Source organism: Pontibacter deserti, assembly GCF_023630255.1.
Classification (GTDB): Bacteria; Bacteroidota; Bacteroidia; order Cytophagales; family Hymenobacteraceae; genus Pontibacter; species Pontibacter deserti.
Genome location: NZ_JALPRS010000001.1, coordinates 2,594,769 through 2,652,439 on the forward strand (window position 1 = coordinate 2,594,769; position 57,671 = coordinate 2,652,439).

The window sequence follows — 57,671 nt, forward strand, 5'->3', positions numbered from 1 at the left end:
AGGAGTCTGCACATCTGCCAGCACAGGCCCCGCCAGGTCCGGACGTCCGCCTCTGCTAACTACTGCTTTTACAATATCACCGAGTGCTGCTGCTGCACCAAGTGCCGAAGCAGCACCGGTACTAGCACCAAAAAAGCCGATGTTCAGGTTACCAACGGTAGGGTCTTTCTGTATCCAGTAGGTAGTATTGATCAGGCGTTGGGTAAGTTTGGCTATATCAAAACGGTTTGCGTATTCCCGGTCTTCTTCTTCGGTAAGCAGGTCAAAAAGTAAGGTGGCAAAACCAGACCGCTGCAGGTGCTCTGCCACAAAACGGTTGCGGGTGCTAAGCCTGCTGCTGCCGCTGCCATGAGAAAACACAACCAGGCCTTTTGCATTTTCTACCACCGCCAGATCGCCTATTAAGGTTACATCATCCAGCTCTATCCGGACACTGTCTTTAAAAGTATAGTTTGTTTCCATAGTTTTATTCTTGTGTGTATTTCAGCCTGTTACCTTCAACAGAACTTCCCTATTCAGTACGACCTGTAAGGTGCAGGGTTAGTGTGTTCCCATCTCAAAACAAGAGCTTTACGTACTCCTGAAAAATGTACCGGTTTATGCAGAAATTATTTGGTTTTGCCCTGTTGTGGATTTTATGTAGCAGTTGCCAATCTGAAGATCGTGTTGCAGAAGATGCTGCCGCAGGACAAAGTATAGACTCACTGGAAGCCGTGCAGGAAGAACCTGTGCGCGAGCAAACTACAGATACATTGTCTTTCGAAGCTGCTTTCAACAGGTTCTTTGCAGCCCTGCATGCAGCAGACACTGCAACTATAAATCAGTACATCTATCCAACATATGGCTTATGGGTAATAGAGCAGCCGGGTGCTTTACCTAAAATGACGCGCGTTACAGACATCTCTGCATTTAAACGGGAATACCAGGACCGCTCCTTTTTTACCTTGCGTGAAGAAATGAAAGCCTGTGACCTGAAAGAAGAAGTATGGCCTACTTTCGACTGCGCCAACATGAACTACGAAGCCGGAAAATCGGGATATAGCAAGGATGGTTGCTTTGTAGCAGGGTCCGCCAAATTTCAGAAAAGCGGCTACTGGGATTACGCCAGCCTGTCAGAAGCCGAAATTAAAAGAATAAAAGCAGCTTTACCATTTGTACAAAAATCGGTACTACACACAGCCACGTCATTTGAGTTTCATTTTGGATTTATAGATGGCCGGTGGCAATTACTGTTTACCAAGCTCATCTATCCGTGCAGCGCTTAGGTAATTTTGAATAACTGAATTTTGAATAACTGAATTATAATTCCGTATGTAGCTCTATTCAGTCATTCAGTTATTCACTCATTCAAAATTAAACCATGGCCTACTACCGACGCTTCGACTATCCTACACCTGATCCGGCTATACTTGCCAGGCTTACCGAGCAGCAACGCGAGATGCAGGAGCGTATTATACTTCAAAAACCTGACTTCGACTTAAAACTCATTGCCGGCTGCGATTCATCTTTTATAGGTGAGGACACGATACTTTCGGCGTTTGTACTGCTAACGTACCCGGCGTTGGAGCTAGTGGAGAAAGTATGGCATGTCGGACCGGTAGAGTTACCTTATATTCCGGGTTTCCTGGCTTTCCGCGAAGCGCCTAACTTGCTCAAAGCTTATGAAAAATTGCAACAGAAACCTGACCTGATTATGGTAGATGGCCACGGTATCTCTCACCCGCGCCGACTGGGCATTGCTACACATGTAGGTCTGCACTTAAACAAACCAACTATGGGTGTAGCCAAAAAAGTATTGGTAGGCAAGTATAAAGAACCCGAAGTAACTAAAGGCTCTGTTTCGCCACTGGTTTACAAAGACGAGATCATCGCAAACGTACTCCGAACAAAAGACAATGTTAAGCCTGTATTCGTCTCTCCCGGCCACCTGATGGATCTTGAATCTGCTACAAGTATAGCGATGGCCTGCACTACCAAGTATAAGTTGCCTGAACCTACGCGCTTAGCCGACCATTATGCAGCAGTATTTAAGCAGGAGGTGAAATAAATTGCGCCATTATGTCTTAAAACACACAAATACTGATTTTTAAATATGACATAATTACATATTAAGCTCCTAAAAATACCATTGGTTTACCCTTTGCTATACAGCTCGTAGAAATCAACTATGGAAACAGGTAAATCGATATGAACTTTAATAACTATACCATCAAAGCCCAGGAAGCCATACAGAAGGCTACCGAGATAGCAGGCGGCAACCAGCAGCAGGCTATCGAAACCGGGCACATTTTAAAAGCAATACTGGAGACAGACGAAAACGTAACTAACTTTCTACTCCAGAAACTGAACATCAACGGAAACATCCTGCACAGCAAGCTCGACGAGATCGTAGAGGCTTACCCAAAAGTAAGTGGTGGTAGCCCATACTTAGCCAACGATGCGGCGGCAGCGCTGCAAAAAGCAACTTCTTATTTAAAAGAGTTTGGCGATGAGTATGTAGCTATTGAGCACTTGCTACTGGGTGTACTCGCTGGTCGCGACAGAGTGGCTGGCCTGATGAAGGATGTTGGTTTTAACGAAAAAGACTTAAAGAAAGCGATAAAAGAACTTCGCGGTGGTGCCAAGGTAACCGACCAGAATGCCGAGGCAAAATATAACTCACTGAAACGTTACGCCCGCGACCTGAACGAGATGGCCCGCAGCGGCAAGATTGACCCAGTTATTGGTCGCGATGAAGAGATCCGCAGAGTACTGCAGATCCTGAGCCGCCGTACCAAAAACAACCCTGTATTGTTAGGTGAGCCCGGCGTAGGTAAAACCGCTATTGTAGAAGGACTGGCCCAAAGAATAGTATCGGGTGATGTACCGGAAAACCTGAAAAACAAAACACTGATGAGCCTGGACATGGGCTTATTGGTGGCAGGCGCCAAGTATAAAGGCGAGTTCGAAGAGCGTTTGAAAGCGGTGATAAAAGAAGTAGTGGATGCTGAAGGAGATATCGTACTTTTCATTGACGAGATACACACCCTGATTGGTGCCGGTGCGGGTGGCGAAAGTGCTATGGACGCAGCCAACCTTTTAAAACCAGCTTTGGCGCGTGGTGAGCTGCATGCCATCGGTGCCACTACGCTTAAAGAATACCAGAAGTATATCGAAAAGGATAAAGCGCTGGAGCGTCGGTTCCAGGCAGTTATGGTAGACGAGCCAAGCGTACAAGATGCCATATCTATACTTCGTGGTATAAAAGATAAGTATGAAGTGCACCACGGGGTACGGATTAAAGACGATGCCATCATTGCCGCTGTAGAGCTTTCTCATCGCTACATTACCGACCGTTTTTTACCAGACAAGGCTATTGACCTGATGGACGAAGCGGCCGCGAAACTGCGAATTGAGATTGACTCTCTTCCGGTAGAGTTAGATGAGATTCAGCGCCGCATCATGCAGCTGGAGATTGAGCGCGAAGCTATCCGTAGAGAGAATGATAAGGACAAGGAAACCATACTCTCTAAAGAGATTGCTGAGCTATCTACGAAGCGCGATGATTTGAAAGCCAAGTGGCAGAACGAAAAACAGATCATCGAGGGTATTCAGAAAGAGAAAGAGAACATAGAAAACTATAAACTTGAAGCTGAGCAAGCCGAACGAAGCGGCGACTATGGCCGTGTAGCTGAATTGCGTTATGGCAAGATTCAGGAAGCGGAAGCGAAGCTGAAAGAATTGCAGGAGCAGGTTCACCAGATGCAGGGCGAAAACCCGATGCTGAAAGAGGAAGTGAATTCTGAAGACATTGCCGAAGTAGTAGCTAAATGGACGGGTGTTCCGGTAAGCAAAATGCTGCAGAGCGACCGCGAAAAACTGCTGCACTTAGAGCAGGAACTGGGAAGACGTGTAGCTGGTCAGGAAGAAGCCATAGAAGCTATCTCGGATGCCGTGCGCCGAAGCCGTGCCGGTATGCAGGACCCGAAACGTCCTATCGGTTCGTTCATCTTCCTGGGTACAACGGGTGTGGGTAAAACAGAGCTTGCTAAAGCGCTGGCCGACTACCTGTTCAACGACGAGAACGCGATGGTGCGGATTGATATGAGTGAATACCAGGAGCGCCACGCGGTGAGCCGAATGATAGGTGCACCTCCGGGATACGTTGGCTACGATGAAGGTGGCCAGTTAACGGAAGCTGTCCGCAGAAAGCCATACTCTGTAGTGCTGCTCGACGAGATTGAGAAAGCTCACCCTGACGTGTTCAACATCCTGTTGCAGGTGCTCGACGATGGCCGCTTAACAGACAGCAAAGGCCGCGTGGTGAACTTTAAGAACACGATCATCATCATGACTTCAAACATTGGTTCGCACATCATCCAGAGTAATTTTGAGACGATGGATGAATATAACCACGACGAGGTAATTGAGCGCACCAAAGATGAAGTATTCGAGTTGCTGAAGAAATCGGTAAGGCCGGAATTCCTGAACCGAATTGATGAGCTGGTAATGTTCAGACCATTGAGTCGTAAGGATATCCGCAAGATTGTACAGATTCAGTTTGCTCATATCCAGGATCGTCTGGACGAAGCTGGCATCCGGTTAATAGCTACCGATGAGGTGCTGGATTACCTGGGTGAACAGGGTTACGATCCGCAGTTTGGTGCCCGACCACTGAAGCGTGTACTACAGCGCCAGGTGCTGAACGAGCTGTCGAAGGAGATCTTGGCCGGCACTATCAGCAAAGATTCTGTAGTAGAAGCAGTGCTGGAAGATGGCAGGATCCGGTTCAACAACATTGATGTAGAGATACCGACCGAGAGATAATTTTTTAAGTAAACATTAGTTTAAAGTATAGCTGAGATAAAAAGCGCCATTCTGCATGGAATGGCGCTTTTTTATTTATAAAATACACTTCTCTTATATAATCGCTGCCAGTTATTTCACGTATTAAGCATATACTTTTCTGCCCATCAATTCTGCAATCTCATAAACCCTGGATTTAGATATTCACGTTTTATTTTTAGGGCTATATCTCATGAAAATTTTCCTGATTCTGCTTTTGCTGCTAAGTGTAACACTTGGTACAAGCGCACAAAGTATACCGGCTTCTACAGTCGATTCCTACAACTGGATCTATCTCAAAAACGGTAGCCGTCCTCTGAAGGGAGTAACCGTGCAAGCTTCAGACTCTTCTCTTCATTTCGTCAACGAATCCTTTTTAGTAAGAAATACTGTTCCGGCTTCTATCAAACCATTAATTATACCTGTTACCCATATAGATAAAATAAAGTACCGGAGGCGAAATAATATTATAAGGGTGGGTTTGATCGGTGCATTAGGCGGCGCTGCATTAGGTGCTCTGATAGGGTACGCTAGTGGAGATGACACATGTGAATCCGGCTCGTGGTGTATGGTCCTGTTTTCTGCGGAAGATAAAGCGATGGTAGGTTCTATACTTGGCATACTTCCAGGTATGGGCATTGGTATGGCTATTGGCAGCTACCGAAAAACCATTTACATAAATGGCGCCCAAAGTACATATAGTTTAACCAGAGATGAATTGAAAAAGTATACTTTAACCAAACAGTAAGACCTATACTTTATACAAGGCTATAACATTTTTAGAAGTAATGGTAGGTCTGGCCACTCACTCCTGCAAACTGCTAAAAATCAACTCAAGCCCACACCTGCCGTATAATTAGCTGAATTTTAACATATAACTAAAAAGCTATGAAAAAAACATTCTTACTATTTGCTGCGGGCGCTTTATTGATTGGTTCAGCGTGTACAAGTACCGACACAACAACAACTGATACGACTACAGACACTACAACTACAACCGGCGAGACCACTGCAGACGATCCAACAACTACAACACCACCTACAGATACCACTACTACTACTGGAACTGGAGCCGGTGGTGTAACTACTACAGGTGGTGCTGCTACTACTATGACCAATATGGATGATGCTACGTTCCTGTCTACAGCTGCAAGCAGCAACATGATGGAGTTACAGGCAAGTAAAGCGGCACTGCAAAAAGCAAAAGATCCGAAAGTGAAAGAGTTTGCTCAAATGATGATAGACCATCATACAAAGGCAAGCCAGGACCTGAAGACGACAGCATCGCAAATGGGTTTAACTATAACTGGGGTTGTGATGCCAATGCACCAGAAAATGATTGATGAGCTGACAAACTATACCGGTACAGGCTACGACGAAAAGTACATGGACCTGATGGAGACGGCTCATAAAAATGATATCGCCATGTTTGAAGCCAAAAGCCAGAATGCGACAAACCAGGCTGTAAAAGATTTTGCAAACAGAATGACACCGACATTACGTTCTCACTACGAAATGGCTACAAACATTGAAGATACAGTAGACTAAGTCTTTTATACTTTAAAAACAACAACGCCGGCAGAAGCAGTTTTGTCGGCGTTGTTGTTTTTAAAGATCACTTTACCTGCAGCCCACGCTGTAATATATATAGCGGGTTGCATCAATTAAAATATGGAGCGGACCTGAAGTTATGCTAAAGCTCAAAATCCTTCCTGCACCCACCTCATAGCATCGGCCCGTTGCGATATGGTAAAATAACGCACCCCTCTTTTCTTTACCGGGCTTATCAGGTTGGCTGCTAATTCCTGCCACCACCGCTCCCCTACCATTGCCACACGTCCGTATTCGCGCCCATGCACAAGGTCAAACAACAGGTTTTCGAGAGCAGCTCCGGGCTTTACCCAATTCAGGTCGGACATTTCATAGTATAACCTCGCAGATCCGTACTGCTTCATTCTCTCCCGTATCAGCTCGCGGTACAGGTCAAAGTCTTCATTTGTCAGCTGTCCGCTTACCCGCACTGCAAGCATGTCGTCATGTGTTTCAGGTAAAACCGTTAACATAGCAGGTATAGTTATATTCTTTCTTTTATACGGTAAGTATCTAAAAACTCCTTCCACACTACGCATAAGCAGCACTTGCATATCAATGTATAAACATGTAAATTTCCGCTTAGCTTACACTATACCTATACTTTATCACTTTGTCATCTGTATTTTACACATACCTGCAGCTGGGCTTTCATCATATATTTAACCTAAAAGCCTACGACCACATGTTGTTCCTGTTTGCCTTATGCGCCATTTATACTTTAAGCGACTGGCGAAAAGTACTGGCACTGGTTACCAGTTTTACTATCGGGCATTCCATTACACTGGCTTTATCTACATTTAACATTATTAAGTTTGATACCGGGCTTATCGAGTTCCTGATTCCTGTTACAATATTCTTTACCTGTGTTACCAATTTCTTTAAACTGAAAGGCGCAGCCAGCAAGCAGCATACTGTATTTTCGATGCACAACCTGATGGCCATTTTCTTCGGACTGGTGCATGGCATGGGTTTCTCGAATTACCTGAAGTCTTTGCTTGGCAAAAACAGCGATTCGTGGCTGCAACTGCTGGCCTTTAACGTGGGCATAGAGCTGGGCCAGTTGCTGATCGTGTTTATACTTCTGATAGTGGCTGCTCTGATGCTGAACTTGTTTAATGCCAAGCGCCGCGACTGGATCATGGTGCTTTCGAGCGCAGCAGCCGGTATTTCCTTAATTTTGATGATGGAAACCAATATCTTTTAGAACACAATAAACTATACCTTACAACCAACTAAACTAATAACCTTAACTCACCTACATTTCTGATGAAAAACCTACTTACAGGTTTAGTCTTTTTCGGATTGGCCGCCGCCCCTTTTGCGGGCATGGCACAAAGCAACACCGATCAGTCTAAATTTAAGCAGTTGCAACAGGAGCTGCCTACACCAAACACGTACCGCTCTGCATCAGGTGCACCTGGCCACCAGTACTGGCAGCAGCGCGCCGACTATAATATTAAAGTTGAGCTAAACGACGAGAACCAGTCTATTACAGGTTCTGAAACAATAACCTATACCAACAACTCGCCGGACGTATTAACTTACCTGTGGCTGCAACTGGACCAGAACATCTTCGAGCCTAACTCGATGGCAAACTCAACCCGCACAGGCAACCTTAATGAGAAGATGTCTTTGCAGGCTGTGGAGTATATGACGCGTGAGGAATTTGACGGTGGCTTTAAAATTAAGGCTGTAAAAGACCGTAATGGCAAAGCGCTGAAGTATACGGTTAATAACACAATGATGCGCGTTGATCTTCCTACAGATCTGAAGCCTAAGCAAAGCTTTACATTCAGCATCGATTGGAACCACAACATCAACGATCAGAAGGCATTAGGTGGTCGCTCCGGTTATGAATACTTCCCTGCCGATGGCAATTACCTGTACGAAATGGCGCAGTGGTTCCCAAGAATGGCTGTGTACGATGATGTGAATGGCTGGCAGCACAAGCAGTTTTTAGGATCTGGTGAGTTTGCATTACCTTTCGGTGACTATAAAGTAAGTATAACTGTACCTGCTGACCACATTGTTGGCTCTACCGGTGAATTACAGAATGCAAGCCAAGTTCTTACCTCAACACAGCAGAAACGTTGGGCAGATGCTGCCAAAGCCGACAAGCCTGTTGTTATAGTTACCCAGGACGAAGCCGCCAAAGCCGAAAAAAATAAAGCAAAAGGTAAAAAGACGTGGGTTTACGCTGCTAAAAATGTGCGCGACTTTGCATGGGCCAGCTCCCGTAAGTTTATCTGGGATGCGATGAATGTAAAAGTTGGTGGTAAAAATGTACTGGCAATGTCTTACTACCCGAAAGAGGCTAACCCACTTTGGGGACAGTATTCAACGGAGTCGGTAGCACACACGCTAAAAGTATATTCCAAGCACACCATTGATTACCCTTACCCGGTTGCTATTTCAGTACATGGTCCGGTTGGTGGTATGGAGTACCCGATGCTTTCGTTTAACGGTTACCGCCCTGAAGCTGACGGCACGTATTCTGATCGTACCAAGTATGGCCTGATCACGGTTATCATTCACGAAGTAGGACACAACTTCTTCCCGATGATTATTAACTCGGATGAGCGCCAGTGGACGTGGATGGACGAAGGCTTGAATACATTTGTGCAGTACCTGGCAGAGCAGGAATGGGAACGTAATTACCCTTCGAGCCGTGGTGAACCAAGCAAAATCGTTAACTACATGAAGAGCGCTAAAAACACGCAGGTGCCGATCATGACCAATTCTGAATCTGTATTGCAGTTTGGTAACAACGCCTATGGCAAACCGGCAACAGCGCTGAATATACTTCGCGAAACTGTAATGGGCCGTGAATTATTTGACTACGCCTTTAAAGAGTATGCTAATCGCTGGGCCTTTAAACACCCAATGCCAGCAGACTTTTTCAGAACTATGGAAGATGCTTCAGGCGTAGACCTGGACTGGTTCTGGAGAGGCTGGTTCTACACTACCGACCACACCGATATATCAATTGAAGATGTGAAGTGGTTTACAATAGATTCACAGAACCCTGAGTTTGTGAATGCCCAGAAGCGTGCTGAGCAGAACAAAGCTCCTAAAACACTATCTGAGCAGCGCAACCTGAAAGATATTCAGAAGACACGTGTAGAACTGAGACCTGAACTGAATGACTTCTACAACACCTACGATCCGTTGGCTGTAACGGCAGCTGACCAGCAGAAATACCAGTCTTTCCTGAAGGGACTTACGCCTGAGCAGAAAAAAGCCTTGGATTCAGGATTAAACTTCTACGAGGTTGGCTTTAAAAACCTGGGTGGGCTTGTAATGCCGCTGGTAGTAAAAATGACCTTTGAAGATGGTACAGAGGAAGTGGTAAACGTACCTGCCGAAGTATGGCGCTACAATAACGAGGAGATTACCAAAGTTTTCGTAACTGAGAAACCTGTTGTTAATTTTGAACTGGACCCATACCTGCAAACGGCTGACACGGAATTATCTAACAACTACTTCCCTCGTCGTCTGGCACCTAGCCGCTTCGAGATCTTCCAGCAGCAGGAGCGCAACCAGCCAAACCCAATGCAGCGCCAGAACTCAACACGCAGCAACAACAGCAATAACTCAGGCCGCTAAGCCCCATAGTTTATACTTTAAAAAAAGCCTCCGGATATTCTACGGAGGCTTTTTTATTATTCGGCGCTATACTTATCAAAAAACCGCTGCTTTATCCTATCACCTTTCCGCACATATGGCCGAATGATAAGACGCGTACTGTTTTCATAAGTAAAGAATTTATAAACCCAGTTGCTGAGTACCACCAATTTATTCCGGAAACCGACCAGTGCCATAACGTGCACAAACAGCCAGATTGCCCAGGCCCAGAAACCTCCGAAGTGCATATTGCCTGGTAAGTCTGCCACCGCCCTGTTACGGCCTATAATTGCCAGAGATCCTTTATCTGTATATTCAAACTTCTCTAAAGGCTCTTTGCGTTGAAGTCGCACCAGGTTCTTACCCAATAGTTTACCTTGCTGTATAGCAGGCTGCGCTACACCCGGGTGCCCTTTTGGCCATTTCTCAGTTTTCATAAAAGCAATGTCACCAATAGCAAAAATATCAGGGAAGCCCAGCACCTGGTTGTATTCATTTACTAGTATACGGCCTCGCTCTATTGCCTCTGGCGGTAAACCATCTATCAGGGCACCTGCAACTCCGGCTGCCCATATAAGCGTGTTTGTCCGTATCTGCTCCCCGCTCTTCAGCACAGCCATATCTCCGTCGTAAGACTCAACCACAGTACCAAGCTTTATCATTACGCCAAGCTCTGTCAGGTACTTGTATGTTTTTTGGCTTGCTTCCGGCGACATCGGTGGCAGCACTCTGTCCATCCCCTCCACCAGGTAAATATTCATTTTACTGATATCCATACCCGGGTAATCAGAAGGTAGTACATGTTTCTTCATTTCGGCCAGCGCACCCGCCAGTTCCACTCCTGTTGGTCCACCCCCTACTATTACAAAGTTCATTAAGCTCTGGCGTAACTCAGGGTCACTGGTCATGTTGGCCTGTTCGAAGCATTGCAGCATCTGGCTGCGCAGGTTCAGGGCATCAGGTATTTTTTTGAGAGGGAAAGAGAACTTCTTGATCTGCTCGTTACCAAAATAGTTGGTTTTTGTGCCTGTAGCAATTACCAGGTAATCATAGTGCAGGTCACCAATAAGCGTCGAAACCGTTTTAGTAACCGGGTTTACATTTGTTACACGCACCAACCGGAAAAAAAAGTCTTCGTAATTATCGCTGCCGAAAAGCTTGCGAAGTGGCTCTGCAATCGCATCCGGCTCCAGACCAGCGGTAGCTACCTGGTACAGCAGCGGCCAGAAGCCATGGTAATTCTGCTTATCAAACATTACTACCTGGAAGTTTTTGCCACGTAGTTTTTTTGCGAGATTTATACCACCGAAACCGCCACCAATTATTACAACGCGTGGTTTCTGGGTGTCGGGTATATTAAGTGAGAGGTTCGTTACTGGAAGCATAGTTTCATTTATTTAGCATTAGCAACAAATGGTAATCACGATAGATAACCGGGTGTTGCACAAGTAGCATATACATATAGCTACATTGCCAAATAACGAAACGGACAGTGGTAAGTTACTTTTAGCTAAAATTGAACACAAAAAGCAACTATAACAGAAACAGCAAATTAGCTAAAGTAACAAGCAAAGAGCTAGAGGCACAACTTTTTAATAAAAAGGAAAGCTTTTACTTCTTTTTAAATTCTCCATTCTTAAGCATATCCAGCAGCTTAAGCACAGCAAACGGACTTATAGTTGGAAACTGATAACGGTTTTGCGTTTGTATCTGCTGATGTTGATTAACTACTTTAGAGTTAGCGTTTCCATCCATAGGTACAACAGTAAAGAGCTCTTTTAAACGTTCAGGGTCCAGGTTACGATTTGCAGCCGAACGACCTTCGTCTGGTAATTTCAAGGCTAAAACAGCTTGTTTAAAATCGCGTTCTGTAGCCCATGGTATAACTTTTACCTCTGCCAGTTCAATTGCTTCTTCCTGCATCTGCATTATTATTGAATAACTGTCAGATGGGTAATTTTTAGGTATAACCAATGTTTCCTTTTTATAGCCAAGTGCACTGAAAACGACAGTATCACCGGTCAGCACTGGTAGCGAGAAGAAACCGTAACGGTTGGTTTGCACACCACGACCGGTTTTGGGCACAAATACACTTACATTGCTTACCCCATACAGGCTATCGCCGATGGTAACGAAACCAGATAACTGTACTACACGATGCCCACCCTGTGCCTTTGCCTGTTCCGGCATGGCAGCAAAAGCAAACAGTATAAGTATAGTAACAGCAAATACTTTGTACAACTTCACGTGGCTATTTAAAGCTTTCAAAAACGACATCATGTAGTACAATTATAGGGTATATTATTTTATTATAGCAGGTTTTATCTATTTTTGTTTGCGTTGGCATCAGGAATATGCGGTTAAAACACTTTAGTTTATCTTTTGGGGAACAGGTATTCAAGGCGCTGGCCGATGAATCGCGTGTGCGCATCCTGAACCTGATCCTGCGAAACAAGGAAATGTGCATCTCGGACTTGGAACACATACTCGATTTTACACAAACCAAAACATCGCGCCACCTGGCTTATTTACGCAGTGCAGGCCTTGTAGCCCCTCGTAAGCTGGATCAGTGGGTTTACTATTCGCTAAAAGATGAAGCCGCTGACTTTATAAATCAGATATTCGGTTACCTGGAGCGCGACAATGTGTTACAGAAGGATCAAGAAACATACCAGATCCTGTACTCTAACCGCGAACTTGCCGTTAATAAATTACACAGCCGCCGCTGGACAAACTATTAACTTACAACCTAAACTATAAGCTATACTTTATATTGTCCATCTAGCCACAGAACTTAGCTTTCAGGTTTTAATCAGTACAATTTCTGAACAATGGCAACCCCAGCGCGTTTTAATTTAACACTAACAGACATATCACATGAAAACATATACGCACCTGCTTTTCGACCTCGACCATACCCTGTGGGATTTTGAAAAGAACTCCGAAGAAACACTTTATACTTTGTTTGATGAGTATAATCTGGCCAGCTTCAATAAGTTCGACAGTACCTCATTCTATAAGAAGTATAAGTTTGTGAACAACCTGCTTTGGGACCAATACAACAAAGGAAAGATCAATCAGCAGGAACTACGCGAGCAGCGCTTTGTGAAGACGTTAACGGGGCTTGGCCTTGAAGCAAACCAGGTACCGCAGGGTTTATCGGAAGCATACACCGACCTCTGCCCTACCAAAACAGCTGTTTTTCCTTATACCCACGAAGTGCTGGCGTACCTGCAGCCTAAGTATGGCCTGCATATTATTACAAATGGTTTTAAGGAAGTACAAGCTATTAAAATGTCGGCATCCAACCTGCATGGTTATTTTAAGGAGGTTGTTACCTCGGAATGCTGTGGCTATAAAAAACCTGACAAGCGTATGTTTGAGCATGCCTTGGGGCGCATAAATGTAAAACCGGAAGAGTGTCTGATGATTGGCGACAACCTGGAGTGTGATGTGGAAGGCGCTCGCGCTGCAGGTATAGATCAGGTATATTTTAATCCTGAGAAAAGCAAAAACAAGCTATACCCTAAACCAACTTATGAAATTCATTGCCTGAGCCAGTTACAGGAGATTTTATAAAACAAAAAAGCCCGGCTTATGGCCGGGCTTTCACTTTACCTATCGTTTATAGTTAGTCTTTTATATCCTTCTTAGTTTCAAGACTTCTAAGCTCACCTTTCAGCATTTTAATTTTTGCTTTATCGTCTGTACCCAGATCTTTTTCAACTACTTTTCTGCGGGCATCGAGTTTTTTAGAAATTGCCTGTGCCTTGTTCCATTCGGCATCAGTCCAGGTATCGTGGCGTTCGCGCACGCTTTGTAATAGCATGATGTAAGCCTCGCGTAGGTCTGCTGCAGCAATGGAGTTGATATCAGCATAAGGACCTAGAAGCTCCTTCTGAAGAGCAGGAACACCTTGATTACCTTGCTGTTGCTGCTCCATTGGAGCTGTTTCTGTTAAAGTAATGTTAGCAGCTTCGGCGGCAAAAGAAAAACTTAAAGCGCCTGCCAGTAAAATCTTAGCGTATGATTTGTTAGTTCTATTCATAGTCGTAATTATTTAGCCTGTTACAAAGTGTAATAGCAAGTGCCTTATACGTATAAAAGTGCAATTATAGTTTCGGACACACAATTCTTATACTTTAAATATTCACTCAGAAGGCTATATAACACACATTCCTAATAGTTTTATTTTAGACTAAAGAAAAACAGTACAATAACAACAGCGACTATTTATTATAGCTAATTTCTAAAAGAGGGATATTTTTTACCTCAGCTATAGTTGCAGTTATAGTTTTATAGTTTCCGTAGTCCAACCACCCCTTTATCCCCTCCTTGTCTAAGGCGGGGAGCTTTCTGCAGCTATAGTTGTAAGTTATAGTTTTATAGTTTCTGTTTTAACACCCCTGTAGTCCCCTCAAGGGGACAGTTTCTTCTATAGGTATTGTTAACATTATAGTTCTATAGTTGCGGAAAAGGGCAGGTAGCGACCTGTCACTACGGAACTATAACCACGAGAAAAGCTAAGAATCTATACTTCTCCTATAACTATAGTTTAGCTATAGAACTGATATCAGTCTTTGGGTTGAGCGCCTCGAGAGGTTCCGGTGCCGCAGGCATTGCGAGGCACGAGCAAAGGAAGCGAAAGCAGCACGATGCCCGAAGTCCTAGATCCCGAAGAATTTCGGGGACGAGGCCCCGCGGCCGTGAGCGCACCAAAGCTTGATATGAAACTGTAGGTGAGTAAAGCTCCCAGGGTAATGGGTACCTATGAAAGTATAACTTGGTCCAAGTAAGTATAGATCCTAACTATAGCACATCAGACGCTCGTAGGAGCTGCGCACGCTACAAGGTCTTCGGCGACTATAGAATAACCCAGATTTCTCGCTACGCTCGAAAAGACACTTTACTACCCTTAATTACAGAAATAGCCTTACCTTTGCACAAAGGTTAAACTAACCTACCAGAAGTATATTTTAAATCCTTAACTATAAACCACATGGCAACCGGATTTTTTAAAGTACCAACTCCGATAAACGAACCTGTAAAGTCTTATGCACCGGGCTCGCCGGAGCGCGAAGAACTGCAGCGTACTTATAAAGAACTGAAGTCGAAAGAGATTGATGTACCAATGTACATTGGCGGCGACAAAGTATATACTGAAACCAAGAAGCCGATGCTTCAGCCGCACGACCACAAGCATATACTTGGCCATTTCAGCGAAGGCGATGCGACACACGTGGAACAGGCGATTAATGCAGCACTTGCAGCGCGTGAAGACTGGGCAAATATGAGCTGGGAGCACCGTGCATCTATCTTCTTAAAAGCTGCTGAGTTATTGGCAGGCCCCTGGAGAGCAAGATTGAATGCGGCTACCATGCTGGGTCAGTCTAAAAATGCGTACCAGGCCGAAATCGACTCTGCCTGCGAACTGATCGATTTCCTGCGCTTTAATGTGCAGTACATGACAGAAATTTACCAGATGCAGCCGGAATCTTCTCCGGGTGTTTGGAACCGCATGGAACACCGTCCGCTGGAAGGGTTTGTGTTTGCCCTAACACCGTTCAACTTTACAGCTATCGCCGGTAACCTGCCATCTTCGGTTGCCATGATGGGTAACGTAGTAGTTTGGAAACCAGCTAACACACAGATCTACGCAGCGCAGATGATCATGGAGTTATTCCGTGAAGCAGGTTTGCCTGATGGCGTTATTAACCTGGTTTATGTAGATGGTCCTACTGCTGGTGATGTCATTTTCAGTCATTCTGATTTTGCAGGTATCCACTTTACAGGTAGCACAGGCGTATTCCAGAACATTTGGAAAACCATTGGCAACAACATCCATAAGTATAAAACTTACCCACGCATAGTTGGCGAAACTGGTGGTAAAGACTTTATACTTGCCCACCGTTCTGCCGATGCTAAAGCACTAGCTACAGGTATAGTTCGCGGTGCATTTGAGTATCAGGGCCAGAAATGTTCTGCAGCGTCGCGTGCGTATGTGCCTAGCAACCTGTGGGACGAAGTGAAAGGCTACATCATCGAAGACCTGAAATCCTTTAAAATGGGTGCTCCGGAAGATTTCTCTAACTTCATTAATGCGGTTATCGACGAGAAGTCTTTTGATAAGATTGCCAAGTATATTGATAATGCCAAAAACAGCAACGAAGTAGAGATCATAGCAGGTGGCGGTTACGACAAATCGAAAGGTTACTTTGTAGAGCCAACTGTGTTGCTGTCGCATAACCCTACTTATATCACCATGTGCGAAGAGATCTTCGGGCCGGTTATCTCAATCTATGTGTATGACGAGAATAACTTTGAAGAGACACTGGAACTGGTTAACTCAACATCACCTTACGCTCTGACTGGTGCAATTTTCAGCCAGGACCGTTATGCGGCAGAATATGCTACTAAGAAATTAGATCAGGCTGCCGGTAACTTCTATATCAACGATAAGCCGACCGGTGCGGTGGTTGGTCAGCAGCCATTTGGTGGTGCGCGTGCTTCGGGTACTAACGATAAGGCCGGCTCTATGCTGAACCTGCTGCGTTGGGTATCGGCCCGTTCTATCAAGGAAACATTTGTACCGCCTGTAGATTACCGTTACCCATTCTTAGGCGAGAATAAGTAACAAACCTATAGTTTAAGGTAAAGGGCCATACTCTCCGGAGCGTGGCCCTTTGTTTTGTTATATCTGTATTTAGATATGTTACACAATGGCCAAAGGTGAGATAAATCATACTTTTTACACCAATTTACAAGCAACTTATACTTTTGATTGTTGGCTATTTATCCCTAATTTTGCTCCCAAATTTCAAGAAAGAATTACAACTTTATGGAAACTACTGTAAATCAGTACTTACCGTCTGACTACCTGCCAATTTTAATACAATTTGCAGCTGCCCTGGGTTTTGTGATTTTCGCATTGGTGGCAACGCATATGCTGGGACCTAAGCGTAGCAGTGCTGTAAAAGACGCTGCCTGGGAAAGTGGTATCGAGTCGGTAGGTGACGCGCGTACGCCAATCTCTTACAAATACTTCATGACGGCCATCCTTTTCGTGCTTTTTGATGTGGAAATCATCTTTATGTACCCTTGGGCGGTTAACTTCAGAGAGTTTGGTGTAGATGGTTTCCTGCAGATGCTTCTATTCCTTGGCCTGTTAATGTCGGGCTTCTTCTACGTGCTGAAGAAGGGTATTCTGAAGTGGGAATAGATTAAACTTTTACAAGAACAATATTGTTAGAGCAAAGGGCCAAAACAGGCCATTTTGTACAACAAAATTCAACTCTGAAATGAGCGATTCTAATAATACAGATATAAAAATGGCAGATGCCCCGGAAGGTTATATCGGTGCGGGCTTTTTTGCAACATCCTTTGAAAAAGTAATTGGTCTGGCCCGTGCAAACTCGCTTTGGCCTTTGCCTTTTGCTACATCTTGCTGCGGTATCGAGTTTATGGCTACCATGGGCTCGCATTACGATATTTCACGTTTCGGTTCTGAACGACCTAGCTTCTCGCCTCGCCAGGCAGATATCCTGCTGGTAATGGGAACTATAGCTAAGAAAATGGGACCGGTTGTAAAGCAGGTGTATGAGCAGATGTCAGAGCCGCGCTGGGTAGTAGCTGTTGGTGCCTGTGCTTCGTCAGGTGGTATTTTCGATACTTACTCTGTGTTACAGGGTATCGACCGTGTAGTACCAGTTGATGTGTATGTACCTGGTTGCCCGCCACGTCCGGAGCAGATTTTGGATGGACTGATGCGTGTGCAGGATCTAGCTAAAAACGAATCACTTCGCCGCCGCAACTCTCCAGAATATCAGGCTCTTTTAGAATCTTACAATATTAAATAAGCATCATGGAGCTTACGAACGAAAACGTACTCGGTAAGATCATCGAACAGTTTGGGGAAGAGAACATCACGGATGCAGTAAATCCGGATGGCATCATGACGTTCCAGACGAACCGCCAGACCATTCATGAGCTGATAAAATACCTGCGCGACGATGAGAAGTTGCAGATCAGTTTCCTGACCACGATGTGCGGTATTCATTACCCGGAGCAAAAAGACAGAGAGCTTTGCATGATGTACCAGCTGCATAGCCTGCGTCATAATTACCGTCTTCGCATTAAGGTATACTTCCCGATCTCGGACCCGGTAATGCCTACCCTGACGGACCTTTACGCTACTGCCAACTGGATGGAGCGCGAAGCTTACGACTTCTACGGCATTGTATTCGCTGGTCACCCGAACCTTATCCGCATCCTGAATGTGGAAGACATGGAGTACCACCCGATGCTGAGACAATATCCGCTGGAAGATCAGACAAGAGAAGATAAAGTAAACACGTTTTTCGGACGTTAAGCCAGTACTGTCGCCCTTTTATACCTGGCGGCTATACTTTAGAAGCATATTATGGCTACTGAAACTAAAACAGTTGAACTTGATGGATTAGACCAGTTCCGCGAGAACCTGGATCTGAAACTACAAGATAAACATAACGAGAACTTAACCACGCTGAACCTGGGGCCCACGCACCCGGCTACGCATGGTATTTTCCAGAACATCCTGCAGATGGATGGTGAGAAGATCGTGGACGCTGTGCCAACGATCGGATATATTCACCGTGCATTTGAGAAGATAGCAGAGCGTCGTCCGTTCTACCAGATCACGCCGCTTACCGACCGCATGAACTACTGCTCATCTCCTATCAATAACATGGGATATCACATGACGGTAGAAAAGCTGCTCGGTATAGAGATACCGAAGCGTGCGCAATACATCCGTGTGATCATGATGGAGCTGGCCCGTATTTCGGACCACCTGATCTGTAACTCTATCCTGGGTGTGGACTCTGGTGCGTTTACCGGCTTCCTGTACGTGATGCAGGAGCGTGAGCATATCTATGACATTTACGAAGAAGTTTGCGGTGCCCGCCTGACTACGAACATGGGTCGTATCGGTGGCATGGAACGCGACCTTTCTCCGAAGGCATTGTACCTGATCGGTGAGTTCCTGAAGCGCTTCCCTAAAGTATGGGCAGAGTTCGAGAAAATGCTTACCCGCAACCGTATCTTCGTTGACAGAACTACGGATGTTGGAGCTATCTCAGCAGAGCGTGCCTTGAGCTACGGCTTTACTGGTCCTAACCTGCGTGCTGCCGGTGTGGATTATGATGTTCGTGTAATGAACCCATACTCTTCTTATGAAGATTTCGATTTCGAAATTCCAGTAGGAAGCAAAGGCGATACTTACGACAGATTCCTGGTTCGTAACGCTGAAGTATGGGAAAGCTTAAAGATCATCGAGCAGGCGTACAAAAACCTGCCGGAAGGTTCTTACCACGCAGATGCGCCTCATTACTACTTACCTCCAAAGCAGGAAGTATACCGCAACATGGAAGCCCTGATCTATCACTTTAAAATTGTGATGGGTGAGATTGACGCTCCGGTTGGTGAAGTATACCATTCAGTAGAGGGTGGTAACGGTGAACTTGGCTTCTACCTGATATCTGATGGTGGCCGCACACCTTACCGTCTACACTTCCGTCGTCCTTGCTTTATTTATTACCAGGCTTATACTGAGATGATCAAAGGTGGTCAGCTGGCTGATGCTATCCTGACACTGAGTAGCCTGAACGTTATTGCCGGCGAGCTCGACGCTTAATACATTTAACATTTACCATTTAACATTGATCAGTGATCAATGACATAAATAAAATGGCAGAGACTATAAACGAAGTAAAGTTTTCTGATGCAGGCATGGCCGAGATCCAGCGCTACATCAGCCATTACCCAGAAGGACGTCAGAAATCCGCTATTCTACCTATCATGCACGTGGCACAGGCAGAATTTGGCTGCTGGCTGAGCCCACAGGTAATGGATAAAATTGCCGAAATCCTGAACATTCAGCCGATCGAAGTATACGAGGTGGCTACGTTCTACACTATGTTCAACCTGAAGCCGGTTGGCAAGCACGTGCTGGAAGTATGCCGTACAGGCCCTTGCTGCCTGCGTGGCGCTGACCAGATGATCGACATGATCAAGGAGAAGCTGAACATTGAAGAAGGTGAAACAACTGCCGACGGTATGTTTACCCTGAAGCCGGTAGAATGCCTTGCTTCATGTGGCACAGGCCCGATGCTGCAGGTGCGCGAAACGTATTACGAAAACCTGGACTCAGAAGAAAAGCTGGACCAGTTCCTGGAGACACTGCGCAACACCGAGGTAGAAACACCTTATCATCAGAAGTAATTTTTGACTAACAAAGTAGCGTGCAAGTATAAAAGCCGCTGCTGAGTTATATATCCTGCTACAATGGGAATTAAAATATTAACCGAACATATAAACGTACCAGGCATCGAGACCCTGGAAGTATATCGTAAGCATGGCGGCTACCGCTCGGTAGAAAAAGCCCTGAAAACGATGACTCCGGACGAGGTGGTGGAAGAAGTGAAAACATCAGGCCTGCGTGGTCGTGGTGGTGCCGGCTTCCCTACTGGTATGAAGTGGAGCTTCCTGGCTAAACCAGAAGGTATTCCGCGTTACCTAGTTTGCAACGCCGATGAGTCTGAGCCCGGAACTTTCAAGGACCGTGTGTTCATGCAGAAAAATCCGCATGCATTGATTGAAGGTATGATCACGTCGAGCTACGCGCTGGGTGCGAACACATCTTATATCTATATCCGTGGCGAGTTGATGTTTGTGCTGCGCATACTGGAGAAAGCTATTGCAGAAGCATATGCAGCCGGTTTGCTGGGCAAAAACATACTTGGCTCTGGCTACGACCTGGACCTGCACGTAGCTCCGGGTGGTGGCGCTTATATCTGCGGTGAAGAAACTGCATTGCTGGAATCATTGGAAGGTAAGCGTGGTAACCCACGTAACAAGCCACCATTCCCGGCTGTGAAAGGTTTGTTTGCTTCACCAACGGTAGTGAACAACGTGGAATCTATCGCTTCTGTGCCCTGGATAGTGAACAACGGTGGTGCGGAGTATGCGAAGATCGGTATCGGTAGAAGTACAGGTACCAAACTGATCTCCGCCAGCGGTAACATCAACAACCCGGGCGTTTACGAGATTGAGCTGGGTGTTCCGGTTGAAGAATTCATTTATTCTGACGAATACTGTGGCGGTATCTGGAAAGGCAAGCAACTAAAGGCAGTAGTACCGGGTGGTTCTTCTGTTCCGATTCTGCCTGCTAATCTTATACTTAAAACTGCTGCCGGCGAAGATCGCCTGATGTCTTATGAGTCACTATCTGACGGTGGTTTTATAAGCGGTTCGATGCTGGGTTCTGGTGCATTTATAGTTTTTGATGAAGACCAGTGCATTGTGCGTAACACGTGGAACTATGCAAGATTCTATCACCATGAGTCTTGTGGCCAGTGTAGCCCATGCCGTGAAGGTACAGGCTGGATGGAAAAAGTATTACACCGCATCGAGTATGGCCACGGTCATCAGCAGGATATAGACCTGTTGGTAAGTGTAGCCAAGCAAATTGAAGGTAATACGATCTGTCCGCTTGGCGATGCAGCAGCATGGCCGGTAGCCAGTGCTATCCGTCATTTCCGTGAGGAGTTCGAGTGGCACATCAGGCATCCGAAAGAAGCAACTTTGCCGGGTGCTGTGTACAGAGGCCAGCTTGCAGAAATTACAGCTTAAGAAAATTTACCCGCTATAGTTTGGCGGATTAAAAAAGCACGATTTATAGTTGTGCATCAATACAGAAATTAAAATGGCTAAAATAACATTCGATGGCATTGAGGTAGAGGTAGAAGATGGAACTACCATTCTTCAGGCTGCCAGAAAAATTGGGGGCAGTGTAGTGCCGCCTGCCATGTGTTACTATACTCCACTTAAAGGTAGTGGCGGTAAGTGCCGTGTGTGCCTTGTAAAAGTAACGCAGGGTTCTGCCAAAGATCCACGCCCTATGCCTAAACTGGTTGCTTCGTGTATTACGCCGGTACAGGATGGCATGGTGGTAGAAAATACGACTAACGAAGACGTACTGAACGCCCGTAAAGGCATCGTGGAAATGCTGTTGATCAACCACCCGCTGGATTGCCCTATCTGCGACCAGGCCGGTGAGTGTAACCTGCAGGACCTTTCTTACGAGCATGGTGTAAATGCTACGCGTTACGAAGAAGAGCGCCGTACTTTCAATAAAGTAGACTTAGGTCCTTACATCCAGCTGCACATGTCGCGTTGCATTCTGTGCTACCGTTGTGTGTATACTGCTGACCAGATTACTCCGGAGCGTGTGCATGGTGTATTAGGCCGTGGTGATGCTGCTGAGATCGGTACTTACATTGAGAACGTGATCGATAACGAATTCTCTGGTAACGTGATCGATGTGTGCCCTGTTGGTGCGCTTACAGACAAGACATGGCGCTTTAAAAACCGTGTTTGGTTTACGAAGCCGTTGGATGCACACCGCGATTGCCCTACCTGCTCAGGTAAAGTAACGCTTTGGACACGTGGCGAAGAAGTATTGCGTGTAACAGCCCGCAAAGATCAGTACAGCGAGGTAGAAGAGTTTATCTGTAACACCTGCCGTTTCGATAAGAAGGAAACCAAAGACTGGACAATTGAAGGCCCACGCCATATCGAGCGTAGCTCAGTTATCTCGGCTAACCATTACGAACTGCCGGTTCTGAACGTGCCAATTGTACCAAACTTACCAAGTTCTACTAAGAAAAAGCTGCCACAGCACTAACATATGGAGTCTGTAGACCTAATCTATAAAGCCATTTACATACTGGTAATTTTCGGTATCACACTACTGATCGCTACCTACTCAACTTACTTTGAGCGTAAAATAGCGGCCTTTATCCAGGACCGTGTTGGTCCGAACCGTGCAGGTCCGTTTGGTTTGCTGCAGCCGCTTGCCGATGCCGGTAAACTATTCTTCAAAGAAGAATTTATCCCTGCAAAAGCAAATAAGGCCCTGTTTATACTTGGTCCGGGTATAGCCATGCTGGTAGCAACTATGTCGAGTGCGGTAATTCCGTTTGGCGATATGCTTATAGTTGGTGGCCGCGAAATATGGCTGCAGGCTATTGAAGTAAACATCGGGGTGCTTTATGTATTTGGTATTGTATCGCTGGGGGTTTATGGTTTGATGATCGGTGGATGGGCTTCTAACAACAAATTCTCGTTGCTGGGCGCTATACGTGCGGCTTCTCAGAACATCAGTTACGAACTGGCCATGGGTCTGTCGCTTATCGCTATCCTGATGATGACAGGTTCGCTTTCGTTAAGAGAGATTGCAGAGCAGCAGCAGGGCTTTAACTGGAATATCTGGTATCAGCCGCTTGGCTTTATCATCTTCCTGGTATGTGCTTTTGCTGAAACCAACCGTACGCCATTCGACTTACCAGAATCCGAAGCAGAACTTATTGGTGGTTACCACACTGAGTATGGCTCCATGAAACTGGGTATGTACCTTTTTGCAGAGTATATCAACATCTTTGTGGCATCGGCTGTAATGGCAACTTTATACTTTGGTGCTTACAACTTCCCGTTCATGGTGGAGCTGGAAGCATGGTTAGCCAACGCACTTGACAACGCTGTAACGGCAAATAACATCGTGACTCTTTTAGGAGTCGGAGTGATGTTTGCGAAGATATTCCTGTTCATTTTCTTCTTTATGTGGGTTCGCTGGACGCTTCCGCGTTTCCGCTACGACCAACTAATGAAGCTGGGCTGGCAGATCCTGATTCCGCTTGCAATACTGAATGTAGTATTGACTGGTGGCGCAATTCTGCTGAAAGACACTTTATTTTAAACTATAGTACCGAAATCTGATTGTTATACTATAAAGTATAGCTGATCATAACGGAGACAAGATATAATGGAACCATTATCAAATAGAAGCAAGAAAGTGCAGAAGCGCGAGATGACCTTTGCTGAAAGGGCTTATCTTCCGGCTATTGCACAAGGCTTGGGCATTACATTAAAACACTTCTTTAAGAAGAAGGCAACTATAAATTACCCTGAGCAAACGCGTGAACGCAGCGATATCTGGCGTGGCCTGCACGTGCTAAAGCGCGATGAGAATGGCGCCGAGCGTTGCACTGCCTGCGGACTTTGCGCCGTTGCCTGCCCTGCAGAAGCTATTACCATGATTGCTGGAGAGCGTAAGGCTGGCGAAGAGCATCTGTATCGTGAAGAAAAGTATGCAGTTACTTATGAAGTAAATATGCTGCGTTGCATCTTCTGTGGTCTGTGCGAAGAAGCCTGCCCAAAGGCTGCCATCTTCCTGCAGGATGATAAAATTGCCCCAGCCCGCTACGAGCGCGACGAATTTATTTATGGCAAAGACCGACTGGTAGAGCCGTTAAAAACAACTGAAACGAAATAATCCCATGACGGAGAATCTGTTCTATTTTCTGGCTTCGCTTACATTGCTTTGCGCCCTGATGGTTGTGATATCTAAAAACCCGGTGCACAGCATTATTTTCCTGATCATTACCTTCTTCACCATTTCAGGGCACTATGTGCTGTTAAATGCGCAGTTCCTGGCAGCAGTAAACATCATTGTTTACGCCGGTGCAATCATGGTATTGTTCCTATTCGTGATCATGTTCCTGAACATCAGCAAGAATGAAAGGGACCTTAAAACATCTGCACTTACTAAAATCTCCGGAACTATAGCTGGCGGTATGTTATTCGTGGTGATGATCGCGGCCTTGAAAGATGCTGAAGTAGCTGGCTACAACGCTGAGAACTATAACTCACAGATCGGTATGGTGGAAAACCTTGGTAAGGTGTTATTTACGCAGTACCTGTTGCCTTTCGAGTTAGCCTCTGTGCTGTTCCTGGTTGCCATGGTTGGTGCCGTAATGTTAGGTAAGAAAGAAACCGGAGAAAGACACTTCTAATCCGAAAACTTATAAAGTATAAAAGGGCTGCAATTTTATAGTTGCAGCCCTTTTTTGTTTCTATTTTGTCATCTCGACGCAAGGAGAGATCTATCTTAAATCTTAATTAGATTTCTCGCTACACTCGAAATGACAATTGGTTTATACTTTACTCAACTATAAACTCTACTTCCAGAATCTCAGAATGGCCTTTGTCATCATCTGAAATGGCAATGACTTTATACTTTCCGGGCTTCACTCCTTTCTCAACTACCAGCGATTCTACTTTACCGATGTAGGTTCCCCCTTTCTTATCGGTAATTTTTTCAGCTTTTGCGATTACAGGTTTATCCTGAGAAGTAGCCTTAGGTAGATCTGCTAAAGGAATATAGCCAACATAGCTCCCGAGTACTTCTCCGTCCTGAATAGCATCTGGTGCACTTTCTACAGATGCCGTAAAGAAAAGCTTCTCATCCAAAACATAAGCACCTGAAAAACCAGCCTGGTAACCTTGCAGAGAAGGAAGTTTAGCAAAGTATAACGCAGGCGCAGGAAGTGGCTTACCTTCAAACAGAAAAGAATTGAAGTCTGATAGCTCAAAAGTAAGTACCAGGTTTCCGGCTTTGTTTAATGCACGTTGCAGCAGGTATACTTTGTCTTCTGAGAAGTCAAGGCCTTCAATGTTCAGCAGTTCTTCACCTACAACAGACTTGTTTTTCTGAAGTGTATTAAACAACTCTTTCAGATCGATCACTTTTACAACAGCTTTCTCAGCAACTATAGGCAACTCAACCAAATAAGCTTTATTCCGGACTTCCGAAGAGCCGGAGCCAAGTGTAAACAGGTAACTTTTATTTTTATACTTAAAGGTTGTTAAGCTTTCCAGGTCAGGTTTCAGCGGTTTTGGGATGCGGCCCTTCTTAAAATCAGCGGTATCGAAAAGCTCATACTTAGCTACCTGATTATAGTTCTTATCCAGCTGGTATAAAAAAGGGGTATCGTCGCCGATGATGTAAAAGCCTTCAGAAGTTGCTTCTATACCTGAGCCGGACGGAATATCCTTGTAAAAATGTTTCGCCGTTATAGTTGCTGATGGCTTCGTACTTTCCATTTCGGTAGCATCAACCCTTTTCTTTTTATCAGTCATATCACAACTCTGGGTACATAAACTCACTAATAACAAACAACTCCATAAGAAGCTACTGGCATAATACGTACGCCTTTTGTACTTTCTATTCATACTTGGTTTGTTGCAAATTGCATTTCAAATTACCAGGTTTTGGCTTAAAACAGCAGCCGTTATACCAGCAACATCAGCCGCACCTATAACTATACCCCTACGCAAGCGCAAGTACAAAGTATAAATCGCTGCTTCCTCACTGAAGTATAAAATAGCTTAAAATCAAAATTTCAGGGCTTTTTTAAGGCATTACAGGGGTTTATTAACCCTGTAAAGTATATAACTCAGTTTATAGTTGGCAGGTGTTAAGAAGTATGGAAATATGTTATGGATATTTAAGAAATCGGGATAACTTTGCGGCACGAAATATTGGATTATACTTTAATAGTAGGACTACGTTCGGACTACACAGAAAATGAACCAGATACCTGAAATTATCAGAACCATTCCGCTGGAATATTACCTGTTCTTTAGCACCGCTCTTTTTGCCATTGGCGTAATCGGCGTACTTACCAGACGCAATGCCATTATCATCTTTATGTGCGTGGAGCTGATGCTAAATGCTGTAAACGTATTACTTACAGCACTTTCTGCTTACCGCGCAGACGCCAATGGGCAGGTTTTCGTGTTTTTCATTATGGCTGTGGCCGCTGCCGAAGTTTGCGTTGGCCTGGCAATTATAGTAATGATCTACCGTAACATACGCTCTACGGACGTGCAATTGCTGAACCACCTGAAGTGGTAAGCCCCGAAATCTAATCTACAATAGCTTAACTTAATACAAATTAGATGCAAGAGATTGTAATGCCCTTCAATAACCAGGCGATGGCACTGCTCTGTTTGCTCATTCCGCTGCTGCCTCTGATCGGCTTTATCGTGAACGGGCTTGGCAACAGGAAGCTCGCAAAGGGTATGGTAAGTTTAATAGGTTGCGGCACCGTGCTGGCTTCCTTCCTTATCTCGGTATACCTTTTCCTTGATTTTACGGCCAATGGCAGCCGCCCTTACACCGTAGATTTCTACAACTGGATCTCGGTAGGTGACATGCAGATCGGTTTCTCGTTCCTGATTGACCAGCTGACCCTGCTAATGATGCTGATGGTAACCGGTATCGGTTTCCTGATTCACCTGTACTCAGCCGGCTACATGAGCCACGACGAGAACTTCGGTAAGTTCTTCGCTTTCATTAACCTGTTCATGTTCTCGATGTTATTGCTTGTAATGGGCTCTAACTACGTGATGATGTTCGTGGGTTGGGAAGGTGTAGGACTTTGCTCTTACCTGCTGATCGGTTTCTGGAACAAGAACACCAACTATAACAATGCCGCCAAGAAAGCCTTCGTGATGAACCGTATCGGTGACTTAGGCTTCCTGTTAGGTATATTCCTGATCTTTATCACATTCAGTTCGGTTAGCTACCCGCAGGTTTTTGCTGAAGCTGCCCGCTACACCGGTGGTATCGACTCTACTGTAATGATCGCGATTACCTTGCTGCTGTTTGTAGGTGCGATGGGTAAAAGTGCTCAAATTCCGTTATTTACCTGGTTACCGGATGCGATGGCGGGTCCTACGCCGGTTTCGGCCCTGATACACGCGGCAACCATGGTTACAGCTGGTATTTACATGGTACTTCGCTCGAATGTGCTGTATGTACTGGCTCCTACAACTATGGAAGTAATTGCTATAGTTGGTATTGCAACCGCATTACTTGCTGCAACTATAGGTTTGGCGCAAAACGATATTAAAAAGGTACTGGCTTACTCAACTGTCTCGCAGTTAGGTTACATGTTCCTGGCACTGGGCGTGATGGCGTTTGATTCGTCTATCTTCCACGTACTGACACACGCATTCTTCAAGGCGCTTCTGTTCTTAGGTGCTGGTTCAGTTATCCACGCTATGAGCAACGAACAGGATATCCGTTACATGGGTGGCTTACGCAAGTATCTACCGATTACCTTCCTGACCTTCCTGATCGGTACACTGGCAATTGCCGGTATTCCGCCGTTTGCTGGTTTCTTCTCTAAAGATGAGTTGCTGGCGCACGTTTGGGAACATAATAAACTGATGTGGGGACTTGGTCTGCTGACTTCGTTCATGACCTCATTCTACATGTTCCGCCTGGTGTTCCTAACGTTCTTCGGAACTTTCCGCGGCACTGAAGCTCAGAAACACCACCTGCACGAATCACCTATTTCTATGACATTGCCATTGATCGTGCTGGCTATACTTTCAACTATAGGTGGATTCCTGGGGATTCCGGCTGTGTTTGGCGAGAACCTGCACGTGCTGCAAAACTACCTGGCCCCTATTTATGGTTACGCGCAGGTTGCTAATGCTGCGGCGGTTGCCCCACTTCACATCGATCACGCTACAGAATGGATGCTGATGGGTATATCGGTAGCGGTGGCTGTGGTTGCAATCATCCTGGCTTATGTACTATATGTAAGCAAAAAGCAGGTTCCTGCAGCAGAAGGCACCAAGCTTTCTCCTATCCACAACCTGATTTACAACAAGTATTACATCGACGAATTATACAACGCTATCATCGTTCGCCCGATCATGTGGTTCTCTTCTATCTTCCACAAAGTGTTTGATGTGGTGATAGTAGATGGTGTTGTGAATGGTGTAGGTAAGTTTGTAGTACAGAGCAGCCGCACACTTCGCTTTGCTCAAAGCGGTGCTATCGGGTTTTACATCCTGATCATGGTGGTAAGCATTGCTCTGATTCTGTTTTTAAATTTCTTTATCGGATAAGGTTCTTAGAAGATGATAACAGCTCTTTTACTTTTCTGGCCTGCCTTAGCTGCACTTCTGGTGCTGCTGATTAAAGGACAAGGTGCCAAGAAAGTGGCTTTTGTGGCAGCTTTAGTTGAGTTTGCCATTGCTATAGTTGCAACTACAGGTTTTGATGCGGGTAGCGGTGCTATGCAGCACGAACTTAATTTGCCTTGGGTAGAAAATGCCGGTATCGGTTTCCATATCGGTATGGATGGTATCAGCTTACTGATGGTGTTGCTGACCACTTTCCTGGTTCCACTGATTATACTTTCGGCCTTTAAGCACGACTATAAGAACCCGAACACGTTTTATGCGCTGATCCTGTTCATGCTGACCGGCCTTATCGGTGTGTTTGTAGCACTGGATGCATTTGTGTTTTACTTCTTCTGGGAGGTTGCCCTTATCCCGATCTACTTTATTGCCGCGATCTGGGGTGGCGTTAATCGCATTGCGGTTACGTTCAAGTTCTTTGTGTATACCATCTTCGGTTCGCTTTTCATGCTGGCCGCTTTTGTATACTTATACTTCAAGACAACAGGTACAGGTATAGCCAACCACTCATCTGATGTGCAGGCTTTCTACCAACTGGCGTTAAGTGCAGAGTCGCAGAGCTGGATCTTCTGGTTCCTATTTATTGCCTTCGCTATTAAAATGCCGGTATTCCCATTCCATACATGGCAGCCTGATACTTATACTGAGTCGCCTACACAGGCTACGATGTTGCTTTCAGGTATCATGTTGAAAATGGGTATTTACGGTGTGCTTCGTTGGTTATTGCCGGTTGTACCGATGGGCGTGAGCCAGTGGGATGAACTGGTACTTATACTTTCTATCATCGGCATCGTTTACGCATCTGTTATCGCTATCCGACAGCACGACCTGAAACGCCTGATCGCTTATTCATCTATCGCACACGTTGGCCTTATTGCAGCGGGTATCTTTACCCTGAACGAGCAAGGTTTACAAGGTGGTGTTATCCAGATGCTGAGCCACGGTATTAATGTTACCGGTCTGTTCTTCATCATCGACATTATCTTCAGCAGAACAAATACCAGAGAGATCACCAGCCTGGGTGGTATCACGCAGAATGCAAAAGCACTTTCGATCTTCTTCATGATCCTGTTGCTGGGTTCTGTGGCGCTGCCGCTTACAAACGGTTTCGTGGGTGAATTCCTGCTGCTGTCTGGTGTGTATCAATACAATGCTTGGTTTGGCGCAGTGGCTGGCTTAACAATTATACTTGGTGCGGTTTATATGCTGCGCATGTTCCAGGGTGTGATGTTCGGTACAAAGTCTGAGTATACAGAAGCTTTCACCGATCTTACATTCAACGAAAAAGCTGTACTGATCCCGCTGGTAATTATGGTGTTCTGGATCGGTTTGTTCCCGAATACATTCCTGAGCATCTCAGAGCCAGCCGTGATGAACCTGCTGACGATCATTAACCGCTAATTAACAGGAAATACGACGACATGACCTCGATCATACTTCTTTCAGTTTTTGGCATCGTTAACCTATTTGTAGGTTTCCTGAAGTCTAAGAAAATATTATTGCCGCTGGCCCTGCTGTTTCTGATAGTGGTGTTTGGCACGAACCTGCTGGGCTGGAACAATACTCAGACCTACTTCAACAACATGCTCACCATCGACAATTATGCGGTGGCATTTACGGGTATTATGGTGTTAACTACGCTGCTTATACTTCCCTTCTCTCAAAGCTATATTGATAAGGAAGACGATAACCTGGCAGAATATTACTCTATCCTGCTGTTCTCGCTGGTTGGTGCCATTATGATGGTGGCCTATGAGAACATGATCATGCTGTTCATTGGTATTGAGATCCTTTCGATTGCGATGTATGTGTTGGCAGGTAGCAACAAACGCAGCCTGCGCTCTAACGAAGCAGCCCTGAAATACTTCCTGATGGGTTCGTTCTTTACAGGTGTATTGCTGTTTGGTATTGTGCTGATCTATGGTGCAACGGGTACGTTCAACATCACGGAGATTTCTGCTGCCAATGTAATGGAAGATGGTACAACCAACACCATGTTCACACTTGGCTTGCTGATCCTGGTAATTGGTATCTCGTTTAAAATTGCAGCTGCTCCTTTCCACTTCTGGACTCCGGACGTTTATGAAGGTACTCCTACCCTGTTCACAACGTTCATGGCGACTGTTGTGAAGACTGCTGGTGTGGCGGCTTTCTATAAATTGATGCATGCTGCTTTCGGCGCGTCGTTTACAGCCTGGTTCCCAACACTGATTGCTATTACAGTCTTAACACTGGTAGTTGGTAACATTGGTGCGGTAATTCAGCCAAGTGTAAAGCGTATGCTGGCCTATTCATCAATCTCACATGCTGGTTATCTGCTGATGACGCTGGTTGCTTTCAATGACCTTTCTGAGAACGCGATCTTCTTCTATTCCCTGTCTTATGCTGTGGCTTCAGTTATGTCGTTTGGTGTACTGAAACTGGTATCGGATGAGCGCCATGATGAAACATTTGCAGCCTTTAACGGCTTAGGCAAGACAAATCCGCTACTGGCTTTTGTCATGACAGTATCAATGCTATCCTTAGCTGGTATTCCGCTTACCGCTGGTTTCTTTGCGAAGTTCTTTGTGTTCTCAGCGGTAGTTTCAACCGGTAATTTGATGTGGCTGGTAGTGCTGGCTGTTATATTGGCAGCTGTTGGTATCTACTACTACTTTAAAGTGGTAATTGCCATGTACCTGCAGCCTGCCGGCGAAAACACGAAAGTACCTGTTAGCAGCTTTGCAGCTTTAGTGTTGATCATCTGTACTATACTTACCATCCTATTTGGTATAGCCCCAAGTTTAGTGAGTAATATGCTGTAATCAGAAACTATAAAATAAGGAAAGGCTGCTCTGAAAAGGGTAGCCTTTTTTGTTACCTGTAATCAGCAAACTTATTCTATATCAGGCAAGTACAAGTATAAACAAGCCTTATTACTATGATCAGCTTTGGTTTATACTTCAACATATTCTTGCCTATACTTCTGTTGTTTACCAACTGCAACGGACAGGCAAAACAGGACGAGCAAACACTAAATACACAGAATGGAGACAGGGTTGGCGGCCCCTGCGAAACCTGTGAAATGATATATGTTGGGATGTCTGAAACTATAAATGCCACAGACACAAGTGCAGGCTGGCAATTACCGGGACCAAAGCTGATTGTAACAGGCACAGTATACAAGGCAGACAAGAAAACCCCGGCTCCTGACATTATACTTTACTACTGGCAAACAGATAATAAAGGAATTTATGCAGACAAGGAAGGTTTAGACCCAAAAGCAAGAAGGCATGGCTACATCCGGGGCTGGGTAAAAACTGATAAGAATGGCAAGTATACCATCTACACCAACCGACCAGCCTCCTACCCTAACAGTAATGCACCTGCTCACATCCATATACTGGTGAAAGAACCAACACTAAAAAACGAGTATTACATCGACGACATCATGTTTTCTGATGACCCTCTTTTGCCTAAAGGAACAAGAGATGCCAGTGAAGTGAAAGGCGGCAGTGGGGTGGTGAAAGTTACCAAACAGAATGGAGTGCAGCAGGCTACAAGAGATATTATACTTGGGTCGAATATTGAGAGCTATCCTAGGCAGAAGTAAAAGTTGACACAGTGAGTTTATTGTAGCCGCTGGTCTAACCACCCCTGGCCCCTCCTTGTCTAAGGCGGGGAGCTTTCACTGTCATTGCTACTTCAAAGGCTATAGTTCAATAGTTGCTGATTCAACACCCCTATAGTCCCCTCAAGGGGACACTCCTGCCTTTGCTAGTTCACCAGCTATCGTTCTATAGTTAGTGATATAGGGCAGGATAGGTTTTAACCTGTCCCTACGAAACTATACTACTGGAAAAGCTATGCAACTACAGCATCTCCAACTATAAGTTCAGTAGCTATCAAACGATTACAGTCTTTGGGTTGAGCGCCTTTGATTTGTTGCGGTGCCGCAGGCAATCCGACGTAGGAGGATAGCTTCAAATCAACAGCGCGATGCCCGAAGACGAGGCCCTGCGGCCGTGAGCGCACCAAAGCAAACTATAAAACTGTAGGTGATTAGAGCTCTCAGGATTAGAGATAGCTATAGAAAGATAGCTTAATTCAAGTTACAGGGAGCTTCAACTATAGGACAATTAAGATTTCTCGGCTTCGCTCGAAATGACAGGTAGTTAATCCTAACAAAAAAGCCTGTAACATAACTGCTACAGGCTTTTGCTTATACTTTATAGTTATAATTACTTTCCTTGCGGAGTGGTAACGTTTCTCATTCTTATATGCAATTCATCTAACTGAGCATCGGAGATCGGAGATGGAGCATCTATCATTACATCGCGGCCAGAGTTATTTTTCGGGAAAGCAATATAATCGCGGATAGAATCAGAACCACCAAAAATAGAGCAAAGTCTGTCGAAGCCGAAGGCGATACCACCATGCGGCGGCGCACCGTACTCAAATGCCTCCATCAGGAAGCCGAACTGTGCTTTTGCTTCGTCGTTAGAGAAGCCTAACAGACGGAACATCTGTTCCTGCAAACGGCGGTCGTGGATACGGATAGAGCCACCGCCTACTTCCACACCATTAATAACCATATCATACGCATTCGCACGGATATCGCTTGGGCGGTCATCGATCAGCTCCAGGTCTTCCGGCTTAGGAGAAGTGAACGGATGGTGCATAGCATGGAAACGACCCATTTCTTCATCCCACTCCAGTAGTGGGAAGTCTACAACCCACAGCGCAGAGAAGGTATCTTTATCGCGTAAGCCAAGCTGCGATCCCATTTCCAGGCGAAGCTCGTTCAAAGCTTTACGGGTTTTGTCTTTGCCACCGGCAAGTATAAGCAGCAAATCGCCCGGCTTCGCATTGAAGGCTCTTGCCCACTCCGCCAGGTCTTCCGGAGAGTAGAATTTATCGACCGATGATTTTACAGAGCCATCTTCATTAACACGCGCATAAACCAGGCCGGTAGCACCAATCTGCGGACGCTTCACAAAATCAGTCAGCTCGTCTAATTGCTTACGTGTATAGCTGGCAGCACCGGTTGCGTTTATACCTACCACCAGTTCAGCATCGTCAAACACTTTAAAGCCTTTGTTCTTAACCAGGTTATTTAGCTCTACAAACTGCATCCCGAAGCGTGTATCCGGCTTATCAGAACCATATAGGCGCATGGCATCTGCATAGGTCATACGAGCCAGTTTAGGTAGGCTTATACCTTTCACTTTCTGGAACAGGTGGTGGATCAGCCCTTCAAATGTGTTCAGGATGTCTTCCTGTGTTACAAACGAAAGCTCACAGTCTATTTGGGTAAATTCCGGCTGACGGTCGGCACGCAGGTCTTCGTCGCGGAAGCATTTCACGATCTGGTAATACTTATCAAACCCGGATACCATCAGCAGCTGCTTAAAAGTTTGCGGTGACTGCGGCAGGGCATAAAACTCACCGGGGTTCATGCGGCTTGGCACCACAAAGTCACGGGCACCTTCAGGCGTCGATTTGATCAGAACAGGTGTTTCTACTTCAATAAAGTAATGTCCATCAAGGTAATTGCGGGTTTCGCGCATCACGCGGTGGCGTAGCTCCAGGTTTCGGCGCACCGGGTTACGGCGCAGGTCCAGGTAACGGTACTTCATGCGCAGGTCATCGCCGCCATCCGTTTCATCTTCTATCAGGAAAGGAGGCAGTTTGGCAGCATTCAGTACTTCCAGCTTAATTACGCGCAACTCAATGGCACCAGTCGGTATCTTTTCGTTCTTAGATTCACGCTCTATAACTTTACCACGTACACGAATCACATACTCGCGTCCCAGCTCACGGGCCTGACCAAGAACAGCTTGTGCAGTCTGGCCTTCTTCAAAGCTAAGCTGTGTTATACCATAACGGTCGCGCAGGTCTATCCAGAGCATGCCGCCTTTGTCGCGCAGGCGCTGTACCCAGCCAGTCAGGATAACTTCTTCGCCTACATTATCAATTCGTAGTTCGCCGCAAGTATGAGTTCGGAGCATAGTAGTATTTCTAAGTATATATAGCGCAAAAGTAATAATTGTTACGATAGGTTGCAGCTAAAATAGCAGGAGCTTACCTGGATTCCGGAAAGTAAAAGTATACGCAGCAACTGCTATACAAGGTCGCTCACAACGCCTATAATATGTATGTCAGGTTCAACAAAGTATGAGCTGCTTATATAGTTAGTTTTCAAAGTATATTAATCACTAAGTATAAAGTAAGTTTGCTTCAATATCACACAATCATAAAACACTAATAATTAACCAGATACAACTACAACTATAGTTTGGTCGGGGACTTTTATAAGTATAACTGAGGTTTGTCGTGAAAAAGGTGGAGTTAGTATAGTTTATTTTGAATGAATGTATAGATTTATTTTATTTATATACAGTTATTTCACCTTAAAGTATAAACTATGGAGCTCGTAATAAAGAACCTCTCTAAAACCTACCCAAACGGAACACAAGCGCTCAAAAATATAAACCTCACTATTCCGAAGGGTATGTTTGGATTGCTTGGTCCAAATGGTGCCGGAAAATCATCATTGATGCGAACAATAGCTACCCTGCAGGAAGCCGATACTGGTAGTATAATGCTGGGTGACCTGGATGTGCTGCGTCAGAAAGAAGAGATGCGGAAGGTGCTGGGTTATCTGCCCCAGGAGTTCGGGGTTTATCCAAAAGTATCGGCCGAAGAAATGCTGGACCACTTTGCCGTTTTAAAAGGCATTAGCGATTCTAAAGAAAGAAAAGAAGTGGTAGCGGCGCTATTGCAACAAACCAACCTGTACGATGTGCGCAAGAAAAACCTGGGCGGGTACTCTGGTGGTATGAAGCAGCGTTTTGGTATTGCGCAGGCTTTATTAGGTAACCCTCAATTGATTATAGTTGATGAGCCTACCGCCGGCCTGGACCCTGCAGAGCGTAACCGTTTCCATAATTTACTGAGCGAGATCGGCGAGAACGTTATCGTTATACTTTCGACGCACATAGTGGAAGACGTAACCGACCTGTGCCGCAATTTTGCTATCATCAATAAAGGTGAGGTACTGCTTACCGGCGACCCGCTGGAAGTGATCAATAACCTGAACGGCCGCATCTGGCGCAAGTTTATCCATAAATCAGAACTGGCAGCGCACCAGGCACAATACGAAGTTATTTCATCACGCTTGTTTGCTGGTAAAACCATCATTCACGTGCTTAGCGATGTACAGCCAGGTATAGATTTCGAACCGGTACAACCAGACCTGGAAGATGTATACTTCAGCAAAATACATGAGGCAAGCCGCAGCGAAAAGCAGAATGAACAAGAACTAGTTGTGAATTAGAAGTTGGTCTGTATCCATTTCTAATTTTTAATTTCTGATTCATAATTAAGAAAAATCATGTTTAAAGAGATATTCCTGTTTGAGCTGAAGTACCGGATGAAGCGTCCGGCAACTTATATATACTTTGCTATCCTGTTCATGATGGCGTACATGGCTATGCTGGCAATTGGTGGTGCCTTTGGAGGTGGCGTAATAATTGGAGATGCCAGCGGCGGAAAAGTATATGCCAACTCTCCTTACCAGATCAACTGGATTGTAACGCTGCTGAGTTGGTTTGGTGTGCTGATCACTTGTTCTATGATGGGGACACCTATTTTTAGGGACTTCGAGCACAAAACGCATTCGCTGTATTATACCACACCCATCTCTAAGGCAGGCTATATTTTTGGCAGGTTTACAGGTTCGTTTCTGGTAACGCTGTTCGTGTTTATGGGTGTAGCGCTTGGTGCCATGTTTGCAACCATTATGCCTTGGATGGAGCCTGAAAAAGTGGGGCCATTTAACCTGATGTGGTACATCCAGCCATACTTAACTATCATCATTCCGAACCTGCTGCTAACAGGTGCTATCTTTTTTACACTGGCTACACTTACCCGAAGTGCGCTTTCAATCTATGTGGGAGGGGTTATCTTTTTAGTGCTGTATGGCATCTCCAGCAGCCTTACCAGTGACCTGGATAATGACTTTATTGCGAACCTGGTAGACCCAATGGGGGCATCTGCCATTTACTTAACGCAACGTTACTGGACAACCGCCGAGCGCAACACGCTCATGCTCCCTTTCAGTGAATACGTGATCATAAACCGGGCGCTCTGGGTAAGTATAGGCATAGCGTTGCTGGCTTTCTGTTATTATAAATTCAGCTTCTCGTTTGCAAATGCAGGTATAAAACTCTTCCGCCGCCGCAACAGCGCCGAAGCCGCCGGTGCATTTGTACCTTCAGAACGCTTACATCTACCTAAAGTATCGCAAAGCTTCTCGTTTAACCTGAGTCTAAAGCAGTATTTCAAGCTGAGCAAACTGGAGTTTAACGGCATCATCAAGAGCGTATACTTTATAGCTATCGTTACGGCCGGTATTATCTTCCTGTTTGTATCGGGGGCGCAGGTTGGTAAGATGTATGATACCAACACCTTCCCGGTTACGTCGCAGGTGGTAACGGTGCTGAACGGTACATTTGCCCTGTTCTTCCTGATCATCATTACCTTCTATTCTGGTGAGTTGGTGTGGCGCGAGCGCGATAACCGCATCAACCAGATCTACGATGCCCTGCCAATTCCGAACTGGGTACCATTTGCTTCTAAAATGACAGCCCTGATGCTGGTGCAGGTAGTGTTACTGTTCGTGATCATGATCTGCGGTATCATCATCCAGACGTTTAAGGGCTACTATAAGTATGAACTTGATGTTTACCTGCAGGGCCTGTTTGGCATTCAGTTGATCGATTACCTGTTGCTTTGCGTGCTGGCCATGCTGGTGCAGGTAATTGTGAACAATAAATTCATCGGCCACTTTGTGATGGTAGTATATTATTTGCTTAACATCTTTAAGGGTCAGCTTGGTTTTGAGCATACTTTGTACTCTTATAGTTCCGACACAGGCATTACTTACTCTGCCATGAATGGTTACGGGCACTTTGTATGGCCTTTTACCATCTACAAAATTTACTGGGGAGCATTTGCGCTGTTGCTGGCTATAGTTACAAGTATGCTTTGGTCGCGCGGTGCCGAAAACATGCTAAAGTGGCGCCTGAAACTGGCAAGCATGCAACTCACGAAATCTACTTTATTTGTAGCTGCTGCCGGGCTTATAATCTTCCTGATTACGGGTAGTTTTATTTTCTACAACACCAACATCCTGAATGAATACCGCACATCAGATGAACAGGAAGAGCGCCAGGCCAATTACGAGAAACTTTACAAGAAGTATGACGGCATAAAACAGCCCCGCATTACGGATGTAAACCTGAAGGTAGACATTTACCCACAGGAGCGCATTTTCGATTTTAAAGGTTACTTCTGGATCAAGAACACACACAACCAGCCAATAGATTCTATCCATATACTGGTTTCGGATGAGGCCGAAGTACGGAAGCTGGAATTTGAGAAGCCGGCAAAACTGGCTATGCATGACAAAAACTATGGCTACCGGATTTATAAGTTAACCAAATCAATGCAGCCCGGCGATTCGATGCGCCTGCACATGGACCTGCACTATGCTACCAAAGGTTTCCGTAACAGTGGCTCCAATACAGGTATAGTTTACAACGGTACATTTATCAACAGCGAGTATTTGCCTAAAATTGGCTACCAGTCAGGTATAGAGCTGAGCGAAGATGACTTGCGCAAAGAGCATGGACTGAAACCAAAGCCACGCATGGCCGATGTGAACGATTCTGTTGCCCGTATGAATACCTACATCAGCAAAGAAGCTGACTGGATAACGTTCGAAACTACTGTCAGCACTATCCCGAGCCAGATTGCGATTGCACCGGGTTATTTGCAGAAGGAATGGACAAAGAATGGCCGCCGCTATTTCCATTACAAAATGGATGCGCCTATACTTAACTTCTATTCTTTCCTGTCAGCTGATTACCAGGTGAAGAAAGACCACTGGAAAGGCAAAAATGGCCAGGATGTAGCTATTGAAATTTACTACCACAAAGGCCACGAGTATAACCTGGACCGCATGATAAAATCGGTAAAGAAATCACTGGATTACTTTACCGAAAACTTCAGCCCGTACCAGCACAAACAGGTGCGCATACTGGAGTTCCCGGGTTACCAAACCTTTGCTCAATCGTTCCCGAACACCATACCTTACTCTGAGGCCATTGGTTTTATAGCTGATGTAGACGATAAGGACCCAGAAGATGTGGATTACCCGTTTTATGTAACCGCGCACGAAGTGGCGCACCAGTGGTGGGCACACCAGGTGATAGGCGGCGATGTGCAGGGCTCGGTACTAATGTCGGAAACGATGAGCCAGTACAGTGCCCTGATGGTCATGAAGCATGAGTACGGCGAAGAAAGAATGAACAAGTTCCTGAAATACGAACTGAACTCTTACCTGCTTGGCCGCACTACAGAACGCAAGAAAGAGATGCCGCTTTATAAAGTGGAAAACCAGGGGTACATCCATTACCGAAAAGGCAGCGTGGTAATGTATGCTCTGGCAGATTATATAGGCGAAGAGAACCTGAACAAGGCGTTGCGGAAGTATATTCAGAAAGTGGGTTTCCAGCGAGCTCCTTATACCAATTCCATCGAGTTCATGAGCTATATCCGCGAGGCTACCCCAGACTCGCTGCAATACCTGGTAAAAGATATGTTCGAGAACATTACGCTGTACGAGAACAAGACTACAGATGCTACTTACAAAAAGCTGTCTGACGGCAAGTATAAAGTTACGTTTACGGTTGATGCTAAGAAACTATACGCCGACAGCCTGGGCACCGAATCTCCGGCCAAGATGAACGACTGGGTTGATGTTGGTGTGTTGGCCCGCCATAAAGTAGAAGGAAACTGGCAAGACAAACCGCTTTATATGAAGAAGCACAAACTAAAATCTGGTGTAAACAAGTTTGAGTTTATAGTTAATGAAAAACCAGAAAAAGCAGGAATAGACCCGCTGAACATACTGATAGACCGAAACCCGACCGACAATACCAAAAAAGTTACGGAAGGGTAACTAGAACCTATAGTTTAGTTTGAACACAGAAGCCATACCCTAACAAGTATGGCTTCACTTTTTGGTCGCTGATTATACTTCCAGAAGTGCTGTAATCGTTTCTCTATACTTGTTGTAAGTACGGAACGAAGTAACCTAACTGTTTACCAGCACAAACTTTTGGCAAAGAAATTGCACCACTTTGGCTTAGTTCCTGTTATTTGATCAATAATTTATAGCTTTGCCTACACAATCCATATGAACATGCGTTACCTAGCATTCTTAGTCATCATCCTTATAGCTGGCGTTGCCTTTGCTGCACCAAAACTTAAAAAGGTGAATATTACTAAAGAAATCAGCATCCTGTTACCGAAGGATTTTACCCCGATGACAGACGATGACATTGCCCGTGAGTACCCGGCAACCACCAGGCCTTTGGCAGCTTACACCAGCCCCGACCGTAATATTGACTTCAGTTTAACTCAGAAGCGCTCTACCTTTAGAGAAAGAGACCTGGAGATGCTGCGCGAATTTTACAAAGCCAACTTGGTAGAAACATTTACCAATATTGATTTTATCCGTCAGGAAGTAACCGATATTAAAGGCCGGAAATTTATAGTTTTTGAGTTCGTTTCTAAACTGGCCGATACCCGTGTGGCATCAAACCTGAAACCGGTACAGCAGTACAGCATTGTACAGTATACCATTATTGGCAATCAGCTGCAGATCTATACTTTGCATGTGCCGTTCATGCTTAAAAACGACTGGCAGAAAACAGCCCGTGAGATTATGGGTTCTGTTCAAATAAAGAAGTAATTTATAGTTAACTATACTAAAAAGCCTTTCCCTCACCCGGAAGGGCTTTTTAGTTATCAGAGGAACTGAGTAGCTATTAAGAATAACCAGCGCCTGTAAACTTGCTTAAGCTATACTTACCCTATACCTTTACAACTATGGCAACAGACTTTTTATCGATTTATAGTGACGAGTACTTTATGCAGCAGGCTTACCGGCTGGCGCAGCAGGCATTTGAAGAAGGCGAGATTCCGATAGGGGCTGTTATAGTTGCCAACAACCGCGTAATTGCCAAAGCTTACAACCAGACAGAAAAACTAAACGATGTAACCGCTCACGCCGAAATGCTGGCTTTTACAGCCGCATCCGAATACCTAGGCAACAAATACTTACACGATTGTACTTTGTATGTAACCGTAGAACCTTGCGTAATGTGTGCCGGAGCAAGTTATTGGGCGCAGCTAAAAAGAGTGGTTTTCGGAACAACGGAGCCTAAACGTGGTTACAGAAGAGTAGGAAATTTGCTGCACCCTAAAACCGAAATGGTAAGCGGCATTATGGCCCAGGAATGTGCCGCCCTGATGGCTTCGTTTTTTGAAGCAAAAAGAAAATAGTTAATTTTGAAACTAACAGTTTAAGCGCATACGTACTCCTAAGATTGCTACGCATGCTATTTTTCACATATAAAAATATATAAAACTATGGCTTTCGAACTACCGAAACTACCTTATGCTTACGATGCACTGGAGCCGCATATTGATGCCCGCACCATGGAGATCCATCATACAAAACACCACCAGGCCTATACAGATAACCTGAACAAAGCTATTGCCGGCACCGACATGGAAGGCAAAAGCATTGAAGAAATTCTGCGTAACCTGGACGGTGAAAACAAAGCAGTGCGTAACAATGGTGGCGGTTACTACAACCACAACCTGTTTTGGGAAATTCTTTCTCCGAACGGTGGCGGTCAGCCTTCTGGTGAGCTAGGTGATGCGATCAACTCTACTTTCGGCTCATTCGACCAGTTTAAAGAGAAGTTTAATGCTGCAGCAGCTACCCGTTTCGGCTCTGGTTGGGCATGGCTTTGCGTAACAAATGGTAAACTGGAGATCTGCTCTACTCCTAACCAGGATAACACCCTGATGAGCTTTGCAGAAGGTTGTGGTGGCCAGCCTATACTTGGCCTTGATGTGTGGGAGCACGCGTACTACCTGCACTACCAGAACCGCCGTCCGGACTACATCAACGCTTTTTGGAATGTGGTAAACTGGGAAGAAGTAACAAGACGCTACAACGAAGCAAAGTAGTCTTTGATAGACCTTAGATTTTAGAAGTTAGATATTAGACTTCTTTAGTTACAAAAAGCCCCGCCGGAAACGGTAGGGCTTTTTGTTTATAGTGATTAACAGAAATCCTGTTAATCCTTTTCAGAAAATTTGGGTTTAGACAACTAGTTTTGAGCTATACTTTGACTGTTCTTATAAGCTTCCACACCTGCATCCAGAAACTTAACAAAATTATTTACATTCAGGTCGTAGGCAATTGGTCTTACCAGTACGTTTTCATTCTCATCCATCAGCACATAGTACGGCTGCGCATTTACATTGAACTTTGTGATCTGGTAATCAGCGTACTTTTTACCTATAGTTGCTTTCTCTTTACCATCATATTTACTGATATACTTCTCTCCTTCCGGCAGATCGGTTTTATCATCTACATACAAGGCAACAATTACATACTCTTCCCGAAGGCGTTTCAGTACTGCTGGGTCAGACCATACATTCGCTTCCATTTCGCGGCAGTTAACGCAGCCGTGGCCGGTAAAGTCTATAAATATCGGCTTACCTTGTTCGGCAGCACATTTTTTGGCCTGCTCTAAATCAAAATAACCCTGTAATCCGTGTGGCAGGTGCAGAAAATCAGCATACTTAGGTGGCTCGCATAGTTGGTTTGCTACCACAGTAGCCGTTGTTGCCCCGCCATTGTTACCTTGTCTGGCTATGGCGTTCAGGTCAAAGTCTTGTGTGGTTTGCGGTGGCAGATAACCCGATAGCGCTTTGAGTGGCGCTCCAAACATACCCGGAATTAAGTAGATAACGAAGCCAAACGTAACAATAGCAAAGAATAAACGCGGCACACTGATATACTTCAGGTCGGAATCGTGAGAGAATTTAAGTTTACCCAGCAGGTAAAAGCCCATTAACGTAAAAATCACTATCCATAAGGCTAAGTATACTTCACGGTCCAGAATGCCCCAATGATATACCTGATCGGCAACACTCAAAAATTTAAGCGCCAGAGCCAACTCTATAAAACCAAGTACTACTTTAACAGAGTTAAGCCACCCGCCAGATTTTGGCAATCCGCTCAGCCACGATGGGAAGATGGCGAACAACGTAAATGGCAGGGCAAAGGCCAGTGAGAAGCCAAACATACCCATTACCGGACGTATAGTTTCGCCGCCGGCAGAAGCGACCAGTATACTTCCAACTATAGGCCCTGTGCATGAGAACGATACAAGAGCCAGTGTAAATGCCATAAAAAATACACCAACCCAGCCTCCACGATCTGCTTGCGCATCTACTTTGGTTAACCAAGAGCTTGGCAGTGTTATCTCAAACATCCCGAAAAAGGACATTGCAAAAATCAAGAAGATCAGGAAGAACAGCACATTCGGAACCCAGTGTGTACTGATGAAATTAGCGCCATCGGCACCAAACAAGCGAGCTACTATCGTACCTATAATGGTATAGATAGCGATGATAGACAAACCATAAACCAATGCCTTAACTATAGCCTGCCCTCTGCTACTGCTACTGCCGGTAAAAAAGCTTACCGTCATGGGTACCATCGGGAAAACACATGGCGTTAACAAAGCCACCAGGCCCGAACCGAAAGCTACCAGCATAAATGCCCAGAGATCATCTTTATCGGTAGCAGGCTTGCCTAAGTCAGGCTGCTGTGTTGCAGGTTGTATCGTTTTAGTATTTTCAGGAGCTGTTATAGTATCTATGGTTGCATCCTGAGAGAAAGCAGGTGACGTAAGTGTATCAGCATTTACAGGACTTTGTAGCTCACCAGATGGCTGCGCTTCCTGATTTATAGTTTGCGCTGGTTGTTTGGCTGGCACATCAGTTGTAACAGGAGCAGTAGTGGCTTTACCGGTTACCTGTATTTGTTTATTTGTGAAGGTAAATTCATCATCAAACGGAATACAACGCCCATCCACATCGGTACACACTTGGTACTCGTAGGTACCTTTTATTAGCAATTCCGGCTTCAGTACTTTGATTTTCTGGCGGAACTGTGCAGTGCCAACAAAGTAAGTATACTCGCCGCCCCACAGGTCGTCGTATTTCTTCTTAGGTTTTACAGGTACTATTTTGCCAACAAGTTCATAAGACGGGTGTTTTGCAAATTTGAATTCGGTTACCATCGGGCCCAGATCCGGGTCAAAATCCGAAGAGTATAAGTACCAGTCTTTATCAATACGAACATTAAAAATCAATTCAACTTCTTCGCCAACGGCTACCTGCTTTTTAGAGGTATCGTAGCTCCAGGAGGCTGGTTTTAGAACTTGTGCAACAGCGCTAATGGCAAATAGCCAGAACAGCGCTACAGCCAATAGGGTTTTTGATGATGTATGGGTAAGCATAAGCGCTTTTAGTTTTAAATCTGTGCTGCTCTTAAGTTATTTAAGTATAACTGAGAAGCATATGCTATGTTAGCAACTATAGCTACAAAAGTAAAAAATATATTGCTGCTTTGCGCTACCCACTACATATATGGTTTCCCTTCCGGATGTAAAGCAGCATAACAGATATAAACTACATAATTAAAACGATTAATGTGTGCTTTGCTTGCTCCCCTGCCATAATTTGTAATTTATTTTGACTAATAACGTGTACAAGTTCTTCACGCTTTCTGCTTCCAATTTGTACGATACAGAGCCTGCACGCGTAATCTCTTTAATACTTATCCCAAACTCATCCATAAACTTAATACAAATTTTTATAAATATTTTAAAATAAATATATAAAAACATAACTTTTATTAAATATATTCAGTATATTATACAAGTAAAAGAAAGCAAAATACAAGATAAATACTTTGCTTTTTCGCCCTTAAAATTTGGATGTATACCATTTTAGATTGTCTGTTTACTTGGAACTCTGGAATAGAGCTGGCCTGAAAGGAATTATAAGTTATCTTTGAATGTAGAGTAATAAAGAATAAGTATAACTCAACCAATAAAACACGATGAAACAACGTCTACAGCAAACCGAAGAACAGCTTCTGAAGACAGAGTGCGGAAGAGTGTTTGGCTACATCTTTAAAGCTATGAAGCTTGTTCGCGATGAAAAGCATAATTTTCATGTAGTCTATAAAACCATGACGGACGAGTATATCTATTCTTTCTGCAATCCCTTCCTCGATACCCTGGCACCAAACACGTACAAATTGATTTCAGAAGAAGAAGCAAAGAAAATATTTCTTCCGCGGCTTACTTCTGCTAATGCCCACGAGTTGTTCACAACCGCCAAGGCATCTTTTGCGCTGCATGCATAGTTTGATGCCAGAGTATCTTACAACATAAAGGTGCCTTACATGGCACCTTTATGTTTTTATATGAATACTTTTACCAAAACAGTTCTGAGTGCTATTATATCAGCTAATATTTTCCAAACTATATACATTTGTAGGTTAACATCGTATTTTAGTTAATTTTACAGCTCTAGTAGCTTAAGCTTGCTGATATAAACTATGATATTCAATATTTTCCTGACCATATTACTGGTGTTGCTCAATGGCTTTTTCGTGGCTGCTGAGTTTGCAATTGTAAAAGTCAGGGCTTCTCAGATAGAATTGCGTGCCCAGGCCGGTAACACTATGGCTAAAATGGCGCAGCACATGATCTCGCATTTAGATGCTTACTTATCAGCAACGCAGTTAGGTATAACGCTGGCTTCACTTGGCTTGGGTTGGATAGGTGAAAGCGTAGTGTCGCAGATCATTATCAACATTATGTCAGCATTTGGTTTTGAGCCAAGTCCTGAAGTTGCCCATAGTATAGCTTTGCCAATTGCCTTTGCCCTGATTACTGTATTGCACATTGTGTTCGGCGAGCTGGCTCCTAAGTCACTTGCTATTCAGCGACCTGAATCTACTACGCTTGCCATTGCGCTACCGCTTCGCTTCTTCTATATCCTGTTCATACCATTTATCTGGATCCTGAACGGGTTATCTAATTTTATACTTCGCTCTATGGGCATTCGTGCTCTGCATGGTTCTGAAGTACACTCTGCCGAAGAATTGCGCCTGTTGTTTGAACAAAGTGCCGAAGGTGGTGCCATACAGGATTCTCAGCATGAGCTGATCGAGAACGTGTTCCAGTTTAATGAGCGCATGGTAAAGCAGATACAGGTACCACGTACTAAAATGATTGCCATCGACATCAACATTTCGGAGCATGACCTGATGGAGATCATTTTTAACGAAGGCTACTCCCGGTTACCGGTTTACAATGGCACCATTGATAATATTGTAGGGGTACTATATGTAAAAGACCTGTTAAGCATTATGCGACTTGGTGAGCCTGTAGTACTGGAGAAACTCATCCGCCCGGCTTACTTTGTACCTGAAACCAAGAAGATCAACCGACTGCTGAAACAGTTTCAGCGCCGGCACCTGCACATGGCTATTGCTACCGATGAATTTGGAGGCGTATCAGGTATAGTTACCATTGAGGATATTATTGAAGAGCTGGTAGGTGAGATCCAGGACGAGTATGATGAGGAAGTACCGCTGGTAGAAATGATCGGTGACTTTGAATATAAAGTCAGTGCTGCGGCTCCTATTTCAGATGCGAATGATTACCTGCCTTACCCGCTGCCTGAAGGTGAGGATTATGAAACTGTAGGCGGACTGGTAAGTGTGCTTTACGGGCAGATTCCTGAAGACATTACCGATACTATAGATTTTAACGAATATGAAGTTCGGGTGCTGGAGAAATCAGAAAGGAGCCTGATATCTGTTCTGTTTAAAATACGCGAAGAAATGCGCGAAGAAACTGTTTATCGGGAAATGCCGGAGCATTAAAATTTACTAAAAAAGAGTACAGAAGCCTGCTCTGCCAATTATAAACTGGCAAAGCAGGCTTTTCTGTTTTACTCTTTGCCTGTAAACCAGCCGCTGTACATCACATAGTTGTTGGCTACTTTATCAAGCCCATCTATCTGTTCCTGGCTTAGTTGCTTTACTTTACGGGCAGGTATACCGGCATAAATCCAACCCGATTCGCAAACTGTATTTTCCAGCACAATGGCCCCGGCAGCCACTATACAATTTTTCTGCACCAGTGCATTGTCCATCACAATCGACCCCATTCCTATCAGCACATTATCTTCTACGGTGCAGCCATGTACAATTGCATTATGCCCGATAGATACGTTACTACCTATAGTTGTAGCGGCTTTCTGGTAGGTGCAATGTATAACAGCGCCATCCTGTATGTTGCTTTTATCACCTATACGAATTGCATTCACGTCGCCCCGGATAACCGCATTGAACCATACCGAACACTCACGGCCCATTACTACATCGCCAACTATAGTAGCATTCTCTGCTACAAAACAATCTTGACCCAACTGTGGCATTAAGCCTTTAACCGGAAGTATAACGGGCATAGTTTTTTGAATTATGAATTAAGAATTACGAATTATGAATGGGTTGTAAAGTTAGATTTTAATTGCTGATCATCCGAATAACCAATAACTATAACTAAGCCAACAGCCGCTTCCAGGTGCCTTTGTGGTAGTTATACTTTAAGGTACTGGGCAAGGCTTTCCAAAAGTATTTGTTCAAGTTTACGGCAAAACTGGGCTGCATGTAACAGTTTATAGTACATCCTTCGCAGGCAGGCAACCGACCTTCCAGTTTCTTTAATTTTTCTACCTCGGGGCTATAGTATAGTTGCTGCAGGTTTCCATTGATCGGGTAGCTTTTGGTACCCAGGTGGTAGCAAGGCAAAACAAGTTCGTTCTCAGGAGAGATAACTATAGTTGTAGTAGCAGCTTTGCAGACCGGATTTCCAACATGATTACCGCCATCTTTACGTAGTTGTATAAAGCCGTCGTTCAGGTATACGCCTTTACGCTTGCCAAATTGGGTCAGGTAATCCAGTTCTTCTTCAGTTAAGCGTTCGCCGGTATCTACGGTGTTATATTCAAAAGCCGGATTAAGTATAAGTATAAGCTTCTTCGGTAAAATCAGCTGTTGATACACTTCTTCCAGCTCGTGCAGGTTGTGCTTAAACACCGTGAAAAGTATATCCGGTCGTTCGCCCAATGCCTTTGCTACCTTAACAGACTCCATTACAAAATCATAACAGGCTACTCCCCTTCCGGCATCGTGTTTCTCTTTATGTGCAGAATCAAGAGAGAAATGCAGCATGTCTACTTTACCTTTTAGCCGCTCAGCCAGTTTAGGATAAAGCATGGCATTGGTAGTAAGCGTGGTAATAAAACCCATATTATGCGCCAGAGCCAACATTTCATCTATCTGCCGATGCAGCAACGGTTCGCCGCCGGTAAAATCAATTACCTGCACCCCTAATCTTTTTAAATCCTGCAGATTCTGCTTTACATCTTGTAGTGTAATGTAGGGTGATGGTTTTTCCCAGATGTCGCAGAACGAGCACTTTGCGTTACAGCGGTAGGTAACGTAATAGTTGCAGAGTACAGGTTTGGTTCTCAGGAGCATCAATCAGGAATTATAAATTCAAAATTATGAATTATGAATTAGTATAGATTACGAATGTTCAGATGAATTAACTAAACTCCAGATTTTCTACATTTATACTTCTCTAACTCCTAAACTCTTAAACTCTCTAATTCCTAAACTATGAAAAGACAAAACATCTCCTCGGGTGCTGTGTGGGAAGATATAGTTGGCTATAGCCGTGCCGTGCGCGTTGGCAATATAGTGGAAGTAGCGGGCACCACCGCTACCAACGGCGACGAAATTATAGGCAAAGGCAATGCTTATGAACAAACCCGGTTTATACTTCAGAAAATAGAACTGGCTTTGCAGCAGGCCGGAGCAAGCATAACCGATGTCGTGCGCACCCGCATGTTTGTAACTGACATCAGCCAATGGGAACAAGTTGGCCGTGCCCATGGCGAGGTGTTCCGAAGTATAAAACCTGCCTCCGCTATGGTGCAGGTAAGCGCACTTATTAACCCAGAGCTTTTAGTAGAAATTGAAGCTACGGCAATAGTTACTTCCGATAACGAAAGCCTGATAAACGAACAAGCTACCCCTTACGACGAAGTATAGCTGTAAACTTAGCTGTGTATTCTGGCTATAGTTTAGCAACACCGGCGCACTGCAACTTTTATTAAAATCTCCTAACTTGGCAATTGCTTATACTTTATACTTTTTATGATATCTGCCCTACAGCCCGGCGACAAAATCGCTATTATTTCTACTGCCCGGAAAATTACTTCACAAGAGCTTATACCTGCCCTCCATACTTTTGAGAACTGGGGACTGCAGGTGGTGCTTGGCCAAAGTATAAATGCCAGTTATAATCAATTTGCCGGCGACGATGCGCTCCGTTTACAGGACTTCCAGCAGATGCTTGATGATGAAAGTATAAAAGCTATCGTTTGTGCCCGCGGGGGTTACGGCACTACCCGCATCATCGATCAGGTAGATTTCACGAAATTTAAAAAGCAGCCGAAATGGGTGATCGGGTTCAGCGATGTAACCACTATTCACAGCCATATCCATAACTTAGGCATCGAAACAATACATGCTATTATGCCGGTGCTGTTTGGTCGCGTAGGGACGATTGATTCTGTTGAAACATTGCGCCAGGTATTGTTCGGAGAAAACCTGAGTTATACTTCAGCACCGCATCCCTTTAACCGCACCGGCACCGCCAGAGGGCAACTGGTAGGCGGAAACTTATCGATGTTGCATACACTAACCGGCACCAAATCCGATATCAACACCGATGGCAAAATCCTGTTCCTCGAGGACCTGGATGAATACCTGTACCACATCGACCGCATGCTCGTGCACCTCGACCGAAGCGGCAAACTCAGCAACCTGGCTGGCCTTATAGTCGGCGATATGAGCGATATGAAAGATAATGCCATCCCCTTCGGCAAAACTGCTTACGAGATTATACTGGAGCACACGGGCAAGTATAACTATCCTGTCTGCTACAACTTCCCGGTTGGCCACGAGCCCCTGAACTTAGCCCTGGTTTGTGGCAGAGAGGCTACACTTGATGTAAGTGAGTTGGGGGCGAGCTTGGGGTACAATTTTTAAAGCTACATCTTCATCACAACATCAGTTCAAAATTATCTGAATTCTAATCACTTTATAGTTCAAAAGCGCTTAATATAGCTATTAAACAGCCTTTTAAAAGATATAGGGTATATAAATTCCCCATTATTTTTTATACAGTCAGCAGATCTACTGAGTCATACACCTACTTTTTTATTATAAATAAATAACATTAAAATTACAATCGTATATTTTATTTAGAACTCCTGACACATGTAAATATGGTAGTTACATGTAATTAAAGGCTTCTTCTGTGAATACCCTGTATAACATTAAATGTGTCTTCCTTAGCATATTTTCAGGCATTTTCGCAGGCCTTTACCTATATGAGCGTTTGTGATGTATTGATAACCGAAGAAACCCCGAAATACGGGATCTGGCACCAGGTTGATATGCACTCCTGACAGATCAGGGCATATAGTTAACTCGTCTCAACTACAAATTAAACTCCTCTCTCTAAACTTCTAGCGCAAGTGGTTTTCATATCTCTTGGCTGGCACTGCTGTGTGCTTTTAAAAAGCAAATCGACTATATCCACCACAGAAAATTATCACCAACATTAAATGTTCAACATTAAATACCAACAATTATGAAAACAAAAACCTTCAGTTTCGTTATCGCGCTTATCGCGTTGTTTAGTTTAGGCGTTTATGCAGATTGCCACCAAGTTCAAAAGTTATCAATTTCTACAGAAAATAACACAATATCAATATCCGGAAAAATAGCCGGACTTGGCAACGTGAATGAAGAGGTAGATTGGATTTTATCAGGCTCATTAACAGGTGAATTCCAATGCATTAGTCCAGGACAAAGAAAACAAGATCCCGGATCGGAATCTCCTGGCTTAACTACTTACGATTTTTCAGCCAGTGGTTCAGGTGTTCCTAGAAATGGTAACTTATTATTTACTGCATCCGACACAGGACCTTGTACTTATGGTAATGGTAAATTCGAAATCAGACTCCTAAACCCAAGTTTCTCAGGTTACATTACAGTTATATACCCTGATGGTAGTGAGTGTACTTCTCAACTTAGCTTCTAGAGATTAAACAACTTGATGAAATGCTAAAAACAGCCGGGGTTAACTCCTCGGCTTTTAGCTTTTGTATAAGCTAAAAGCAGTAAAACTTATATTATTAGTTGATGAAATACTTTAAGTTTCATATACCATTCCCTAGTTCTTAATATAGTTTTGCCAAAAATATTTTATAATATCAAACTAGTTATTCTAACAGTTTTACTATGCTGTTATTCTTTTTCTTTAGCAATAGCTCAATCCTCAACTACAAATACCAACTCTATAAAAGGAGCTATAACAGACTCCATCAACCAACAACCATTAGCTTATGTAACAGTAGTTGTACAAGAATCAGTAACTACTAAAACTATAAAAAGCACCCTCACAAATGACAGCGGTTTTTTTGAGATAACTGGACTCCCGGAAAACCAATACAAGCTTATACTTTCTTATGTAGGTTATAAAACCAAAACTATAGCCTTACCCGCATTTACTTCCCCAACTATAAACCTGGGCACCATATCACTTGCCTCCACTGCCACCCTCCTGGATGAGATACAGGTAATAACACAGAAGCCCCTGGTAGAGCAGGATGCCGAAAAACTTATTTATAATGTTGATGCAGATCCGGAAAGTGCCATACTAAACACACTGGATATGTTTAGGAAAATACCTTTGCTAACAGTTGATGCTGATGACAACCTGCTACTAAACGGGAGTAATTCTTACCAGATACTGGTTAATGGTAAAAGATCGTCGTTGTTTTCAGGTAACCTGCAAGATATACTGAAAGGGCTACCGGCCAATTCAATTAAAAAAGTAGAGGTAATTACAAACCCGCCGGCCAGGTACGAGGCTGCCGGTGTCGGGGGCATTATCAATATTGTTACTTACCGGAAAAGTATAAGCGGCTATAATGGTTCTGTAAACCTGGGAGCTAACAGCCCGGAAGGTTATAATGGTGGTAGCTACGTAACTGCTAATGCCGGTAAGGTTAACTTCTCTGGTCGTATAAACAGCAGCACCAATACCAGCCCTGCCAGAAAATATTTTTTCTTCAGAGAGGATATCATGCAGCAGAACAGACTGGAGCAGACAGGTGAGAGCAGTAGTAAAAGCAGGTTCAACAGTTTGAGCGGCGAAATAAGCTATGACCTGAACTCACTGGATAATATTACCGGTTCTTTTGGCCTGAACGGTGGCAAAGGCTCCAATAACTATGAACAGCATGTGGAGCAATTAAATACGCTCGGCGAAGTAACGGAAGCTTACAAAAACCTTAACTCAGGAGACTATAAAACCAATGGTAATGACCTGAGTTTAAGTTACCAGCATAGCTCCAGGAAAAACGATCAGCAGCTACTCTCCTTTTCTTTTAACCGGATCAGCAGCGATAATAAGAGTACATCAGATTTCGCGTTACAGCCTATCTTTAACTATACTGGCCGGGTAAGCACTACAAATAATCAGGATAAGTCTAGGCAGTATACTTTGCAGGCAGATTACATTCAACCAGTTGGCAAACAGATACTGGAGCTAGGCTTAAAATCTTTACTTGATAAGAACAGCAGCAATTATTTCTATAAAACACAAGATCCGGAAACAGGGGAGTTTCTGCTTGACTCAAGCCAGAGTAATAATTTTAATTATAATCAGGATATACATGCTGCTTATGTATCGCTAACTATAAAAATGGGTAACTGGGGGCTGAGAAGCGGAGCAAGAGCCGAACAGACAAGATTAGATGCAGACTTCAGATCATCCGGAACAGAGGTGAAACAGAATTATCTGAACCTGTTCCCCAGCGCTACCCTATCGTATTTGCTAAAAGGTACCAGTACCATAAAACTCTCCTATAACCAGCGAATAGAGCGGCCAGGGCTATACTACCTGGATCCTTACGTGGACCTTACTGACCCTTTGAACATCAGCTTTGGCAACCCAACCCTGGATCCTGCAACCAGCCATACTGTTCAACTGGAGTTCGATACTTTCTTTAAAGGCACCTCTATTAACACGAATATCTATCATAATTTCACGAACAATTCTATACAGCAATTTACTGTTCTGGGCACAGATTCTGTTGCCCGCACTACTTATGGTAATTTAGGCCAGAACCGAAACTATGGATTAACCCTTAACGGCAACACCACCTTATTTAAAAAGCTGAATATCAGTATTAACTCGGGCTCTAATTATGTGAGCTATACAAGCCAGCTAGAGGGCAAACCTCAGAATAACGAAGGCTTTACATATCATATACAGGGTAGTACAAGTTACAGGTTTGGCAAGGGATGGCGCGCCAGTGGCAACTTAGGTTATAATTCTCCTAATATATTGTTACAGGGCAAAACCGGTGGCTATACCTGGAGCAGCCTTTCTGTGAATAAAGATTTTCTTAAAGATAACAAGGCAAGTATAAACCTGGCAGTAAGGAGCCCGTTCCGGAAAACCCGAAGTTCCTCAACAAAGGTTATTAACCCAAACTTTTACCAGGTGCGGGAGTCTAACACTGAGATCCGCCAGTTTAGCCTGTCTTTCAATTATCGTTTCGGAAAGCTGAAATAGGTAGCTCCCACATAACTTACTCTTCTGCTATACTTGGTGTGATTGTGGTGGATTATACTTTATAGTTGGAAAGAGCTATATTGTGGTAGCAATATGCTGATAAACCCCAAATTAACTACGCACATAGTGCAGATAAGCGTATGTTTTCGTTTGTCTGGTAGTTGTGGTGCATTTGAACTATGAAAGATAAACAGATAAAACAAGTAGAGTTCTCGAAGCTGCGTCACGCCTACATTACAGTTAAAGGCTTTTTAGAGTCGGAGTCTTGGGAGAATGTTAAATCTCTGGACACTACAGTAGTGGAAGACCTGGGCTTGTATGGAGATGATAACTATGACCTACTGTTAAAATTTGTAGAAAAGTTCGAGCTTGATTTTGGTGACTTTCAATATGATAAGCATTTTTATTCTGAAGGAGAACTATTTGATTCATTTTCCGCTCTTAAAAGCCTTCTGACATTATCAGTATGGCTGCCACTATATACTATTGAGTTACTGACTTTAAACAATGTAAAGATTGATAAACCAGATTTGTTTCCACCCAAAAGAACGGTAACAGATATGACTTTTAAAGACTTGTTGATTTGGTATATTGAAGGGAAGTATACCTCGGAGTCAGAAATTAAATATGAAATAAAAACGAAACCACAACAAAACCTATAGTGCATTTAAACGCACCATAGCAAAGCCGTTAGCACAACTTATACTTACAGGCACATCAGCGAATTGCAAAACATACCCAGCTATGTTAAAGTATTTTTTGTTATGGTTTCCGATGATCGTGATTGCTGTTCTGAACGGCACCATAAGAGATTTTGTGTATAAGAAGTATGTAGGTGAACTGCTTGCCCGCCAGATCTCAACTATAACACTCATTTTACTTTTTGCTGCTTACATCTGGTTTGTTATAAACAAGTACCCGCCCGCTACTTCAGAACATGCAATTTATATCGGAGTGCTCTGGCTTGTTTTAACACTCGTTTTTGAGTTTGGAATAGGCTACATGTCGGGCAAAACGTGGGCGCAAATGCTCGAAGACTATAACATAATAAAAGGGCGCATCTGGATACTGATCCCGATTTGGGTAGCTGTTGCACCTTACATCTTTTCAGGATGCTGAGATAGTTGCTATAGTTTACCCTATCTCCTACGCCGCTTTATCGATTCCCTTAAACCGCACATCCTGGTAGTAATTGCAAATGTTGTGGAGCACACACTCTTCGCACTTAGGAGCAAAAAATGTACAAACGCGTTGCCCGTGGCGCAGCATATGCACATGGAAGTTAAATAACTCAACCGGTTCTTCGGGCAGCATGTACAGCAGCAGGTCGTGTGCTTTGTTGGCCGTTACTTTGGCTCCTATCAACCCTACCCGCTGGCTTATCCGGAACACGTGCGTATCTACAGGCATTACAGGTTTATAAAAGTTAAATAGCAATAGCAATGTAGCAGTTTTTAAACCTACGCCTGGTAACTTAGTGAGCCAGGTCATTGCTTCATCCACAGACAAGTCTTCCAGAAAATCGATACTAAACTCGCCACGCTCTTCTTTTATAATGCGTAAGGTTTGCTGGATCTGCGGTACTTTCTGTCCGGGGTAACGGGTGGTTTTAATAGCATCAGCCAGGTCATCGAAGTTAGCATTCATTACGCCTTCCCAATCCCCGAAGCGTTCCAGCATAGTATAGTAGGCCGTCTCTTCGTCTTTGTGGTTGGTGCGGTGCGAGAGCATCGTAGAAATAAGCTCGTGCATATGATCGCGACGCTTCTCCAGTTTCAGGCGCTTATAAGCCTTATTCAGGAGTTCGTGTGTCAGCTTCGTTTTCTCTTCGGGCGGCAGTTCATGTGCATCCATAAGCAAGTATAGTTTTGCACATTTCCTTACGTACCTATGCGTGTTCAGTTAAGCCTGCAGCAACGCTCAATTACCAAAATACCTGCTATCCCCTCAGCAACTACAGTTTTACCCGTAAAATCTGCCCGCCCCAATTATACTTTAGATACAACCATTTAAAGAATTGTACGCTATATGCTTTTAGATATTCAGGCAGTGAGCAATAATGAACCTTGTATGCAGATTAAATTTTTAGGAACCGGCGGCGCTTTTGATGTGGATTACCTGAACTCAGCAGCCTTGCTTAAGTTCAGGGGAATAAATTTACTGATTGATTGCGGCTTTACCGTTTTCCCGACGTTGGTTCATAAAAGCCTGATCGCAAAGGTAGACCACATTCTGCTCACGCACCTGCACAACGACCATTGCGGTAGCCTGCCTACGCTACTATTATACAAGAGCATTATTGAGAAAAGCCCACGGCCGGTTATACTTTATCCATCAGAGCAGTTTAAGCACGAGTTATTTGCCATACTTGAGCCGCAGGTAAAAGACCCTGAAAAGTATGCAGAGTTTGTACCCTTAGAACAGTTTGCAGGCATTACAGCCGTAGACACCTTCGGGCAGCATTCAGAAAACTTCCAGACGTATGCCTATATCTTTGAGAACGAAACTCGCATAGCTTACTCTGGTGACCTGGGCAAACCTGAAGCACTGTTTGAGCGGCTGGATAAGATGCCTGCCATGCGAACTTGTGTGTTTCACGACATCACTTTTAACGCGGAGAATACCGGCCATACTTTCTACAAAAAGCTGCTCCCCTACATTGCGAACTATGAAATATTCGGGTACCACTGCGACCCAACCCAGAATCCATCAGATAACCCGATCCGCCTGGTGGTTTATGAGCCCGGCTTAATGGCCTGAGCTATAGGTATACTTCTAAGCTTATTTTAACTCAGAGGCTTTTAATTCTTTCTGCCAGATCTCAACGCCTTTTGTGTTATAGATCGTTACTTTAAACCTGCGGTCTGTAGCAGGGCCATTCACACTGATCAATGCAAAGTTATGTTCTAAAACTAATGTACCAGGTACACGCAATGTGTTGGGCTCATCTTTAGGGTTTGATACGCCGGCAGTAAGTGCTGATATTGTAAAGTCATATAACGGATAAGTCCCTTCGCGCTCTAGTTTGGTAAGCTCAGTAAAGTGGCGGTCGCCATCCATAAAAATCACGCCCTTTATCTTCCCTTTCTGAATAGCATCTAACAGGCGCTGGCGCTCTTCGGGATGGTTGCTATAGTTCTCCTTTTCTTCTGCCGGGTTCAGCACCTGCCCGCCAACACAAATTACTTTAAAGGTAGCTGAGCTTGCGTGCAGGGCATCTATCAACCAGTTTAGCTGTTTATCACCTAAATATGCTTTGTCTGTTGTGCGGGAGTTCGGGCTCTTGTACCAGCGGTCATCCATCATAAAGAACTGTACATCATTCCATGTAAATGTGCCGGTTATACCTGCATCTTCAAAAATATAGTTTGGGTTAGCCCAGAAGGTCTTAAAAGCTTCCAAGGTCATATCTTTTGCCCAGAAGCTTCTGTCAGAATTGTTAGGACCATAGTCGTGGTCGTCCCACATGGCGTAGTTATGTACAGACCCCAAAAGTGGCTGTAGTTCCGGCACTGATCTGGTATGCGTGTAACGGTATTGTATCCCTGTTTTTGTATTCCAGTCCGCTTCGCGCAGGTATGTATTATCACCTATCCAAAGCATAAAGTCCGGTTTCTTTTGTTGCAAAGATGTCAGAATTTCGAAGCTGGTACTGCCATATGGTTTACCCGGGCGGTCGTAAGGAGTATCGTTCACATAAAAGCAGCTCCCAACTGCAAACGAAAAGTCGGGGGCATCTTTACGCCACTGCCACAACTCCTGTGTCTGGAACTCGAGTGGGTAGTTACGTTTTACTTTTTTATTGTTGATATACAGTTCATACCCATACTTTTTACCGGGCTCTACTTTATCGGCTATCAAATGTGCCGCATTGGCATGGTCGGCATCAGTTTTTACTTCGGAGGTTGTGTATACCTTATCAGGATTATCTTTTGCCCAGTACTTGATCTTTACTTTAGCAGGCTCTTTTGTCTGTACCCATAGTTTTACTTCCCGCATTTCGGAATAACCAACCATTGGGCCCGA

At 44.4% G+C, this 57,671-nt stretch carries 51 protein-coding genes (2 of these 51 cut by a window edge); 39 read left to right on the forward strand and 12 right to left on the reverse strand.

The features are described from left to right. Positions 1 to 462, reverse strand: the 5' portion of a protein-coding gene (locus tag MJ612_RS11400; protein ID WP_187033650.1) for a dienelactone hydrolase family protein. 222 nt of this gene lie to the left of the window's left edge; 462 of the gene's 684 nt are visible here — the first part of the coding sequence; the start codon lies at positions 460 to 462; its stop codon lies off the left edge, out of view. 137 nt (positions 463 to 599) lie between these two features. On the opposite strand from MJ612_RS11400, the gene MJ612_RS11405 reads away from it, so the two are divergent. From MJ612_RS11405 to MJ612_RS11425, 5 genes are all read left to right on the forward strand, one after another. Next, positions 600 to 1,265 (forward strand): hypothetical protein, encoded by a 666-nt coding sequence (locus tag MJ612_RS11405; protein ID WP_187033651.1) that lies wholly within the window; start codon positions 600 to 602, stop codon positions 1,263 to 1,265. 95 nt (positions 1,266 to 1,360) lie between these two features. Beyond that, positions 1,361 to 2,047 carry a deoxyribonuclease V gene (nfi, locus tag MJ612_RS11410; RefSeq protein WP_187033652.1) on the forward strand — a complete coding sequence of 229 codons (687 nt, stop codon included), beginning with the start codon at positions 1,361 to 1,363 and terminating at the stop codon, positions 2,045 to 2,047. Positions 2,048 to 2,187: 140 nt separating this feature from the next. Further along, positions 2,188 to 4,806 (forward strand): ATP-dependent chaperone ClpB, encoded by a 2,619-nt coding sequence (clpB, locus tag MJ612_RS11415; RefSeq protein WP_187033653.1) that lies wholly within the window; start codon positions 2,188 to 2,190, stop codon positions 4,804 to 4,806. Positions 4,807 to 5,017: 211 nt separating this feature from the next. After that, positions 5,018 to 5,572, forward strand: coding sequence for a hypothetical protein (locus tag MJ612_RS11420; protein WP_187033654.1), 555 nt, complete (start codon positions 5,018 to 5,020; stop codon positions 5,570 to 5,572). A 140-nt stretch (positions 5,573 to 5,712) separates the two neighbouring features. Next, the gene (locus MJ612_RS11425) at positions 5,713 to 6,372 is read left to right on the forward strand and encodes a DUF4142 domain-containing protein (protein ID WP_187033655.1); all 660 of its coding nucleotides are present in this window, start codon (positions 5,713 to 5,715) and stop codon (positions 6,370 to 6,372) included. Between the two features lie 152 nt (positions 6,373 to 6,524). Here the strand turns inward: MJ612_RS11425 and MJ612_RS11430 are convergent, their stop codons facing one another. After that, positions 6,525 to 6,887 carry a SpoIIAA family protein gene (locus tag MJ612_RS11430; protein ID WP_187033656.1) on the reverse strand — a complete coding sequence of 121 codons (363 nt, stop codon included), beginning with the start codon at positions 6,885 to 6,887 and terminating at the stop codon, positions 6,525 to 6,527. Positions 6,888 to 7,027: 140 nt separating this feature from the next. Here MJ612_RS11430 and MJ612_RS11435 point away from each other — a divergent pair, with 140 nt between their 5' ends. Then, a complete protein-coding gene (locus tag MJ612_RS11435; protein ID WP_187033657.1) occupies positions 7,028 to 7,621 on the forward strand; it encodes a HupE/UreJ family protein in 594 nt (197 codons plus the stop codon). A 62-nt stretch (positions 7,622 to 7,683) separates the two neighbouring features. Then, complete coding sequence (locus tag MJ612_RS11440) at positions 7,684 to 10,023, forward strand: M1 family metallopeptidase (protein WP_187033658.1); 2,340 nt, start codon at positions 7,684 to 7,686, stop codon at positions 10,021 to 10,023. A gap of 56 nt (positions 10,024 to 10,079) precedes the next feature. Here the strand turns inward: MJ612_RS11440 and MJ612_RS11445 are convergent, their stop codons facing one another. Both MJ612_RS11445 and MJ612_RS11450 read right to left on the reverse strand, forming a co-directional pair. After that, a complete protein-coding gene (locus MJ612_RS11445; protein ID WP_187033659.1) occupies positions 10,080 to 11,426 on the reverse strand; it encodes an NAD(P)/FAD-dependent oxidoreductase in 1,347 nt (448 codons plus the stop codon). 226 nt (positions 11,427 to 11,652) lie between these two features. Continuing rightward, positions 11,653 to 12,288 (reverse strand): carboxypeptidase-like regulatory domain-containing protein, encoded by a 636-nt coding sequence (locus tag MJ612_RS11450; protein ID WP_250419129.1) that lies wholly within the window; start codon positions 12,286 to 12,288, stop codon positions 11,653 to 11,655. A gap of 107 nt (positions 12,289 to 12,395) precedes the next feature. Here MJ612_RS11450 and MJ612_RS11455 point away from each other — a divergent pair, with 107 nt between their 5' ends. Together MJ612_RS11455 and MJ612_RS11460 are read left to right on the forward strand one after the other, a co-directional pair. Next, the gene (locus MJ612_RS11455) at positions 12,396 to 12,782 is read left to right on the forward strand and encodes an ArsR/SmtB family transcription factor (RefSeq protein WP_187033660.1); all 387 of its coding nucleotides are present in this window, start codon (positions 12,396 to 12,398) and stop codon (positions 12,780 to 12,782) included. Between the two features lie 136 nt (positions 12,783 to 12,918). Further along, the gene (locus tag MJ612_RS11460; RefSeq protein WP_187033661.1) at positions 12,919 to 13,620 is read left to right on the forward strand and encodes a YjjG family noncanonical pyrimidine nucleotidase; all 702 of its coding nucleotides are present in this window, start codon (positions 12,919 to 12,921) and stop codon (positions 13,618 to 13,620) included. Positions 13,621 to 13,672: 52 nt separating this feature from the next. On the opposite strand, the gene MJ612_RS11465 is transcribed toward MJ612_RS11460, so the two are convergent. Then, positions 13,673 to 14,089 (reverse strand): hypothetical protein, encoded by a 417-nt coding sequence (locus MJ612_RS11465; RefSeq protein WP_187033662.1) that lies wholly within the window; start codon positions 14,087 to 14,089, stop codon positions 13,673 to 13,675. Positions 14,090 to 15,040: 951 nt separating this feature from the next. Between MJ612_RS11465 and pruA the strand changes: the two genes are divergently transcribed. From pruA to MJ612_RS11520, 11 genes are all read left to right on the forward strand, one after another. Continuing rightward, positions 15,041 to 16,675, forward strand: a complete 1,635-nt coding sequence (pruA, locus tag MJ612_RS11470) for an L-glutamate gamma-semialdehyde dehydrogenase (protein ID WP_187033663.1) — start codon at positions 15,041 to 15,043, stop codon at positions 16,673 to 16,675. 204 nt (positions 16,676 to 16,879) lie between these two features. Continuing rightward, positions 16,880 to 17,260: an NADH-quinone oxidoreductase subunit A gene (locus MJ612_RS11475; protein ID WP_187033664.1), complete on the forward strand. Its 381-nt coding sequence runs from the start codon at positions 16,880 to 16,882 to the stop codon at positions 17,258 to 17,260. Positions 17,261 to 17,339: 79 nt separating this feature from the next. Next, positions 17,340 to 17,897 (forward strand): NADH-quinone oxidoreductase subunit B, encoded by a 558-nt coding sequence (locus MJ612_RS11480; RefSeq protein ID WP_187033665.1) that lies wholly within the window; start codon positions 17,340 to 17,342, stop codon positions 17,895 to 17,897. 5 nt (positions 17,898 to 17,902) lie between these two features. Further along, positions 17,903 to 18,409 carry an NADH-quinone oxidoreductase subunit C gene (locus MJ612_RS11485; protein ID WP_187033666.1) on the forward strand — a complete coding sequence of 169 codons (507 nt, stop codon included), beginning with the start codon at positions 17,903 to 17,905 and terminating at the stop codon, positions 18,407 to 18,409. Positions 18,410 to 18,460: 51 nt separating this feature from the next. Continuing rightward, complete coding sequence (nuoD, locus tag MJ612_RS11490; RefSeq protein WP_187033667.1) at positions 18,461 to 19,711, forward strand: NADH dehydrogenase (quinone) subunit D; 1,251 nt, start codon at positions 18,461 to 18,463, stop codon at positions 19,709 to 19,711. A gap of 53 nt (positions 19,712 to 19,764) precedes the next feature. After that, the gene (locus MJ612_RS11495; RefSeq protein WP_187033668.1) at positions 19,765 to 20,298 is read left to right on the forward strand and encodes an NADH-quinone oxidoreductase subunit NuoE family protein; all 534 of its coding nucleotides are present in this window, start codon (positions 19,765 to 19,767) and stop codon (positions 20,296 to 20,298) included. 63 nt (positions 20,299 to 20,361) lie between these two features. Further along, complete coding sequence (gene nuoF, locus MJ612_RS11500; RefSeq protein WP_187033669.1) at positions 20,362 to 21,708, forward strand: NADH-quinone oxidoreductase subunit NuoF; 1,347 nt, start codon at positions 20,362 to 20,364, stop codon at positions 21,706 to 21,708. Between the two features lie 73 nt (positions 21,709 to 21,781). Beyond that, the gene (locus MJ612_RS11505; protein WP_187033670.1) at positions 21,782 to 22,762 is read left to right on the forward strand and encodes a 2Fe-2S iron-sulfur cluster-binding protein; all 981 of its coding nucleotides are present in this window, start codon (positions 21,782 to 21,784) and stop codon (positions 22,760 to 22,762) included. 3 nt (positions 22,763 to 22,765) lie between these two features. Further along, positions 22,766 to 23,833 carry an NADH-quinone oxidoreductase subunit NuoH gene (gene nuoH / locus MJ612_RS11510; protein WP_187033671.1) on the forward strand — a complete coding sequence of 356 codons (1,068 nt, stop codon included), beginning with the start codon at positions 22,766 to 22,768 and terminating at the stop codon, positions 23,831 to 23,833. 66 nt (positions 23,834 to 23,899) lie between these two features. Then, on the forward strand, positions 23,900 to 24,409 hold the full coding sequence (locus tag MJ612_RS11515; protein ID WP_187033672.1) for a NuoI/complex I 23 kDa subunit family protein: 510 nt from the start codon (positions 23,900 to 23,902) through the stop codon (positions 24,407 to 24,409). Between the two features lie 4 nt (positions 24,410 to 24,413). Further along, complete coding sequence (locus MJ612_RS11520; RefSeq protein WP_187033673.1) at positions 24,414 to 24,929, forward strand: NADH-quinone oxidoreductase subunit J family protein; 516 nt, start codon at positions 24,414 to 24,416, stop codon at positions 24,927 to 24,929. A gap of 148 nt (positions 24,930 to 25,077) precedes the next feature. On the opposite strand, the gene MJ612_RS11525 is transcribed toward MJ612_RS11520, so the two are convergent. Continuing rightward, positions 25,078 to 26,055 carry a DUF6929 family protein gene (locus MJ612_RS11525; RefSeq protein WP_187033674.1) on the reverse strand — a complete coding sequence of 326 codons (978 nt, stop codon included), beginning with the start codon at positions 26,053 to 26,055 and terminating at the stop codon, positions 25,078 to 25,080. Positions 26,056 to 26,503: 448 nt separating this feature from the next. Here MJ612_RS11525 and nuoK point away from each other — a divergent pair, with 448 nt between their 5' ends. The 5 genes from nuoK (at position 26,504) to MJ612_RS11550 (ending at position 32,509) form a co-directional block, all read left to right on the forward strand. After that, positions 26,504 to 26,833 (forward strand): NADH-quinone oxidoreductase subunit NuoK, encoded by a 330-nt coding sequence (nuoK, locus tag MJ612_RS11530; protein WP_187033675.1) that lies wholly within the window; start codon positions 26,504 to 26,506, stop codon positions 26,831 to 26,833. Between the two features lie 44 nt (positions 26,834 to 26,877). Then, positions 26,878 to 28,842 carry an NADH-quinone oxidoreductase subunit L gene (gene nuoL, locus MJ612_RS11535; protein WP_250419130.1) on the forward strand — a complete coding sequence of 655 codons (1,965 nt, stop codon included), beginning with the start codon at positions 26,878 to 26,880 and terminating at the stop codon, positions 28,840 to 28,842. 12 nt (positions 28,843 to 28,854) lie between these two features. After that, positions 28,855 to 30,318, forward strand: a complete 1,464-nt coding sequence (locus tag MJ612_RS11540) for a complex I subunit 4 family protein (RefSeq protein WP_187033676.1) — start codon at positions 28,855 to 28,857, stop codon at positions 30,316 to 30,318. A 20-nt stretch (positions 30,319 to 30,338) separates the two neighbouring features. Further along, on the forward strand, positions 30,339 to 31,721 hold the full coding sequence (locus MJ612_RS11545) for an NADH-quinone oxidoreductase subunit N (protein ID WP_187033677.1): 1,383 nt from the start codon (positions 30,339 to 30,341) through the stop codon (positions 31,719 to 31,721). Positions 31,722 to 31,837: 116 nt separating this feature from the next. Next, positions 31,838 to 32,509: a dioxygenase family protein gene (locus tag MJ612_RS11550; protein WP_187033678.1), complete on the forward strand. Its 672-nt coding sequence runs from the start codon at positions 31,838 to 31,840 to the stop codon at positions 32,507 to 32,509. A gap of 628 nt (positions 32,510 to 33,137) precedes the next feature. On the opposite strand, the gene aspS is transcribed toward MJ612_RS11550, so the two are convergent. Then, positions 33,138 to 34,907: an aspartate--tRNA ligase gene (aspS, locus tag MJ612_RS11555; RefSeq protein ID WP_187033679.1), complete on the reverse strand. Its 1,770-nt coding sequence runs from the start codon at positions 34,905 to 34,907 to the stop codon at positions 33,138 to 33,140. 416 nt (positions 34,908 to 35,323) lie between these two features. Here aspS and MJ612_RS11560 point away from each other — a divergent pair, with 416 nt between their 5' ends. The 5 genes from MJ612_RS11560 (at position 35,324) to MJ612_RS11580 (ending at position 42,009) form a co-directional block, all read left to right on the forward strand. Further along, a complete protein-coding gene (locus tag MJ612_RS11560; RefSeq protein WP_187033680.1) occupies positions 35,324 to 36,235 on the forward strand; it encodes an ABC transporter ATP-binding protein in 912 nt (303 codons plus the stop codon). Positions 36,236 to 36,292: 57 nt separating this feature from the next. Further along, entirely contained in the window at positions 36,293 to 39,925 is a 3,633-nt protein-coding gene (locus MJ612_RS11565) for an ABC transporter permease/M1 family aminopeptidase (RefSeq protein WP_187033681.1), read from the forward strand. Positions 39,926 to 40,168: 243 nt separating this feature from the next. Continuing rightward, positions 40,169 to 40,720 carry a hypothetical protein gene (locus tag MJ612_RS11570; RefSeq protein ID WP_250419131.1) on the forward strand — a complete coding sequence of 184 codons (552 nt, stop codon included), beginning with the start codon at positions 40,169 to 40,171 and terminating at the stop codon, positions 40,718 to 40,720. A gap of 137 nt (positions 40,721 to 40,857) precedes the next feature. Next, positions 40,858 to 41,313 carry a nucleoside deaminase gene (locus MJ612_RS11575; protein ID WP_250419132.1) on the forward strand — a complete coding sequence of 152 codons (456 nt, stop codon included), beginning with the start codon at positions 40,858 to 40,860 and terminating at the stop codon, positions 41,311 to 41,313. Positions 41,314 to 41,400: 87 nt separating this feature from the next. Further along, entirely contained in the window at positions 41,401 to 42,009 is a 609-nt protein-coding gene (locus MJ612_RS11580) for a superoxide dismutase (RefSeq protein ID WP_187033683.1), read from the forward strand. A 143-nt stretch (positions 42,010 to 42,152) separates the two neighbouring features. Here the strand turns inward: MJ612_RS11580 and MJ612_RS11585 are convergent, their stop codons facing one another. Further along, positions 42,153 to 44,357, reverse strand: a complete 2,205-nt coding sequence (locus tag MJ612_RS11585) for a protein-disulfide reductase DsbD family protein (RefSeq protein ID WP_187033684.1) — start codon at positions 44,355 to 44,357, stop codon at positions 42,153 to 42,155. A 605-nt stretch (positions 44,358 to 44,962) separates the two neighbouring features. Here MJ612_RS11585 and MJ612_RS11590 point away from each other — a divergent pair. Both MJ612_RS11590 and MJ612_RS11595 read left to right on the forward strand, forming a co-directional pair. Then, positions 44,963 to 45,271 (forward strand): hypothetical protein, encoded by a 309-nt coding sequence (locus MJ612_RS11590; RefSeq protein WP_187033685.1) that lies wholly within the window; start codon positions 44,963 to 44,965, stop codon positions 45,269 to 45,271. Positions 45,272 to 45,466: 195 nt separating this feature from the next. After that, positions 45,467 to 46,801: a hemolysin family protein gene (locus MJ612_RS11595; RefSeq protein ID WP_187033686.1), complete on the forward strand. Its 1,335-nt coding sequence runs from the start codon at positions 45,467 to 45,469 to the stop codon at positions 46,799 to 46,801. Between the two features lie 68 nt (positions 46,802 to 46,869). On the opposite strand, the gene MJ612_RS11600 is transcribed toward MJ612_RS11595, so the two are convergent. Beyond that, positions 46,870 to 47,388, reverse strand: a complete 519-nt coding sequence (locus MJ612_RS11600; protein ID WP_187033687.1) for a gamma carbonic anhydrase family protein — start codon at positions 47,386 to 47,388, stop codon at positions 46,870 to 46,872. Between the two features lie 94 nt (positions 47,389 to 47,482). Next, on the reverse strand, positions 47,483 to 48,463 hold the full coding sequence (locus tag MJ612_RS11605) for a radical SAM protein (protein WP_187033688.1): 981 nt from the start codon (positions 48,461 to 48,463) through the stop codon (positions 47,483 to 47,485). A gap of 141 nt (positions 48,464 to 48,604) precedes the next feature. Here MJ612_RS11605 and MJ612_RS11610 point away from each other — a divergent pair, with 141 nt between their 5' ends. From MJ612_RS11610 to MJ612_RS11635, 6 genes are all read left to right on the forward strand, one after another. Beyond that, positions 48,605 to 49,039, forward strand: a complete 435-nt coding sequence (locus MJ612_RS11610) for a RidA family protein (protein ID WP_187033689.1) — start codon at positions 48,605 to 48,607, stop codon at positions 49,037 to 49,039. A 105-nt stretch (positions 49,040 to 49,144) separates the two neighbouring features. Beyond that, positions 49,145 to 50,041, forward strand: a complete 897-nt coding sequence (locus MJ612_RS11615; RefSeq protein WP_187033690.1) for a S66 peptidase family protein — start codon at positions 49,145 to 49,147, stop codon at positions 50,039 to 50,041. 607 nt (positions 50,042 to 50,648) lie between these two features. Continuing rightward, positions 50,649 to 51,101 carry a hypothetical protein gene (locus tag MJ612_RS11620; protein ID WP_187033691.1) on the forward strand — a complete coding sequence of 151 codons (453 nt, stop codon included), beginning with the start codon at positions 50,649 to 50,651 and terminating at the stop codon, positions 51,099 to 51,101. 150 nt (positions 51,102 to 51,251) lie between these two features. Continuing rightward, positions 51,252 to 53,645, forward strand: coding sequence for a TonB-dependent receptor domain-containing protein (locus tag MJ612_RS11625; protein ID WP_187033692.1), 2,394 nt, complete (start codon positions 51,252 to 51,254; stop codon positions 53,643 to 53,645). Between the two features lie 179 nt (positions 53,646 to 53,824). Further along, the gene (locus MJ612_RS11630; protein ID WP_187033693.1) at positions 53,825 to 54,307 is read left to right on the forward strand and encodes a DUF1493 family protein; all 483 of its coding nucleotides are present in this window, start codon (positions 53,825 to 53,827) and stop codon (positions 54,305 to 54,307) included. A gap of 82 nt (positions 54,308 to 54,389) precedes the next feature. Beyond that, positions 54,390 to 54,764, forward strand: a complete 375-nt coding sequence (locus tag MJ612_RS11635) for a hypothetical protein (protein ID WP_222619802.1) — start codon at positions 54,390 to 54,392, stop codon at positions 54,762 to 54,764. 27 nt (positions 54,765 to 54,791) lie between these two features. Here the strand turns inward: MJ612_RS11635 and MJ612_RS11640 are convergent, their stop codons facing one another. Beyond that, positions 54,792 to 55,499, reverse strand: coding sequence for an endonuclease III domain-containing protein (locus tag MJ612_RS11640; protein ID WP_187033694.1), 708 nt, complete (start codon positions 55,497 to 55,499; stop codon positions 54,792 to 54,794). 216 nt (positions 55,500 to 55,715) lie between these two features. Here MJ612_RS11640 and MJ612_RS11645 point away from each other — a divergent pair, with 216 nt between their 5' ends. Further along, positions 55,716 to 56,405, forward strand: a complete 690-nt coding sequence (locus MJ612_RS11645; RefSeq protein ID WP_187033695.1) for an MBL fold metallo-hydrolase — start codon at positions 55,716 to 55,718, stop codon at positions 56,403 to 56,405. A gap of 21 nt (positions 56,406 to 56,426) precedes the next feature. Here MJ612_RS11645 and MJ612_RS11650 read toward each other — a convergent pair whose 3' ends face one another. Next, a protein-coding gene (locus tag MJ612_RS11650; RefSeq protein WP_187033696.1) for an alkaline phosphatase D family protein crosses the window boundary here: on the reverse strand, positions 56,427 to 57,671 show its 3' portion. It continues 78 nt past the right edge of the window; the window shows 1,245 of its 1,323 coding nt (coding positions 79-1,323); its start codon lies off the right edge, out of view — the gene reads right to left on this strand; it ends in the stop codon at positions 56,427 to 56,429.

What these genes read in the sequence shown, in the direction of transcription:
- MJ612_RS11505 (WP_187033670.1), top strand. Translation starts at nt 21,782, where the DNA reads ATGGCTAAAATAACATTCGATGGCATTGAGGTAGAGGTAGAAGATGGA.
- MJ612_RS11580 (WP_187033683.1), top strand. Translation starts at nt 41,401, where the DNA reads ATGGCTTTCGAACTACCGAAACTACCTTATGCTTACGATGCACTGGAG.
- nuoD (WP_187033667.1), top strand. Translation starts at nt 18,461, where the DNA reads ATGGCTACTGAAACTAAAACAGTTGAACTTGATGGATTAGACCAGTTC.
- MJ612_RS11475 (WP_187033664.1), top strand. Translation starts at nt 16,880, where the DNA reads ATGGAAACTACTGTAAATCAGTACTTACCGTCTGACTACCTGCCAATT.
- MJ612_RS11465 (WP_187033662.1), bottom strand. Translation starts at nt 14,089, where the DNA reads ATGAATAGAACTAACAAATCATACGCTAAGATTTTACTGGCAGGCGCT.
- nuoK (WP_187033675.1), top strand. Translation starts at nt 26,504, where the DNA reads ATGAACCAGATACCTGAAATTATCAGAACCATTCCGCTGGAATATTAC.
- MJ612_RS11605 (WP_187033688.1), bottom strand. Translation starts at nt 48,463, where the DNA reads ATGCTCCTGAGAACCAAACCTGTACTCTGCAACTATTACGTTACCTAC.
- MJ612_RS11420 (WP_187033654.1), top strand. Translation starts at nt 5,018, where the DNA reads ATGAAAATTTTCCTGATTCTGCTTTTGCTGCTAAGTGTAACACTTGGT.
- MJ612_RS11585 (WP_187033684.1), bottom strand. Translation starts at nt 44,357, where the DNA reads ATGCTTACCCATACATCATCAAAAACCCTATTGGCTGTAGCGCTGTTC.
- MJ612_RS11590 (WP_187033685.1), top strand. Translation starts at nt 44,963, where the DNA reads ATGAAACAACGTCTACAGCAAACCGAAGAACAGCTTCTGAAGACAGAG.
- MJ612_RS11550 (WP_187033678.1), top strand. Translation starts at nt 31,838, where the DNA reads ATGATCAGCTTTGGTTTATACTTCAACATATTCTTGCCTATACTTCTG.
- nfi (WP_187033652.1), top strand. Translation starts at nt 1,361, where the DNA reads ATGGCCTACTACCGACGCTTCGACTATCCTACACCTGATCCGGCTATA.
- MJ612_RS11425 (WP_187033655.1), top strand. Translation starts at nt 5,713, where the DNA reads ATGAAAAAAACATTCTTACTATTTGCTGCGGGCGCTTTATTGATTGGT.
- MJ612_RS11540 (WP_187033676.1), top strand. Translation starts at nt 28,855, where the DNA reads ATGATAACAGCTCTTTTACTTTTCTGGCCTGCCTTAGCTGCACTTCTG.
- MJ612_RS11630 (WP_187033693.1), top strand. Translation starts at nt 53,825, where the DNA reads ATGAAAGATAAACAGATAAAACAAGTAGAGTTCTCGAAGCTGCGTCAC.
- MJ612_RS11480 (WP_187033665.1), top strand. Translation starts at nt 17,340, where the DNA reads ATGAGCGATTCTAATAATACAGATATAAAAATGGCAGATGCCCCGGAA.
- aspS (WP_187033679.1), bottom strand. Translation starts at nt 34,907, where the DNA reads ATGCTCCGAACTCATACTTGCGGCGAACTACGAATTGATAATGTAGGC.
- MJ612_RS11525 (WP_187033674.1), bottom strand. Translation starts at nt 26,055, where the DNA reads ATGACTGATAAAAAGAAAAGGGTTGATGCTACCGAAATGGAAAGTACG.
- MJ612_RS11455 (WP_187033660.1), top strand. Translation starts at nt 12,396, where the DNA reads ATGCGGTTAAAACACTTTAGTTTATCTTTTGGGGAACAGGTATTCAAG.
- MJ612_RS11570 (WP_250419131.1), top strand. Translation starts at nt 40,169, where the DNA reads ATGCGTTACCTAGCATTCTTAGTCATCATCCTTATAGCTGGCGTTGCC.
- MJ612_RS11430 (WP_187033656.1), bottom strand. Translation starts at nt 6,887, where the DNA reads ATGTTAACGGTTTTACCTGAAACACATGACGACATGCTTGCAGTGCGG.
- MJ612_RS11520 (WP_187033673.1), top strand. Translation starts at nt 24,414, where the DNA reads ATGACGGAGAATCTGTTCTATTTTCTGGCTTCGCTTACATTGCTTTGC.
- nuoH (WP_187033671.1), top strand. Translation starts at nt 22,766, where the DNA reads ATGGAGTCTGTAGACCTAATCTATAAAGCCATTTACATACTGGTAATT.
- MJ612_RS11595 (WP_187033686.1), top strand. Translation starts at nt 45,467, where the DNA reads ATGATATTCAATATTTTCCTGACCATATTACTGGTGTTGCTCAATGGC.
- MJ612_RS11545 (WP_187033677.1), top strand. Translation starts at nt 30,339, where the DNA reads ATGACCTCGATCATACTTCTTTCAGTTTTTGGCATCGTTAACCTATTT.
- MJ612_RS11600 (WP_187033687.1), bottom strand. Translation starts at nt 47,388, where the DNA reads ATGCCCGTTATACTTCCGGTTAAAGGCTTAATGCCACAGTTGGGTCAA.
- MJ612_RS11610 (WP_187033689.1), top strand. Translation starts at nt 48,605, where the DNA reads ATGAAAAGACAAAACATCTCCTCGGGTGCTGTGTGGGAAGATATAGTT.
- MJ612_RS11645 (WP_187033695.1), top strand. Translation starts at nt 55,716, where the DNA reads ATGCAGATTAAATTTTTAGGAACCGGCGGCGCTTTTGATGTGGATTAC.
- MJ612_RS11445 (WP_187033659.1), bottom strand. Translation starts at nt 11,426, where the DNA reads ATGCTTCCAGTAACGAACCTCTCACTTAATATACCCGACACCCAGAAA.
- nuoL (WP_250419130.1), top strand. Translation starts at nt 26,878, where the DNA reads ATGCAAGAGATTGTAATGCCCTTCAATAACCAGGCGATGGCACTGCTC.
- MJ612_RS11440 (WP_187033658.1), top strand. Translation starts at nt 7,684, where the DNA reads ATGAAAAACCTACTTACAGGTTTAGTCTTTTTCGGATTGGCCGCCGCC.
- MJ612_RS11640 (WP_187033694.1), bottom strand. Translation starts at nt 55,499, where the DNA reads ATGGATGCACATGAACTGCCGCCCGAAGAGAAAACGAAGCTGACACAC.
- MJ612_RS11565 (WP_187033681.1), top strand. Translation starts at nt 36,293, where the DNA reads ATGTTTAAAGAGATATTCCTGTTTGAGCTGAAGTACCGGATGAAGCGT.
- clpB (WP_187033653.1), top strand. Translation starts at nt 2,188, where the DNA reads ATGAACTTTAATAACTATACCATCAAAGCCCAGGAAGCCATACAGAAG.
- MJ612_RS11615 (WP_187033690.1), top strand. Translation starts at nt 49,145, where the DNA reads ATGATATCTGCCCTACAGCCCGGCGACAAAATCGCTATTATTTCTACT.
- MJ612_RS11635 (WP_222619802.1), top strand. Translation starts at nt 54,390, where the DNA reads ATGTTAAAGTATTTTTTGTTATGGTTTCCGATGATCGTGATTGCTGTT.
- MJ612_RS11485 (WP_187033666.1), top strand. Translation starts at nt 17,903, where the DNA reads ATGGAGCTTACGAACGAAAACGTACTCGGTAAGATCATCGAACAGTTT.
- pruA (WP_187033663.1), top strand. Translation starts at nt 15,041, where the DNA reads ATGGCAACCGGATTTTTTAAAGTACCAACTCCGATAAACGAACCTGTA.
- MJ612_RS11560 (WP_187033680.1), top strand. Translation starts at nt 35,324, where the DNA reads ATGGAGCTCGTAATAAAGAACCTCTCTAAAACCTACCCAAACGGAACA.
- MJ612_RS11515 (WP_187033672.1), top strand. Translation starts at nt 23,900, where the DNA reads ATGGAACCATTATCAAATAGAAGCAAGAAAGTGCAGAAGCGCGAGATG.
- nuoF (WP_187033669.1), top strand. Translation starts at nt 20,362, where the DNA reads ATGGGAATTAAAATATTAACCGAACATATAAACGTACCAGGCATCGAG.
- MJ612_RS11575 (WP_250419132.1), top strand. Translation starts at nt 40,858, where the DNA reads ATGGCAACAGACTTTTTATCGATTTATAGTGACGAGTACTTTATGCAG.
- MJ612_RS11405 (WP_187033651.1), top strand. Translation starts at nt 600, where the DNA reads ATGCAGAAATTATTTGGTTTTGCCCTGTTGTGGATTTTATGTAGCAGT.
- MJ612_RS11620 (WP_187033691.1), top strand. Translation starts at nt 50,649, where the DNA reads ATGAAAACAAAAACCTTCAGTTTCGTTATCGCGCTTATCGCGTTGTTT.
- MJ612_RS11460 (WP_187033661.1), top strand. Translation starts at nt 12,919, where the DNA reads ATGAAAACATATACGCACCTGCTTTTCGACCTCGACCATACCCTGTGG.
- MJ612_RS11495 (WP_187033668.1), top strand. Translation starts at nt 19,765, where the DNA reads ATGGCAGAGACTATAAACGAAGTAAAGTTTTCTGATGCAGGCATGGCC.